This window comes from Kribbella sp. NPDC048837 (assembly GCF_055586945.1).
Map to the genome: position 1 here is coordinate 1 of NZ_JBVJHF010000013.1, position 57,523 is coordinate 57,523.

Below are 57,523 nucleotides of genomic sequence, written 5' to 3' on the forward strand. Positions count from 1 at the left end.
TCCTTAGACAGCTCCACTTCACAACCGGAGGCCTTCACCTGTCAGACAGGCTCACCGATGCCGACCGGGACAACCTCCCTGGACATCACATCTAGCCGACCTCCAGCTGGACCTCGACGATCCAGTCGGTGTCGTCCTCACCGTCGGCCTCGAGGTAGTGCTCGCGCCAGCGCGGCGACTCCAGAACCTTGTGGTGGCCGTTGGCCTCGGCCCACTGCGCGAGGGTCTGGTACGCCGTGGCGATCCCGGACATCGGGCCCTGATGAATCGTCGAGGCGACCTCGGCAGCGGGAAGGGTGTAGGTGTCCAGACCGGGCACCGAGTCGGCGGGTACGGCGTACCCGGCCGTGACCTCGACCTCGGCCCCGCCGGAGCTCGGCACGTAATGAGCAACCGGCGTGGTCCGATCGGCCGCGGCCGCCTCCATCCGCTCGATCACCTGGCCGAACAAGCTGTAGACGGCGGGGCCGGTGCTCTGCCGGCTGGCGTCCGGGGCGGTCGCCGAGAGGGCTGCGAGAGTCAGAGCGCCGGTCTGCTTGGTTTCGATCTGTGTGGTCACCTGGGTCTCCTGTTCGATCAGCCGGAGTCGCGCCGTCACCCGGTCGAGAGCGTGCCGGTCGTGCCGCATCCGGCGTTCGAACTCGGCCTGCCGCAGCCGCAGCATGCCCTGCAGTTGCGCCGGCTCCACTCCTTCGCCGAGCAGTACGCCGACCTCGTCCAGGCTGAACCCGAGCCCCTTGAGGGCGAGCAACCGGTTGAGCACGGGCAACTGCGCCACGTCGTACGAGCGCCGCCCGCTGGACGGATCGACGTCGGCGGGCTGGAGCAGGCCGATGGCGTCGTAGTGCCGCAACATGCGCGTCGACACGCCACCGAGACGAGCGAATTCTCCGATGTTCACCATGACCCCCTCACTGTCGCCGTTGACACAGTGTCAACTGCAACAAGAAGCCCGGCGCGGGATGTGCGCCGGGCTTCTCGGTGTCGGTGACCTACTTCCAGGGCGGAAGGAGGGTCTGGAGGACTCCCGGGATGTTGATGATGGGAGTGCTGGGCAGGCTCAGCGTCGGAAACGGCCAGGGCCACGACGGTGTGCCGGGGGTGGGCAAGGAGGGGACCACCGTCGGGGTCGTCGAGTTCGACGACGTCGGCGGGGTCTTCAGGCTCGGCGGGGGAGTGTTGGACTCCTGCACGATCGTGGTGTTCGGCAGTTGCGACGGCTTCGTGCTCGGTTGCACCGTCGTCGACGCACCGGGGGTCGGAGCCGTGGACGGCTCGACCGACGGGTTGCCGTTGGCCGGGTCGCTCGGCCCGGTGCCGACACTCGGACGGTTCGGCTGGCTGCCGCCGCCCTTGGCCGGCTTCGGTGCGTCGCACTTCGGGCAGGCGACCGAGGTGTGCTGGGCCAGCTGCTCGATCGTGGCCAGCGCCTCCACGCCTGACTTCAGCGACTCCGGCGGCAGTTTCGGCGCGAGCTCACCAAGAGCCTGGCGGGCGTTCGTGATGAAGGTCGTGATCGCCGTGATCGAACTCTCGTCGCCGTTCTGCTGGTACGACGCGACCAACCGGGACACGCCCTTGCGGGCCTGCACCGAGAAGTCGTCAAGGGTGCTGTTGATCGTGCCGACAGCGCCGCCGGAATCGGCGAGCTGCTGGACCTCGGACAATCGGGTCATCGCGTGCTCGAGATCGCGCCGGCCCCGCGAGTCGTCACCGACGCTCACGTTGGTCGAGACGTTCTCGATGCTGCGCTTCATCCCGTACAAGGTGTCGCCGGGCATCGCCTGCTGGGCGGCGGCGGCGGAACCGATGCCACCTCCGAGCAGGACCAGCGCGGCGGTGCTGGCCACGAGCCGGATGCGCCGGCCGTGACGATGGCGGATGTCTGTCACGGACGCGTCGACGTCCTCGCCACCCGGCGGGTCGTCGGAGCTGTCCGGTGTGCTGCGCACCACCGTCGGAGTCGTCGTCGCCGCGCGGGCGGCCGCCTGCTCGAGCAGACGGTGCCGTAGCTCGGCGCTGAACTCCGGACGCGGTGCGACTGCGCCGGCGGTCCTCAGCCGACCGACGAGTTCAACACACTCAACAAGCTCCGGGTCATCGCTGTGTCGCGAAGAGTGACGGGGCCCATGATCGACGGCGTGCGCGAAGGTCTCCGCGCGCGCTCGAGCCCTGTGTAGGTCACTCATGTGTTCTCGTTCTCCTCAATGGCCAGTCGGGGTCACCGACAGGTCCTCACCAGGCAAACGAGGAAACTCCCTGACGGGTTACGAAAGACATTCGTTGTCATCCTCCTCACCTCAAGTCCTTGGGGATAACCTTCGCCAAGTGCCGTACGGCCCTCAGTTGCAGTTGCTTGACGGCGCCTTCGGACTTCTCCAGCGCCTTGGCCGTTTCCGCGATCGACAAACCGGCGAAGAATCGCATCGTCAGGCAGTCGCGTTGCTCCTCGGGCAAGCCCGCGACGGCGTCCCGCAGCACCTCGGCGGTGGCCCTGGCCAGTACGTCGACCTCGGGCCCCTCGGTCTGCCGGTCGTGCGTCTCGATCTCGTCCGTGACCACTTCCAGCCGGACCCGGCCGGACTTGTAGTGGTCGGTGATCAGGTTCCTGGCGATGGTGACCAGCCAGGCCCCGAAATCCCTGCCCTGCCAGCGGAACGAGTCCAACGCGCGCAGCGCCCGGACGAAGGTCTCGCTGGTCAGGTCCTCCGCGAGTGCCGACGACGACACCCGCGCGTAGATGTAGCGATAGACGGTGAGCGAGTACTCGTCGTACAGCTCACCGAAGGCACCGACGTCCCCGGCCTGGGCGCGATCGACGAGCTCTGCACGTCTCATCCCGTCCGGGCTTGGCTCCGGCGTCGTCAAGATTTCTCCCCGTTCAACTGACACGTCGTTCGACACATCCGCGATGGCCACAGCGGCTGGGACAGCACCGAGCGTTACCCGAGAAGCACTCGCTGTCAACAGCCTGAGGCGTGCCGCCTTCCGTCCGGTCCGATCGTCACGAATGCGCCAGCGGACTGTCTCCGCGATGCGGCGCAGCCTGCTGTCGGGGTTCATCGCGCATGGTCACCCCACGCGGACGGTTTCTGCAGTGTGAGGTTCAGCAGAAGGTCGCCCACGAGTTCACCTGTATATCTGTCGTCACGCTCCGCTGCAACCGTTTCGAGCGAGCCGGTCGATCCCGGAGCGCACCTGACGCATGACAGACTCACCTGGTGAACTTGAATTTCGCGGACATTCTTCGTGACACAGCGCAACGTCACGGCGAACGTCTCGCGCTGGTCGACGGGGTGCGGCGGCTGACCTGGAGCGAGCTCGACCAGGCCGTCGACCGGGCCGCGCAGGGGTTCGCCGCGGCCGGCCTGGTGCCCGGCTACCGGGTCGTGCTACTCGTTGCCAACAGCATCGAATTCGTCACGTCCTACCTGGGGATTCTGCGCGCCGGATTGGTTGCCGTGCCGCTGAACACCGGGCTCACGACGCCCGAGATCGCGGCCGTCGCGAAGCACTCCGGAGCCCGGATCGCGGTCGCCGACGCCGACCTCGCGGACAAGGTCGAGGGGATCCGAACGGTCGCGCCCGGCGAGCTCGTCGGTAACGCTCCGTTATTTTCCTCGATCGACCCGGAGATGCTCGCGGTCCTGCTCTACACCTCCGGAACCAGTGGCGATCCGCGGGCCGCGATGCTCACCCATCGGGCCCTCGCGGCGAACGTGAAGAATCTTTCCGAGCTCGGCGAGGACCGGATGGGGCCCGAGGACGTCGTCCTCGGCGTCCTGCCGATGTTCCACGCGTTCGGCCTGAACGCCGTCCTGGGATGGACCGTCGCCACCGGCGCGGCCCTGATCATCGACCGGCGGTTCGACCCCGCGCACACCCTCGAGCTGATCGGCGAGCACGGCGTCACCCGCCTGCCGCTGGCCCCGCCGGCGCTGCACGCGCTCCTGGTCCGGCCGGATCTGCGCGAGGCGCTGCGGACCGTCAAGGTCGTGCTGACCGGCGCGTCGGCCCTGGACCGAGCGCTCGCGGACCGCTTCGAGCAGGCCAGCGGCCTGTTCGTGCACCAGGGCTACGGCCTGACCGAGGCGTCCCCGGGCGTCACCACGACCCTGGGCGAGGCCGCGCCGAAGCCCGGTTCGGTCGGCCGCGCACTGCCGAACGTCGAGCTCCGGATCGCCGACGAGCAAGGTGAGGACGTCGAGGGCGACGACCCCGGCGAGATCCTGATCCGTGGCGGGAATCTGTTCTCGGGCTACTGGCCGGACGGCGTGGACGGCCCGGACGCGAACGGCTGGTACCGCACCGGTGACGTCGGCTACCTGGACCCCGACGGCGACCTCTTCCTGGTCGACCGCCTGCGCGAGCTGGTCATCGTGTCCGGCTTCAACGTCTTCCCGAGCGAGGTGGAGGACGTGCTCGTCGGCGCGCCCGGCGTGCGGGAGGCCGCGGTCATCGGCGTACCGTCCGAGGAGACGGGCGAGGCCGTCAAGGCGTTCGTCGTACCGCAGGCGGACACGACCGTGGACATCACCGCGGTCCGGGAGTACGCCGGGACCCGGCTGGCGCGGTTCAAGTGCCCGGTCGAGATCGAGGTGGTGGACCATCTGCCGCACTCGGTCACCGGCAAGGTCGCCAAGGGCCGGCTCCGGGAGACGCCCCGATGAGCCGCGTCACGCTCTACGGCAGGCCCGGCTGTCACCTCTGCGACGACGCCCGGGCGATCGTCGAGGCGGTCTGCGCCGAGCTCGGGGTGGAGTGGACCGAGGTCGACATCACCCAGGATGACCGCCTGTTCACGGAGTACGGCGAGCAGATCCCGGTCACTTTCGTGGACGGGAAGCAGCACGACTTCTGGCGAGTGGACCCCGCGCGGCTCCGAAAGGCGCTGACCGGCTGAGGCGTGTCTCCCACGTCACTCCTGCCGATTTTGTTCTCACGTTCACAAGCTCCTAGAGTAAGTAACGGCCGCCGGCCGTCAGACCGCGGCCTGGACTTACCGTTCCCAGGAGAATTGTGACGCGTGCCAGCAGCCGTCGCCCCGGCCCGCCGACGAGAACCGAACGCGGCATCCCCGAGGCGACTGTCGCGCGCTTGCCGGTCTACCTGCGGGCCCTGACCGCGCTGTCGGACAGCGGCATCGCCACCGCGTCCAGCGAGGATCTGGCGACCGCGGCCGGGGTGAACTCGGCCAAGCTCCGCAAGGACCTGTCCTACCTGGGCTCCTACGGCACCCGCGGCGTCGGGTACGACGTCGAGTACCTGCGCTACCAGATCGCCCGCGAGATCGGGGTCACCCAGGACTGGGCCGTCGTCATCGTCGGGATCGGAAACCTGGGCCACGCACTGGCGAACTACTCCGGTTTCGGTACGCGCGGATTCCGCATCGTCGCCCTGCTCGACGCCGACCCGAACCTGGTCGGCGAGCAGATCGGTGACATGGAGGTCCGCGACTTCGCCGAGCTGGAGGACATCGTCGAGGCCGACCGGGTCTCGATCGGCGTCATCACCACCCCCGCCGGTCCGGCCCAGGAGGTGTGCGACCGGCTGGTCGCCGCCGGGGTGACCAGCATCCTGAACTTCGCGCCGGTGGTGCTGTCCGTGCCCGACGGCGTCGACATCCGCAAGGTGGACCTCTCGATCGAGTTGCAGATCCTGGCGTACCACGAACAACGAAAGTCCGGAGAGGCGGCGCTCCCCCAGGTGCCCGAACTACCAGCGATGAACGGTCTGACCGATCTGCCGAGCGTTGGCGGGGGTGTCGGCGCATGAGCTACCTGGTCGTCGGCATCTCCCACCGCTCGGCTGACATCAACGTCCTCGAGCGCGTGGCGCTCGATCCGGACGCGGCGACCAAGCTGGCCCTGACCGTCAAGCACACCCCGGCCGTCGCGGAGTCCGCCGTCCTCGCGACCTGCAACCGGACCGAGGTCTACGCGACCGTCGACCGGTTTCACGCCGGCATGGACGAGGTCACCGCGATCCTGTCCGACGTCACCGGCGTACCGCTGCTGGACCTGGCCGAGCACCTCTACGTGCACTTCGAGGAAGGTGCCGTCGCGCACCTGTTCCAGGTCGCGGTCGGGCTGGACTCGATGATCGTCGGGGAGAGCCAGATCCTCGGTCAGGTGAAGGAGACGCTGCGCGTCGGCCAGGACCTGGAGACGATCGGTACCGACCTGAACGCCCTGTTCCAGCACGCGTTGCGGGTCGGCAAGCGGGCGCGCACCGAGACCGGGATCGACTCCGCCGGTCGCTCGGTCGTCTCGGCCGGACTCGAGGCGGTCGGTGGGTTCGAGGGCCGCCGCGCACTGATCGTCGGCGCCGGCTCGATGGCGTCGCTGGCCGCGCAGACCCTGATCAACGGTGGCGCGGGGAGCGTCACCATTGCCAACCGCAACTACGAGCGCGCGGTCGCCCTGGCCGGGCGCGTCGGCGGGACGGCGATCCAGCTCGCGAACGTGCCGGACGCGTTGGCCGACGCCGACCTGGTCGTGTCGTGCACCGGCGCGCGTGGCGTCGTACTGACCTCGCAGATGATCCGGGACGCGACGGACGGACGGCCGTTCGGTGTCCTGGATGTGGCGCTGCCGCGGGACGTCGCGCCCGAGGCCGCGCGGATTCCCGGCGTCACGCTGGTCACGCTGGCCGATCTCGCCGGCACGGCGGGCGGCAGCCAGGACGACATCGACGAGGTACGCCGGATCGTCGGCGAGGAGACCGCATCCTTCGAGGCCACCCGGCGGGCCGCGTCGGTCGCGCCGACCGTGGTCGCGCTGCGGACGATGGCGACCGAGCTGGTCGAGTCCGAGCTGGCCCGGCTGGAGCGCCGGCTGCCCGGGCTCGACGAGACCCAGCGGCACGAGGTGGCCCGGACCATCCAGCGCGTGGTGGACAAGGTCCTGCACAACCCGACGGTCCGCGTGAAGGAACTCGCGGCCGACCCGGGCGGACCGACGTACGCCGATGCCCTGCGGCAGCTGTTCGCGCTCGATCAGGCGACGGTGGACGCGGTGACCACTCCCAAGTCGAGCGGAGGTGAGCAGGCATGATCCGGCTCGGCACCCGGCGGTCCGCCCTCGCGACCGCGCAGTCGACGCTGGTCGCCGACCGGCTGCGGGCGCTCGGTCACGAGGTCGAGCTCGTCCTGATCACCACCACCGGCGATGTGAACCGCGCACCGGTCGAGCAGATCGGCGGCACCGGCATATTCGTCAGCGCGCTGCGGGACGCACTGCTGGCCGGCGAGATCGACATCGCGGTGCACTCGCTGAAGGATCTGCCGACCACGCCGCTCGACGGTGTGACGCTCGGCGCCATCCCGGTGCGCGAGGACCCGCGCGACGTCCTCGTCGCGCGCGACGGCCTGACCCTCGGCGAGCTCCCGACCGGCGCCCTGGTCGGTACGGGCGCGGCCCGCCGGGTCGCGCAGATCGAGGCGCTCGGACTGGGCGTCGAATGCACCGGGATCCGCGGCAACGTGGACACCAGGATCGCGATGGTGGCCGATGGCAAATTGGACGCGGTGGTGCTGGCAAGGGCAGGGTTGTCCCGGTTGGGACGGCTCGCCGAGGTGACCGAGACGCTGGATCCGATCCAGGTTCTGCCCGCGCCGGGACAAGGTGCCCTGGGCATCGAGTGCCGCGCGGACGACACCGAGGTGCTGGCCGCCCTGGCGCCGCTGGAGGACCCGGCCACGCGCGCGGCGGTGACAGCGGAACGGCAACTGCTGGCCACCCTCGAGGCAGGGTGCACGGCTCCGGTCGGTGCGCTCGCCGAGGTGGTCGACGGTGAGGACGGCCCCGAGCTGTGGCTGCGGGGCGCGCTGGGCCAGGACGACGGTGTCCGGCGGCTCTCCGCGAACGGGCCGGTGGACGACCCGGTGGCGCTGGGCAAGGCGCTGGCGAACGAGTTGCTGGAGCGGACATGACACCGGCACGGGGAACGACGACGAGGGCCGCCCACCAGACGGCTCACAAGACGACCAGCAGGACGAGGACGAGGGCGAAAGCAGACGTGAGCAGCGCGAAGACAGCGGCCACCGCAGCATCCACACCTCAGAAGGTGCCGGCGAAGGCCGTCGCCACCAGTACGGTCAAGCAGACCAGACCACTCGGCCACGTCACGTTCGTCGGCGTCGGCCCGGGTGACCCGTCACTGCTGACGCTGGCCGGTCGCGACGTCCTGGCGAACGCCGACGCCGTCGTGGTCGAAGGCCCCGAGCACGACGCCTTCCTGACCTACTGCAAGCCGGGCGTCGAGGTGATCGACGGTTCCGGCGCCGAGGGCAGCCGGGCACTCAAGGTCGCCGCCCGGGCCCGGCTCGTGGTGAAGACGGCCAAGTCCGCGGCGAACGTCGTACGCCTGCTGACCGGCGACCCGTTCACCTTCTCCAGCGGCGCCGAGGAGGCGGCCGCGTGCAAGAAGGCCGGCATCGGGTTCAACGTCGTTCCGGGCGTGAGCGAGGTCAGCGCGGTCCCGACGTACGCCGGGATCCCGCTGACGATGAAGGGCGACCGCGAGGTCACCGTGGTCGACCTGGCCGAGGCCAAGCTCGACCTGACCCGGCTGCACCCGAAGCAGACGCTCGTACTGCTGAACGCTCTCGAAGTCCTGAAGGAGACGGTCGCCGCTCTGGTCGAGGCCGGCTTCGAAGCGTCCACGCCGGTCGCCGTGACGGTCGGTGGTACGACGACCGCGCAGACGAGCGTGATCGGCACGCTGGAGACGATCGTCGCCGACCTGCGCGCGGCCAAGGTGACCGGCGAGGGCGTGGTCGTGGTCGGCGCGGTGGTCGAGCAGCGCGAGGCGCTGTCCTGGTTCGAGACCAAGCCGCTGTTCGGCTGGCGGATCCTGGTGCCGCGCACCAAGGACCAGGCCGGGCCGCTGATGGACCGGTTGCGGCGCTACGGCGCGATGCCGGAGGAAGTGCCGACCATCTCGGTCGAGCCGCCGCGCAACCCGCAGCAGATGGACAAGGCGATCCGCGGTCTCGTCGAGGGCCGGTACGAATGGGTCGCGTTCACCTCGGTCAACGCGGTCAAGGCCGTTCGGGAGAAGTTCGACGAGTACGGGCTGGATGCGCGGGCGTTCTCCGGGCTGAAGATCGCCGCGGTCGGCGACAAGACCGCCGAGGCGATCGGTGCCTGGGGCATCCGTCCGGACCTGGTCCCGTCCGGTGAGCAGTCGGCCGCCGGGCTGGTCGAGGACTGGCCGCCGTTCGACGAGGTGCTCGACCCGATCAACCGGGTCTTCCTGCCCCGTGCGGACATCGCCACCGAGACACTCGTCGCCGGTCTCACCGATCTCGGCTGGGAGGTCGACGACGTCACGGCGTACCGGACCGTCCGGGCCGCTCCGCCACCCGCGCCGACGCGTGAGGCGATCAAGTCGGGCAAGTTCGACGCGGTCGTCTTCACCTCGTCCTCGACCGTGCGGAACCTGGTCGGCATCGCCGGCAAGCCGCACGCGTCCACGGTCATCGCGGTGATCGGCCCGGCCACCCTGAAGACGGCTGAGGAGCACGGCCTGCGCGTCGACGCGATGGCCGAGTCGCCGTCCGCCGAAGAGCTGGCCGACGCACTCGCTCGGTTCGGCGCGGACCGGCGTGACACCATGGTCGAGGCCGGGGAGCCGGTCACCCGTCCGTCCGAGCGTCGCTCGGGTTCTCGTCGGAAGAGCTGATATGCCTGGATTCCCGGAGGTCAGGCCGCGGCGGCTTCGGTCGTCGGCGGCGATGCGCAGGCTGGTCGCGGAGACCACCCTCGAGCCACGGCAACTGATCCTGCCGATGTTCATCCGGGAAGACGCGCGCGAGCCGATCGCGATCAAGTCGATGCCGGGCGTCGTGCAGCACACCCGCGACACCGCCCGGAAGGCGATCGCGGAGGCGGCTCAGCTCGGGCTCGGCGGGGTCATGCTGTTCGGCATACCCGCCGAGAAGGACGAGGTCGGGTCCGGTGCGCTGGATCCTTCCGGCATCCTGAACGTCGCGATCCGGGACGCCGTCTCCGAGGTGGGTGACGCGCTGCTGGTGATGTCCGACCTCTGCCTGGACGAGTTCACCTCGCACGGGCACTGCGGCGTACTCGACTCTGCTGGTCGCGTCGACAACGACGCGACCCTTGCGATCTACGCCGAGATGGGCGTCGCGCAGGCCACCGCCGGCGCGCACGTCGTCGGGCCGTCCGGGATGATGGACGGCCAGGTCGGCGCCGTTCGTACGGCGCTGGACGCGGCCGGGTTCCTGGACACGGTGATCCTGGCGTACGCCGTCAAGTACGCGTCGGCCTTCTTCGGTCCGTTCCGCGAGGCCGTGGACTCTTCGCTGACCGGCGATCGCAAGACCTACCAGCAGGACGGCGCGAACGCCCGCGAGGCGCTCCGCGAGGTCGACCTGGACGTGGCCGAGGGCGCGGACATCGTGATGGTGAAGCCTGCGCTGGCCTATCTGGACATCATTCGCCAGGTCCGCGACCACGTTGACGTGCCGGTTGCGGCGTACAACATCTCCGGCGAATACGCGATGGTCGAGGCGGCGGCCGCCAACGGGTGGATCGACCGCGACAGGGCGATCCTGGAGACACTGACCTCCATCCGCCGGGCCGGGGCTGACACGATCCTCACGTACTGGGCTGCCGAGGCTGTCCACCTTCTTCGGGGTGCTGGGGTCTGACCCACGCGTGCTCCCGCAGGCACTCCTTCGTCGCGCCTGCTACGCGCGCTCCCTCCCACCCCCCGGCTCATCGCCGGGTCCATCCTTGCGGGCTGCCGCCCGCGCCCTGCGCGCTGCCGCGCGCGATCGATGGCTCGGCCGGCGTCCGTGGTTGAGTCGACTGTCCGTCCCGCCGACCGGACAGACCCACGCGTGCTCCCGCAGGCACTCCTTCGTCGCGCCTGCTACGCGCGCTCCCTCCCACCCGAGGTTTCCTTGCGGGCTGCGGCCCGCGGCCTGCGCGCTGCCGCGCGCCCACGAGGGCTTGGCCTGCGTACTCCGAGAGAAGACTGTCCGTCACGCCGACCGCAAACGTCTGGTGCCGGCGATCTCTTCTTCGTGATGGGTCTTGTGGCGCCGTAACGGGCGCTCATCGACCTGAGGCACGGTGCACACCGTGCGATCGGGCGGCAAGCTGGGGTCTTGTGATTCAGCGCCAGCAAGCAGCGGTGCTTGCGCCACCCTGTTAGTGCTCTACCTCGTCCTCGTGGGCTGCCGGTCCCGTGTAGCCGATTGCGGCGAGGTGCTGCTCCAGTAGTTCATAGAGCGCCTCGCCTTCACGGGCGATCAGATGTCGCGGGGATCCGTCCGGTCGCTTGGCTCGATAGTGGATCTTTCCCACTTCGCCGGTGTGTCGCCACGCGACCTCGATGATCGGTTGCGGAAGTTTTGGCATGCCCCATTCTGTCAGCTTCACCGGCACGTGGACCGAAGCCGCGGCTCCGCCCTTGGCAGGATTCGAACCTGCGAAGCAGGATTTAGGAAGCCGCGCGTAGCCATCGACTCGGCTACCTCTGGACGTACCTGGGTCACCTCGGTTCGGCTGTTGTTGCTCTGGTGGGCCCGCGTGGCTGTCTTCCTGTTCTCACGGCTGCTCCCAGACTCCGGCCGGAGGGCAGGAGCCAGGTCAAGACCAGCAGGGCTTCCTCCCAACCAGTGGTCGCCTACATGTTGACCTTGTTGCAGTGATCGGGATCTGACTGGGGCCGGTCTGCGCAATCGTGCGTCGGCAATCTGACGACATGCCAGGAATCCTCAGGAAGTTCTTCGATCTGACTCATGCGATGGATGGGAGCGTTCCCTAGCATCAGAGGGAATACATCGCCACATAGTCAATTGGGGGCAAGGCGATGACGCACGATCCGCAGATTCGCCATCCGGTAAGGCTGGCTGGGAATCGTCGCCGCATCACGCGTGCCGGTGGGCGTCTTGAGCGCTGGCAGACGATTCTCGTCGCCCTCATCGGCTCCTGCGCGACTATCGCAGTTGCTTTCATCGGTTTAGCTGCTACGACAGCGGACGCCGAATCCCAACCGAGCAGGGACTGGATCACTGTCGACACGGTCTCGTTCTCCCGACATGGCGCAGCCTGGCTGATAGAGGTGCGCGGGACGTACAGACGCACCCGCGCGGACAGTTACGTCTTCGCGATCGCGATACTCCGAACCCCTGGGGCTACTAGTCAACTGCTCGCCTCCGGGCCTCTCGAGCCAGACCAGGACGGACACTGGGTCGCTCAGATTCCTGTCAACGCTCCTCGCCAGTCCGTAAGCGTGATGGCACTTCTACTGCGCACTGGTTGTGCGCCCGGCAACGTTTGCGGTCCAACCTCCGAAGCTATCCGGAAGGCCCTGGAGAATTGACGGCTTGATGACAATGTCGCTCGTCACAATGGTGAAAGGATTACCGAACGACCTCTGCGATCGTGTTCACGACTGTTCTCGGGACGACCATGTGGCCGGCTCGTAGCGAGCCAACACCGAAAGTATGAAGCGTTTGATCCAGCAAGACAGTAGTAGATGAAAGGGTCGGTTGCTGCGGGCCGGCGTGCCTTCGCCGTCCATGGCCTTTCAGAACGGGCAGCCAGGATTCTTGTTGCCATCTCACTCGATGGTCCCGACGCCGGGACAGCCGTCGTCCGACCCACTCGAGACGGCACGCGCCAACGTGGTCTTGCCGATCGAGTTCGATCCGACGATCAGCAGTTCGTTGGAGAACGAGCGCAGGTGAGGTGAGCACTGGCGATGGGGCGGCCTGAGCATCAGATGATGCCGCGGTGTGCTGGGTGGTGGGACGGGTCTTGGGGGACGGGGTGGGTCAGCGGGTGAGGTCTTGCATGATTGCGAAGGCGGTTTTGGCGCCGAGGGTGCAGGGTTGGGCGGGGGTTGGTAGGAGGCCGCCGGCTACGGAGAAGATGTCGCCCTCGCGGAGGACTACGGAGCCGTTGGGGGCGAGGATCTCCAGTTTGCCGTTGGTGGCTTGGCGGGCGGTGTAGCCGGCGGGCCAGATCAGGGCGGTTCGGTCGGTGGCTCTGGGGTCGGGGGAGATTAGGTAGGGGCAGCCTTCGGGGGTGGCTTTGAGGACGCCGGATCTTAGGGCTTGGAGGGCTCCGTCGCCTGGTTTCCAGGATGAGGTGGGGATGGTGATGGGGCGGGTGGTGGGGGATGGGGGTGGTGTTGTGGCGGGGGTGGGGTTGTCGGGGGTGGTGAGCGTGATGGTGGTGGCGATCGCGGCGATGGCGGCTGCGGCGAGGGTGGAGGCTAGCCAGGTTCGGCGGCGGCGGATTGGGCGGGATGCCTTGGTGGCCAGGTCGTCTACGACGTGTGCCTGTTGGCCGGCTTCGGTCAGGGTTGCTTGGATTTCGCGTTCAAGGTCGGTGAGGTTCATGGGCTGCTCTTAGGGTGGCGAGGGCTCTACTTACGGCGGCTCGGGCGGTCGATTCTTTGATGCCGAGGACTGAGGCGATCGCGGCGTAGTCGAGGTCCTCGTAGTAGCGGAGGACTATCGCGGTTCGTTCTCGGGTGGGGAGCTTCGCGAGCATTCGCCATACGGCGTCGTGTTCGGCGAGGGCCAGGGACGGGTCGGGTTCGGGTTGGGCGGAATCGGTCAGGTCCGATGGTGTTTCGCGGGAGGACGTGCGGCGGGTTGCCGAGATGTGGGCGTTGACCAGGGTGCGGCGGACGTAGGGGTGTGGGTCGTCCAGTGTTCTCAGGCGTCGCCAGTGCCGGTAGGCGTTCATCAGGGCTGTTTGTGCGAGGTCCTCGGCGCGGTGGTGGTCGGCCGACAGGACGAGGCCGAGTCGCACCAGTTGCTGGCCGCGTGCGGCGACGTACTCGTCGAACTCCACGACGGTCTCGCGGATTTGAGGGTCTCTCTCTTCAAACGCTGCGGGTGGTGCGAAACGCTGCGTCGGCGTCGACAGGGTTGGGGGATTGGTGGTTCGGTGAGGGGCTATCGGTTCGATGGTGAGCAGCTGCGGCGTCGGCATCCTCCGTCGACGATGCCTCCGTGGGACGTGCGGGATTGGGTGGGGAACGACGAGCGCGGGTGGGAGTCGGCGGTCGCCGATGATCCGGGGGAGCTGTACGGGCGTTGGTACGGGAGCGTGGAGCGGTCCCGGGTCGCCTGGGCGGCGGTCTTGACGTGACGGTTGGTGGGTTGAGGGGCGACGATGCTCGTTGAGAGGATGGTGTGCGGGGATGGGGAGGGGGGATCGGTCGTGCCGGGTGATTTGTTGCCGATCGTGGCGGATACTCCGAGCGAGCAGCCGTCGATGGGGTTTCAGGCTTATGCGGAAGCGATTGCTTCTGCTGTTCGCGGTGGGTCGCCGCCGCAGTTCACGGTGGGGATCTACGGCTCGTGGGGGAGCGGGAAGTCCTCGCTGCTGAATGCGATCCGTTCTGAGCTGGCGAAGGACGACGGCGTGCTGACAGTGATGTTCGACGCCTGGCGGTACGAACGCGCCGATCACATCGTCGTACCCATGCTGAATGCCATCTACAACGCGACGCCGGAGCTCTCCGACAAGAAGCTGACGGAAAAGGTGCGTTCGGCGCTGGCGTCCGTGGTTCGTAGCATCACGATCAGTGTCGGGCCGTTGAAGATGGATCCGGGAGCGGCTTTCGCCCCGGCTGAGTCCGATGAGGGATATGCGGCCGCGCTCGACTCGGCGTACGTACGCCCGTACCAGGATCTGAAGGCGATCGCCGGCGCGCTCGGGAACCGGCGCATCGTCGTACTGGTCGACGACCTGGATCGCTGCTCGCCTGACAAGGTCGTGTCGTTGCTCGAGGCGATCAACCTGGTGCTGGATGTGCCGGGGTTCGTGTTCGTACTGGCGTTGGATTACGACGTGCTCGTACGCGCGGTGACGGCGAAGTACCCGCATGCGTCGGGGCATGTCTTCATCGAGAAGATGGTCCAGGTGCCTTTCCGGGTGCCGCGGCTGGATATCCAGCCGGAGTTGTTCTTGCAGGAGCTCGTTCCGGGGTGGGCGCCGCCTAAAGATGCGCTTCCTGATGAGTTCGGGAGCATTGCGTTCGATGTGGCGACCATGGGGCTGGCGGCTAATCCGCGGCAGGTGAAGAGGTTCATCAACTCGTTCCTGCTGCTGCTCCGGATTGCGGGGATCCGTACGGTTTCCACCAATCCTCGGTTGATCGCCGGGTTGGTCGGGCTGCAGCTTCGGTGGCCGGCGGAGTATCAGGATCTGACGGATGCCGTCTATGCGGAGGACGATGATCCGCTGGCGGCGTTGCAGTCTGATCAGGCTGATCTCGCCAGGTACGCGAAGGCGTTCTTTGCGCCGGCGCCTCGCGTTGAGGAGCTGCGGGCGGTGCTGCATCTGACGGAGTCGGTGGCTCAGCCCGAGACGTACAGCGGCTACCAGACCGGGGAGTATGCGTCGAACACGGGCAGTGCGCAGGAGGTGCGGACGGCGGTGGCCGCGGAGATCCGGGCGGCGCTGGCCCAGCGGGGGTTCACGGAGTCGGCGCGGGCGGCTGATATCTACAACCACAAGGAGTTGCCGTACCACCGGGTGCGCATCGGGAAGACCGTCGTACGTTTCGAGGTGAAGGACGTCGAGGGGCGTTGGTTGTCCGGTACGTCGCTCTACCTGACCAAGGCGCTGCCCGAGGCCGTCCAGCTGGTCGACGATTTCGCGGCGCTGCGCGAGCAGACGAATCACGACGCGCTGTTGGTCTCTGGCCGGCACCTGCCCCAGGCTGCGCTGTAGCTGGGCGCCGCCGGTAGTCGGGCAATGACGTACCGAAGAACGGGTAGTGGTGGAGGGTACGCGGGTTCACCGGGAAGCGCTGAGCGTGCGACAGGCGCGGGAGCCCGACTACCACCCGTCCTTCCGTACAGTTGGACCGCGGTTTCTAGCGGTGGATGGTGTAGTCGGATTGGGTGAAGCCGGCTTTGAGGGTTCGGGTGGCGTTGTGGGTGAGGGGGATGTCGGTGGGGAGGTGGCCGAAGAGGGGGATGCCGGCGCCCAGGAGGACGGGGGCGGTGGTGATGGTGAGTTCGTTCAGGAGGCCGGCGCGGAGGAAGGTCTGGATGACGGCGCCGCCGTCGGTGTAGACGCGTTGGGCGCCGCGGTCGTTGAGGGTTTCGACCAGGCCGTCGAGGGTGCGGTGGACGATGATGCGCTCGTCGGCGTCCGGATCGAGTGTGGTGCTGAGGACCTCGACGTGCTTGCCGTCGTACGGCCAGAAGTCGAAGCCGAGCACCTGCTGGTAGGTGTTCCGGCCCAGTACGACGGTGTCGATCGACGCCATGAACTCGTCGTACCCGGTGTCGCCCGCCTGCTCGCCGCGCTCGGTGAGCCAGTCGATCGATCCGTCGGGGCGGGCGATGTACCCGTCGAGGCTGGTGGCGATGAAGACGGCCGCGTGGAAACTCACGCCACTATCTTTCCATGCGGTCTCAGGTGTGATGCTCGCGGATGAACGCGAGCGCCGCGTCGGCGACCTGCTCCCAGCCCGAGTCGATGACGAGCGAATGCCCGCGACCGGGCAGCTCCTCGATCTCGGTGACGGCCTGGTTGCGGCGCTGCTTCTGGTAGGCGGCGTTCGTGAGCGCCCAGGGCACGGTGTTGTCCTTCTCGCCGGACAGGAACTTCATCGGCCCACGGTCCGGGTGGGCGCGCTCCACCGACGTCTCGCTGTCGGGGTTGAAGTTCGCGGTGGCCGCCTGGAACAGCGGCAACCCGGCGCCCGGCACCGGGAACTCGTCGTACAAGCTGCGCGCCTCGTCCTCCGGTACGGCGTTGACGAAAGCGAACCGGAACTGCCGGTAGGTCAGCATCAGCGCCTTGTGCCGGTTCGCCGGGTTCCGCAGGACCGGGAACGACGCCCGCAGCGCCGACAGCGGCAACGGCAGTACGCCGCGACCCGGCGCCGGATCGATCGGGACCGCCACTGCGCAGAGTCCCATCCCGGCCAGTTTCTGGGTGATCAGCCCACCGAACGAGTGCCCGACGATCGCCGGCTTGCGCTCCAGCCGGGTGAGCATGTCCGCGTAGTACTCGGTGATCGCGCCGACCGACTTGCCCGCGAGCGCCTGGGGATTCGCCCGCGCCTCACCCACGCTCTCCGGATCGTCCGGCCACCCCGGTGTGACGGTCGCGTACCCGGCCGCCTCGAACTTCTCCCGCCACCGTTGCCAACTCCCGGCCAGCAACCAGAGCCCGTGGACGAACACCACCACCGGTCGACCGGAGGTGTTGGCAATCTCGACCTCGCCCAGCTCGCGCGCCGTAGCCATTCGCACGCACCCCCTTTCGCGCAGTAGACCACACCACGCGCCGCGGGGTCAGTAGCCGGTGACTTCCGGCCAGCCGAGTTCGACGCCATCGGCAACCAGTCTGGACTGGAATTCGGTCAGTAGCGCCGGCGTGTTGCGCACCACCCGGGGGCTGACGTGGCGGTCCAGGCAGAAGGCGGCGAGCAGGCCGGCGGACTCGCCGATGTTCCACTCGACGGGGTGCAGGCGGTAGCAGCCGTTGGTGATGTGGGTGGTGCCGAGGTTCTTGTTCGCCGGCAGCAGGTTCTCGACGCGCTGCGGGATGAGCGCCCCGAGCGGGATCCGGAACGGACTGCTGGCCACGTCGATGTAGTTGTCGCCGCCGGTCGATGGGTGCAGGTCGATGCGGTACATGCCGACCCCGACGCTGTCGTCGTACTCGACTGCGCCCCGGTCGCCGCGCACCGCGACCGACAGGTCCTGCTCGACGATCGTGTACTCCGCCTTGATCCGCCGGGACTCCCGGATGTACGGCGCCTGCGCCAGCCCGTCCGTGGATCCGAGCAGATCGCCGCGCAACCGCAGCCCGGGGAAGCCGGCCCGGCCGTCCGGCCGGGGTGCCTCGGTCTGCAGCCAGTAGAAGACGGACTGCGACAGCTCCTTCGCCGCCGCGAGGTGCTTGTCAGCATCGGGTACGTCGATGACCGGGCCCTCGAAGTAGTCGATCATCGGCCAGTTCACCAGGCAGATGTCGCTGGCGTACGCGCCCGGCTCGAAGTGCCGGCGGGCGGCGATCCGGCGGAAGGTCCACAGGTTCGTGTCGCCGCCGGTCAGCCGCTGGTCCGCGACCACCGCGAGCGGATCGTCGTCCGGGTTCGGGGTGAAGGTCCGCTGCGAGCTCTCGAGCGTGCGTGGGTTCGGCGCGGTCCAGGACAGCAGCCGGTCACCCCAGAACGAGGGCTGGTAGTTCCGCCAGAAGGCGTAGTTGGCCGGCTTGTCCCCGACGTGATCGCCGTCGAGGTGATCGATCGCGAAGCAGTACGAGATCGCCTGCATGTTCATCGGCTGCGCCTCGGCGGGAGCGCTCGGCTCGCCGGTCTCGCTCTGCGCCTCGAAGCCGGTGACGTACTCCGTCCCGGTCAGCGGCAGCAGCTCCCCGGTCTCGGTCGCGTCGAGGATGTACGGCGCGGTGACGGTCACCTGCTCGTCCGTGTGCCGATGCTTCACGGTCACCGCGGTCACCCGATCGCCGTCCGTCTCCGCGGCGACAGGCACGTACGGCTGGAGCACCTCGAGCCGGCGGCTCGCCCGGTAGGGCGCGAGCATGCCCTCCAGGACGGCCAAGGCCACCCGCGGCTCGTGACAGAGCTTCGACACATATCCGGCGCCCGGGTTCAGCTGCGGCGTCGCCCGGGACGCGGCGGTGAGCGGGTAGTAGCGGCGGTAGTACTCGCGAATGCCGTCCCGGAGCGTCCGGTACGACGCGGTGACGCCGAACTGCTCGACCCAGGTGTGCTCGTCCGGCGGGACGGCCTGGCTGGTCAGCTGTCCGCCGAGCCAGTCGAACTCCTCGGTCAGGACGACCGAGCGACCGGAACGCAGCGCAGCCAGGGCCGCGGCAACCCCGCCGAGCCCACCGCCGACGACGAGTACATCCGTATGCATCTAGATCCCTTTGCTGGGCGGTGTGAGGGTGGAACCGTCGGTCAGTTCGCAGGGCAGGAGCAGTTGGCGCTCGGTGGCGGTGCCGCTCAGGATGGCCTCCAGCAACTCGACGGCCTGCAGCCCCATCGCGCGCCGCGGCACGTGGAAACCGGTGAAGTCGATGTCACTCGCCACCGCCCGGGTCGAATCACCCAACGCCACCACCGAGAGATCCCCAGGTACGTCGACCCCGCGCGCAGCTGCCGCGGTCACCAGGGCGGCCGCATCAGCCCGCTCCTCCACGAACACCGCGGTGATCTTGCGTTCGAGGAGGGAGCCGAGCAGTTGATCGCCGGCCGGTAGGTGGAGAGCTTTGGGACCGGCGGCCCGGTGGTAGCCGACGAGACGATCGGCCGAGGACTCCGCGCCGACGCCAGGTCCGGCGTACGCGAGATGGCGGTGCCCCAGGGCCATGGCTCGATCGACCATCTGGCGGGTGGCGGTGGTGTAGTCGGCGCCGACGTACGGGACGGGGCCGCCGGCGTTGTTGCGGCGGCCTACGGACACGAAGGGGTAGTCCTCGGCGATCAGGCGGGCCAGTTCGTCGGCGGGGACGTCGCGGCCGAGGAGGAGGCAGCCGTCGGCGATCCGGAGTCGGTTGTTCTCGTGGAAGATCCGGCGCCGGCCGGACGTGACCGGCGCGCTGGTGAACAGCAGCAGGTCCAGGCCCAGCTGCTCCGCGCAGTCCTCGATGCCGGCCAGGAACGGATGGTAGAAGTCGCCGCTCGCGCTCGGGAACACCGACTCGTACGTGAACACGCCGAGGATCTGGTTGCGCTGCTTGAGCATCCGGCGGGCCAGCGGATCCGCCTGGTAGCCGGTCTCGCGGATCACCTTGAGCACCCGGTCCCGGGTCTCGGCCGGGATCCGGGCGGTCGCGTCACTCCGGTTGTTCAGCACCAGTGAAACGGTCGTCTGACTGACGTTCGCCAGCCGCGCGACGTCGCGCTGGGTCAGTCTGGTGGCCTTGTCCGGCATCGTGCGACGGTAACCTGACGCCGGCCGGTGCGTCAAGAAAAATGGCAGTGATAATGCGAATTACTACGACGGCCGCAGTCGCAGAAGCTGTCGGCCGGGAGTGCGTCCGGTGAGGTAGACGCGCAGGCCGTCCGGGGTCAGGCTGCCGTTCAGGTAGGTGAAGCGTTCGCCGGGGTCCATCGGCACCCGGGCGGCGCCGTTGCCGGGGCCGAACTCGATCCGGTCGGAGCCGACGGTGTAGCTGCCGGTCCCGGACACCAGCTGATAGTTGCCTGGAGCATCCAATGCCTCGACGCCGGCCAGCGTGCCGCCGGCCCGGAAGCACAGCTCGATCGCGTACGCCGTCTCGTCGCCGTCCAGCTCGAACGTCAGGTCGAACCCGTCGCCGACCTCGACGACCGTGACCTCGGTCCGCAGCGAGCGGTACTGCTTCGGCCGGTGCGGGAAGTCCATCGACGCGTAGAACCGGCCGTCGAGGGTGAGCGCGTACCGGCCGTCCGCCCGCCGGTACCGCTTCGGCAACGGCAGGTGGTACGGGACCTTGACCTCGTCGGCGAGCTTGAACGTGCTAGGCCCGGTCTTCCGGAGCCCGTCGCTGCGGAAATGGCCGGTACTGAAGAACTGTGGCGACAGCCGGACCGAGTCGAGGATCGCCGCACCCTGCCGGAGTTTGAAGAAGGTCGGGTTGGTCGACAACCCGGACGAGATCACGGGGATGTCGTGGAAGTCGGTCCCGCCGAAGACCGTCGCCGTCCGCGCGCCGCGCCGGATCCGGGCCGAGGCCTGCGAGGGATAGTGCTGCACGAAGTCGGTCGGTGTGGGTCGCGCTGCCGGCAGTGCCGCCGCCAGCTCCGGCCGCTCGAGCACCTCGGCGAGGAAGTCGCCCAGCTCGCCGGTGCCGCGCTGTTCGATGCTCTTGGCAACGGTCGTGAACCGGCCGTCACCGGTGTGCAGGGCGAGCTCGCGGAACTGGGTCAGGTACCACCAGACGTCCCGGATCCCCTTCTGGTCCTGCCGCCGGGACGCGGTCGTGTCGACCTCGCCGTTCGGCTCGAGGAGGTACAGCGTCACCTCGAGGTTGCGCCGAACATAGTCGAGCAGTTCGGGCTTGTCACGCAGCCAGGCGATCGTCAGCAGGCACGGGTTCGTCACCTCGGCCGCGTACGTCGAACTCCGCTCGCTGTAGATCCCGTCCGGTGTCGCGTCGATGCCCTCGTCGAGCCAGTCGTCGATCCGCGCGGCGTACCGGCGATCCGGGAACAGGTGGTGCGCCCGCGCGAGCGCCGCCGAGACCTCCCAGCGATGGTTCGGCGTGTGCACGCCGCCGGCCGCGAGTGCGGGGCCGGCCTTCTTGATCACCGTCGCGAGGATCGCGCGGTGGCCCGCGGTGGCCGGCTGGTCGTCGGCGTCGAGCAGGGCGTAGAGCATGCAGACGTCCTGGATCGCGAACGCGCTGTCCGGCGGCGAGTGCAGGTTGCCGACGTCGTACGTACCGTCGTCGTGCTGCCGCGCGGCCAGCTGCTCGACCAGCCACTGCAGCGGGGCCAGCAGCGAGGCGTCGTGGTGGTACGACGACCGGCCCCAGACGTACCCGGAGATGAGCCGGCGGGCCTTGCGCGCCACCGTGCGGATGCTGTCGGAGGCGTTCTGGTAGTTCGCGAGCACCAGCGGGATCTGGGTCTGGTTGGCGTTGGTCAGCAGGGTCAGGAAGTCCTCGTCCACAGCAGTCACTGTCGCCTCCGCGACGTCGGTCGAGTGCAGCGCCCCGACGGTGAGGGTGGTCAGCGAACCGGCGAGGAAGGTGCGGCGCAGCATCGGGTGGCCTCCACGGAAGGGTCGGTAAGCGGTTGCCAAATGATCAGAACTGTCGCCGCGCGACTTTGTCCTGTCAATAGCTCGCGCTCCGTCCGCATCCGGTCACTCCGGGAGCCTGCGAGCCCTTGCATAAACCGGTTTCTCGTACTAACTTGACCGGCCAAGGCAAGCGCTTTCCGAGTCCTGCCCTGTCCTTTCCGGAGGTAAGAAACCATGAGTGCGCTGGGCGAGCTCGGCAGCCTCCGGGGGAAGAAACCGGTCGGTCAGAAGAAGGACAATCTGGCCGCTTATCTCTTCCTCGCGCCGTGGTTGCTGGGACTGTTCCTGATCACGATCGGCCCGATGCTGGCCTCGCTGTACCTGTCGTTCACCGACTACAACCTGATCCAGGCGCCGCAGTGGATCGGGCTGGAGAACTTCACCCGGATGCTGTCCGACGAGCGGCTGCACAACTCGCTCCGGGTGACCTTCACCTACGTGTTCGTCTCGGTGCCGCTGCAACTCGCGATCGCCCTGCTGCTGGCGGTCGTCCTCGACCGCGGCGTCCGTGGCATGGCCTTCTACCGCTCGGTCTTCTACCTGCCCTCGCTGCTCGGCTCGAGCGTCGCGATCGCGATCCTCTGGCGGCAGGTGTTCGGCACCGAGGGGCTGCTCAACCAGGTGCTCGGCCTGGTCGGCATCGACGGCAAGGGCTGGATCTCCGACCCGAGTACGGCGCTGGGCACGCTCGTGGTGCTGAACGTGTGGACGTTCGGGTCGCCGATGGTGATCTTCCTGGCCGGCCTGCGGCAGATCCCGACCATGTACTACGAGGCCGCGTCGGTGGACGGGGCCGGCGTACTGCGCCGGTTCTTCAGCATCACGCTGCCGCTGCTGACGCCGATCATCTTCTTCAACCTGGTGCTGCAGATCATCCACGCGTTCCAGTCGTTCACCCAGGCGTTCGTCGTCTCCGGGGGCAGCGGCGGGCCGTCGGACTCGACGATGTTCTTCACGCTCTACCTCTACGACCGGGGCTTCGGGAATTTCGACATGGGCTACGCGTCCGCGATGGCGTGGTTCCTGCTCGTGATCATCGGGGTCTTCACCGCGGCGAACTTCTTCGCCTCGAAGTACTGGGTGTTCTATGACGACTGAAACGCTCCGAGGCACGGTGGCCGCGCGGCGGTCCGCCACGATCAGCTGGGCCCGCGTCCGGCCGGTCGTGATCCACGTCGTCCTCGCGGCCTCCGCGCTGGTGATGCTCTACCCGGTGATCTGGATGGTGGTCAGCTCACTGCGGCCGGGCAACGAGATCTTCCGGGACCCGGGGATCCTGGTGAAGGACCTGCGGATCGAGAACTACCGGGTCGGCTGGAACGCCCTGACCGAACCGTTCACCCGCTACCTGCTGAACTCCGCGCTGGTCGTGTTCGGCGCGATCCTCGGCAACCTGGTGTCCTGCTCGATGGCGGCGTACGCGTTCGCCCGGCTGGAGTTCCACGGGAAGAAGCTCTGGTTCGCGATCATGCTGCTCAGCATCATGCTGCCGATCCACGTGGTGATCGTGCCGCAGTACATCCTGTTCTCGCACCTGGGCTGGATCAACACGGTCCTGCCGCTGATCGTGCCGAAGCTGCTGGCCACCGACGCGTTCTTCGTCTTCCTGATGGTGCAGTTCATCCGCGGCATCCCGCGCGAGCTGGACGAGGCCGCCCGGATCGACGGCTGCGGCCGCGGCGGGATCTTCCTGCGGGTGATCCTGCCGCTGATGGTGCCGGCCCTGGCCACCACGGCGATCTTCACCTTCATCTGGACCTGGAACGACTTCTTCAGCCAGCTGATCTACCTGACCGACCCGAAGATGTACACGGTGCCGGTCGCCTTGCGGTCGTTCGTCGACGCGACCTCGAGTACGTCGTGGGGGTCGATGTTCGCCATGTCGGTTGTCTCCCTCGTCCCGGTTTTCCTCGCCTTCCTGCTCGGCCAGCGGTTCCTGATCAAGGGCATCGCGACCACCGGCATCAAGTAACCCCCTGAAAGGTGCACATCATGAGGCCGCACATCCCTCCCACCGCGGGCCGGCGCCTGCGGGGCCTGGCCGCCGTCGCGATCGCCACCACACTGCTCGCCGCGAGCGCCTGTGGCGGTGACTCCGGCGGTGGCGGTGGTGGTTCGTCCGCCGACGGCCCGGTCACGCTCCGCTTCACCTGGTGGGGATCGGACACCCGGACCAAGCTCACCCAGCAGGCGATCGACGGCTACCAGAAGGACCACCCGAACGTCACGATCAAGGGTGAGTTCGGCGAGTGGGCCGGCTACTGGGACAAGCTCGCCACCACGGTCGCCGCGAACGACGCCCCGGACATCATCCAGATGGACGAGAAGTACCTGCGCGAGTACGCCGACCGCGGCGCGCTGCTCGATCTCAAGAAGGCGCAGGGACTGGACACCGCCAAGTTCGAGGCGGACACGCTGGGCGCCGGTGAGTTCGACGGCGGGCTGTACGGTCTGAACGCGGGGATCAACTCGTTCGCCGTGATCGCGAACCCGGCCGTCTTCAAGGCCGCCGGCGTCGCGATCCCGGACGACTCCTCGTGGACCTGGGACGACTTCGACCGGATCGCCGCCGAGATCTCCACCAAGATGAACGGCAAGGCGTGGGGTACGGGCGCACCCGGCCTGAACGAGGCCGCGCTGAACCTCTGGGCCCGCCAGCACGGTGAATCGCTGTGGACCAAGGACGGCAAGCTCGGCGTCTCGCCCGAGAAGACCACCGACTTCTTCACCTACGTGCTCAAGCTGCGCGACACCAAGGCGATCCCGTCGGCCGAGTTCACCGCGCAGGACATGAACGCACCGCTCGACCAGTCCGCGATGGCGACCGGCAAGCTGGCCATGAGCTTCGTCTGGAGCAACCAGCTGAACGCCCTCAGCAAGGCGTCCGGCCAGCAGCTGAAGCTGCTGCGGATCCCGAGCCCCGACGGCAGTGCGAGCACGAACGGCTCCTACTACAAGGGCTCGATGTTCTGGTCGATCTCGTCCCGGACCAAGCACCAGAAGGAGGCGGCGGAGTTCGTCAACTACCTGGCCAACAGCAGCGCCGCCGGAAGCATCCTGCTGGCCGAGCGGGGCGTGCCGCCGAACACCGAGATCCGTGCCGCGGTGACGCCGAAGCTGCAGCCGGCCGACGCCGCGTCCGCGAAGTTCATCCAGGACATCGGCAAGGAGCTCGGCGAGCCGTCGCCCGCGCCGCCGGTCGGTGGTGGTCAGGTGGAGAAGATCATCCAGCGCTACACCACCGACGTGCTGTTCGGCCGGCTCGCGCCCGACAAGGCGGCCAAGCAGTTCCTGGACGAGGTCAACGGGGAGCTCAAATAGTGTTGCTATTGGCAACTGATTGCCGATGACGGGGCCCCGCGTGGCCGTGGCGGGTGTGCACGGCCACGGGGCCTCCCACGTTCGCAACGTGGCCCGGCTGGCGACCACCGGCCGGGCCGAGCTGGTCGCCGTCGCCGATCCACGGCCCGCGGCGGACCTCCCGCCCGAGGTCCGGGCCTTCTCGGGTCTGGACGAACTGCTCGCGGCGACCGAGGTCGACGTCGTGATCATCAGTACGCCGATCCAGACGCACGTACCGCTGGCTGCGCTGGCGATGCGGGCGGGGGCCGACGTACTGCTGGAGAAGCCGCCGACCGCGTCGCTGGCCGAGTTCGAGCAGTTGTCCGCGGTGGTCGCGGAGACCGGGCGGGCCTGTCAGGTCGGCTTCCAGGCGCAGGCGTCCGAGGCCACGCTGACACTGGCCGGGATGGTTGCCGACGGCCGGCTCGGCCAGATCCACGGGATCAGTGCCGTGGGCAAGTGGCTGCGGACGGCGCGGTACTTCCAGCGAGCCCGGTGGGCCGGCCGGCGGACGCTCGACGGGGTGGCCGTGGTCGACGGTGCGGTGACGAACCCCTTGGCCCACGCGACCGCGGCGGCACTGTTGCTGGACGGGTCGACCGGGGTGGACGACGTACGGTCGGTGGAGTCCGAGTTGTACCGGGCGAACGCGATCGAGTCCGACGACACGTCCACGGTCCGGATCGTCACCGGCCGCGGTACGACGATCCTCGTCGCGGTCACGTTGTGCGCCGCGGAGCAGCTCGAGCCGGCCGTGATCGTGCACGGCTCGGAGGGCGCGCCGTACTGCGGTATGCGTCGGACACGCTCGAGCACAACGCGGTGACGACCGAGCACGGGCGGGTCGACCTCTTGGAGAACCTGCTCGCACATCGCGCGGATCCCGCCGTACCGCTGTACTGCCCGCTGGGGGCGACGGGTGGGTTCACCCGGGTCGTCGACGCGGTGCGGACGGCGACGGACCCGGCCGAGATCCCGGCCGAGTGTGTGCGCTGGGAGGACGAGGGACTCGAACGGCATCCGGTCGTGCTCGACGTCGAGCACTGGATCGACCGGGCCTCGGACGAGCTGGCGTTGTTCAGCGAGCTCGGGGCGCCCTGGACGAACCGAGCTCGAGAGGAGAAACGATGACACAGAACCTCGGCTGCAACCACGCTGTCGGACGATCGATCCAGGTGACGGCGGGCGGCGGAGAGCTGTTCACGTATGTCTACAACGCGGACGACCCGCAGTACGAGTCGCCGCGACCGTACTTCCACCCGATGCGGACGCTGACCGGCGACCTGGTCAGCGTGTACCGGCCGTGGGACCACCTGTGGCACAAGGGCATGTCGTGGTCGTTGCCGCACTTCGGGCACGACAACTTCTGGGGCGGGCCGACGTACACGAAGCAGGACGGGTACCAGCCGCTCGACAACAACGGTTCCCAGGACCACGATCGGGTCGACGCGCTCGACGTGGCCGACGACGAGGTCCGGTTCGCACACCAGCTGTCCTGGCACACCCAGGACGGCAGGCACGTCGTCGACGAGTCGCGCACGATCACCGTCCGGCTCGCCGACGACGGCTGGGTGCTGGTCTACGAGACCGCGATGACGAACGTCTCCGGCGACACCATCCAGATCGGCAGCCCGACCACGGCCGGCCGCCCGAACGCCGGGTACGGCGGTCTGTTCTGGCGCGGACCGCGCTCGTTCACCAACGGCACGATCCTCGCTCCCCAGGGCAAGGGCCGCGACGAGCTCCGCGGGCAACGCGCGCCGTGGATGGGTTTCACCGCCCGCCAGGACGAGACCGACACGGCATCGACGATCATCGTCGCCGACGCCGCCGGCAACGTTCGCCACCCACCCGAGTGGTTCGTCCGCTCCGAAGACTTCGCCGCCGTCTGCCCGGCCCCCTTCTTCTCCGAGGAACTCCCGTTCACCGTCGGCGACACCCTCACCCTCAAGTACGCCGTACTCGTAGCCGACGGCCTCTCCGACGACAACCGCGCCAAATCCCTCGCCGCCCAGGCCCAAAAGGCCCTCGCCGCGGGCGTCTAGACCGCCTGAGTCACCCCGGTGTCAGTGGGGTAGGGCGAGGGTGAAATTGGTGTTGCCTGGCGTTGAGGTGAGGGTGAGGGTGCCCTGGTGCGCGTGGGTGATCGAGTGCGCCAGGGACAGGCCCAGGCCGGCGCCGCCGGAGTCGCGGGTGCGGGAGGTGTCGGCTCGGGTGAAGCGCTGGAACACGTTCGGTTGGAGGTCGGTGGGGATGCCCGGGCCGTTGTCGTGGATGGTGAGCACGGCCGAGTGATCTGCCACGGTGGCGGCGACGGTGACGATCGTGCCGGGTGGCGTGTGGCGGCGGGCGTTGCTCAGGAGGTTGGTGACGACCTGGTGCAGGCGTTGTTCGTCGCCGATGACGACGATCGGTTCGGGCGGCAGGCTGAGTTCCCACTGGTGGCTGGGCGCAACGATCCGGGCGTCGGTGACCGAGTCGCGGGCCAGGCGGGTGAGGTCGACCGGGCGGCGGTCGAGCGGCCGGCCGGCATCCAGCCGGGCCAGCAGGAGGAGGTCTTCGACGAGCGAGGCCATCCGGGTCGTCTCGACCATCACCTTGCCCATGGCGTGGGTGTAGAGCTCGGGGTCGTCCTGGCGGAGGCTCAGTTGGGCGTAGCCGTGGATCGTGGTCAGGGGCGTGCGGAGCTCGTGGGAGGCATCGGCGACGAACTGGCGGACCTGCTGCTCGCTGCGGTGGCGGGCGTCCAGGGCGTTCTCCATGTGGCCGAGCAGGGTGTTGAGGGCGACCGCGACCTGGCCGACCTCGGTGCGCTCGTCGGTGAGCTGTTCCGGCACCCGTGCGGTCATCCCGATCTCGCCCGTGTCCAGCCGGAGGCCGGCCACTTCGCGGGCGGTCTGCGCGACCCGGCGCAGTGGCCGCAACTGACGCCGTACGACGAAGACCGCCACGCCGCCCGCGGTCAGTACGCCGACGCTGCCGAAGAGGACCTCCCAGCCGATCAGGCTGTTGACCGTGTCGTCGATGTCCTTGGTCGGCAGCCCGGTGACCACCGTGGTCGCACCGAACTGCGACGCGTGCACCCGGTACTCCCCGAGCCCCGGGAGCTCGACGGTGTCGTTCGTCCCGTCAACCGGTACGTCGTCGAGCACGGCGACGGCCTCGTCCGAGAGGCCCGCCAGTACGCCGTCTGCGGTGATGACGTTGCCGCTGGCACCCGACGGCGTCAGGTAGACGGTCACCGTGCCGGCGTCCTGCCCGTGCGGCGCATCCGGCGGCGGGCCGGCGCCCCCCTTGGCCAGTCCGTTGATCGCCCGGCCCTGCGACGCCTCCACCTTGCTGTCCAGCTGCTTGGTCAGGTAGGAGCCGATCGCGGCCGTCGTCAGCACGCTGATCACGACACACACCACCGCGACCAGCGCCACCATCGCCGCCGCGACGCGCACACTCAACGAGCGCGCCGCGAATCCCCAGCTCGACCTCATGCCCCCAGCATGTGCACCCAGCCCTGGGACACCCTCCGGTTTCCCTGTGACCTTCCTGTGAATCAGAGCAACTCGTCGCCCGCCGCCATCCCGACGTCGGAGTACTGCGCGAGGTTGTTCCGTACAGCAGCTGCCAGGTCGCGGAGCAGGTTTTCCTCCGCGCGGTCGCCGGCCGGCAATTGTCCGATCGGTTCCTCGAGCTGACGCGCCAGGTTATCCGGTGCCGAAAGCCCTGTTTCCCAACGGGTTTCGGAGGTGCGCGCGTAGACGCCGTTCACCAGCGACCGGAGCGGCCGGGGCGGCAGGGATCGCAGCGGGGAGCAGGCGGCGGGACCATGGGGCGTTCGAATTGGTAGGTGTGACGGCGGGGCGGAGTGGGAAGGTTCGAGACGTTTTCCGGATTCGCCTCCCCGATCGGGGCCGGAAACCGGTAGCCTCGTGCAGCGCCCATTCGGGGGAGAGGTCGCCGTACTACCATTCCCGACGAAACTGCCGGAGAGCCCAAACCGGTCAGGAGACCACGTCTTGCAGGAGAACACCAGCCATCCCAGTACTGGCGAACTGGCGAACGTACCCCTTACCGGTGCGGACAAGGTCGCCTACGCCTTCTACGCCACTGCGGCCGCGGCCGCACTTGTCGGCCAGGTCTGGGCCGGCGTGACCCACATCCCCTGGCCGGAGACCGGCTTCTCGACGTTCCTCAAGATCCTCCTCGTGACACCCGCGGTGGCCGTGCTCGAGCTCGGTGGTGTCGCCACCGCCGCGCTCGCCGACCTGCGCCGGCGCAAGGGTGAGCAGGCCTACGCCTACCGCGCGATGTCGTTCTTCGCGGCCCTGGTCGCGGTCGTCTTCAACGTGGTCGGTCACTGGCGGCCGGAGGAGCGGTTCCTGGCCTTCGGCTTCGGCGGCCTGTCCGCGTTCGCGTACGTGCTCTGGCTGATCCACAGCTCGGCCCGCCGCCGCGACGCGCTGCGCCGGGCGGGGCAGATGCGCGAGACCGGCCCGGTGTACGGCGTCATCCAGTGGGCCCGCGAGCCGCGGGTGACCTGGCTGGCCCGGTCGCTGGCGATCGAGCACGGCTACGGCCTGTACGAGAGCCTCCGCGCGGCCCAGCACCAGATCCGGAACCGGAGCCGCCGCGAGGCGATCGCCGGGACCGTTGCCGAGTACATCCGGTCCGAGCACCAGGACGAGCGGCTGGCGAAGATCGCCGAGACGACGTACGACCCGGACCGGCTGGCCGGGATGCTCGAGGAGCGGATCAACTACGAGGTCATCACCAACAAGCTGACCAAGGCGATCTCACCGCCCCCGGAGCCCGCGGAGATCGAGGAGCGCGGCGACCTGCGCGCGGCGGTCTGGGTGCTCGAGGGCGGGAAGCCGCAGCAGATCCGGACCGACGGTGGCCTGTCGCTGCGCGACGAGGACGCCTGGACCGGTGAGCTGATGGCGGTCGACTACCAGCCGATCAACAGCACCGACGAGTCGGTCGCCGAGGCGGTCGTGGTCGAGGACGAGAGCGAGCCGCAGCACGTCGTCCAGTCGAACGGCGCCCAGAGCAACGGTGCCGCCACGACGAACGGGGCCCAGCGCAACGGGGCGGCCAAGCTCAAGCCACTGGCTCCGCAGCCGAAGGCCGAGCCGGTCGTGCAGAAGCCGCAGCCGCCGTCGCCGTTCGCGGACGCGACGGACACCCAGCCGCCGGCGCTCATCACCACGCCGCCGGTCGAGCCCGTCGTGCCCGAGCCGGCCGCTCCGAAGGACGAGCCGGCGGACGACCAGCCGGAGCCGACCGCGCTGGAGAAGAAGCGGATGCGCGCGTGGGCGTTGCTGTCCGACTGGCCGGAGGGCCACGAGCGGACGGCGAAGAAGCTGGCCGACGCGATCGCGTCGAGCGAGCCGATGGCCGCGCGCTTCATCGAGCAGTACGAGGCCGAGCACGGCCTGGTGTTCACCTCGCAGAACTGAGCGAGCCGCCGGTGGACCTCAGCCTTCGGGGCCGAGGTTCACCGGCAGTTCCGCGAGTCCGCTGACCAGCACGCGCCGCCACTCGAGTTCCTCGGCCGGCTTCGCCAGGCTCATCCGCGGGAAGCGCCGTACCAGGGCCAGCAATGACTCCTGCAACTCGATGCGGGCCAGCTGGGCACCGAGGCAGAAGTGCGGGCCGAAGCCGAACGACAGGTGCTTGTTGTCCGGCCGGTCCAGCCGCAGCTCGTCGGGAGCGTCGTACGCGCGAGGGTCCCGGTTCGCCGAGTTGAGCGCCGCCATCACGCCCTCGCCGGCCTTGATCCGTACGCCGTGCAGCTCGACGTCCTCGACCGCGACGCGGAGCTGGCCGACCTCGCTGAAGCGGTTGAAGCGCAGCAGCTCCTCGATCGCCGACGGCACGAGGCCGGGGTTGCCGACGAGCTTGGCCCAGTTCTCCGGCCAACGCAGCAATGTCGCGACGCAGCTCGAGATCTGGTTCGCCGAGGTCTCGTGGCCGGCGACGAGCAGGTTCACCCCGAACGCGATCAGCTCCTCCTGGCTGAGCCGGTCACCTTCCTCGCGGGCCCGGACGAGCTCGTCGAGCAGGTCCTCGGCCGGCTGGTCGGTGTTCGCCAGCTTCTTCGTGACCAGGTCCTCGATGTACGCCGTCAGGCTGGTCATCGCGTCCTCGACCAGGTCCTTCTCGGCCATCTTCATGCTGTACCCGAGCTCGGTCCACTCGCGGAACTGCTCACGGTCCTCGTACGGTACGCCGAGCAGCTGGCAGATCACCTGGATCGGCAAGGGCAACGCGACCAGCTGCCGGAGGTCGGCACCGTCGCCGGCGGCCGCGACGTCCTCGGCCAGCCGCGCCGACAGCTCGGCCACCCACGGCCGGGTCCGCTCGATCTTCCGGTGCGCGAACGTCGGTACGACGAGCCTGCGCAACCGGGTGTGCTCCGGCGGGTCGGTGGTGGTCAGGCTGTTCGGCATCGGCTTGGCCAGCGCGACCCGCGGTGCCCCCTGCTTGACCACGGCCGCCCGCGAGAACCGCGGATCCGCGAGCACCAGCTTCACGTCGTCGTACCGCGTCACCAGCCAGACCTCGGCCCCCGCCAGCGTCCGCACGCGCGCCACCGGCCGGTTCTCCCGGAGCTCGGCGAACGTCGGCGAGGGATCGAACCGAAAAGCGTCCTCGAACGGAATCTGCAACACCGGCTCCGGCATACCCCGACCCTAAGCGACTTAGGTAACCCTTCGCTCACGGTCCAGCGCGTCGCGCCGGGTGGCGAACGCCGGGACGATGAGGGCGGCGGCGACGAGCAGCATCAGGACGGCGCCGACGAGGGAGCCGATGGTGATGCCTTCGACGACGGGGACGGTTCCGCCCATGCTCAGCTCGGTGGCGACGTTCGGCGATCCGTCGGCGTTCATGATCACCACGGACCAGTCGCCGCTCCTGGCGGTCCAGGTGAGCGTGCTGGGTCCGGTGCCGGTGGCGGAGGCGACCCAGAACGACTGGGAGGCGGGTGCGGCGGCAGGCTCGTCGCCGGCGCGGGCCGTCGTGGAGAGCTTGAAGGGACCTACATCGAAGTCCGCGACCTCCTCGTGGCTGACACTGTTCAGGTACGCCGCGACGTCGGCGGCCGGCCCGATCCCGATGAAGACCGGCGCGCCGGAGGTGGAGGTGAAGTCGACCCGGACCTCACCGAGGAAATCGTCGGTGTAGAACGCGTCCGGCCCGGTGGCGCCGATGTCGAGCGACGGTGAGACCACCGCGGACGTGCTGGTGCTGACCCGCTCCGGTCCCGCGGTGAAGTAGCCGTTGCCGTCGCGTTGCTGCTGCGCCCAGAGCCCGAAGCCGCCGATCGCGAACAGGACGACGCTGACCAGGCCGGCAATGGATCCCGCGACGACCAGCAGGGTGCGCCAGCCACTCCACGAGCGGCGTACTGCGGGAGTAGGGATCGTGGTGGTCATGAGACAGCCTCCGAGACGTGGGTCGGGTTGCGCGGGTCGACGGCTTCGGCCGGTGCGGGACTGGTCCAGAAGCGGCGGCTGCCGATGAGCAAAACGGCGGCGAACGCCCACCACACACCGACGTACAGCCAGGTCTCGCGGGTCAGGTCGGCGCCGGCCGGCCAGAGTTCGCTGGTGTTGATGCTGCCTTCGGTGGCGTGCGCGATCAGGGTGATGAGCACGCTGCCGGCGGCGTGGTTGAACAGCCACGCGTACCAGAAGGTGACCGCGACCGTGGTCAGCGCCTCGAAGGGCTGCAGGCCGAATGAGGAAATGAAGAACAGCGGTGCGTGCCAACCGGTGATCGCCACGGCCAGGATCGCGGTCGCGGCGAGCGGAGTGCGGGTGGCCTGGAGCTTCGGCTGCGCGTAGCCGCGGAAGCTCGGCTCTTCGTTGAACGGGCCGCCGGTCGGGTCGACCATGATCATGCCGACGACCATCGCCAGGCCGTACCAGGGCGTGAACTGCCCGGTGTTCGGCGCCGGCGCTCCCAGCGCCTGGTTGAGCGAGATCGTGACGAGGTGGACGGCGAGCGGTACGGCGATCGCGACGACGTACCAGATCCAGCGGACCCGCCAGCGGATCACCCGGGCGCCGAGGGCTCGCAGACCGGCGAGCCCCTCGGTCAGGAAGACGATGACGAGGGCGGCGACCAGGGCGCCGGGGGCGAAGAAGCTCCCGAACGGGACGCCTCCCCAGGCGAGGACGTAAGCCAGTATGAAGAAGCTGAGCACGGGGTGGTTGCGGATGAACGACATGACGGATCTCCTTGCGGACGAGTGATTGCGCTTTTCGGCGGGTGCGGGCTGCCTGGCCGGTGGCGGTGTGCCGTCGTCGTCAGGCTGGTTCTGGATGATGCGGGTCTTCACGGTGCCTCCAGGGGTCTACCTCGAGGCTCGCGCCGCCGGGCGCGTTCGGCAGACCGGGTCACCGGTGAAGGAGGGGTTCGGGTTTCTGGTGTCCCGTCAGGCGCGCAGGTACAGCAGGACGGCGAGCACCCGGCGGGACTCGCTGCGGGTGGACGGGATGCCGAGCTTGGTGAAGATGCCGGAGACGTACTTCTCCGCGGCCCGCAACGTGACCACCAGGTCGTCCGCGATGCCCTGGTTGGAGGCGCCGGTCGCCATCAGTTCCATGACCTGACGTTCGCGTGGCGTCAGCACGGCCAGTGGGTCGTCACTGCGCCGTCGTTGCAGCAAGGTGGAGACGATCTTCGGATCGATGGCCGAGCCGCCACCGGCCACCCGCCGTACCGCGCCGGTGAAGTCCTCGACGTCGCTGATCCGGTCCTTCAGCAGGTAGCCGACGCCTTCGGCCGATTCGGACAGCAGTTGCATCGCCAGGCCGAGCTCGAGGTACTGCGACAGCACGAGCACCCCGACGCCGGGATGCTGCTCGCGGATGCTCAGCGCGGCGCGCATGCCTTCGTCGTTGTGGGTCGGTGGCAGCCGGATGTCGAGGATCGCGATGTCCGGCGGGAAGCCGCGGACGTAGCGCAACAGGTCGTCGGCATTGTCGTACGCCGCGACCACCTCGAAGCCGGCGTCGCCGAGGATCCTGGTCAGTCCCTCGCGCAGCAGCACGCTGTCCTCGGCGATGGCTACGCGCATGGGATCTCCGCCTCGAGCCGGGTACCGCCGCCGGCGGGACTCCAGATCCGCAGTCGGCCACCGATCGCCTCGACCCGGTCGGCGAGACCGCGCAGGCCCGACCCGCGCTCGGTATCCGCGCCGCCGACGCCGTCGTCGAGAACCTCGACGACGAGTTGGCCGGCGGGCCGCGTGACGCGGACGGACGCCGTACTCGCATGGGCGTGCTTGGCGATGTTCGTCAGGCTCTCGCTGACCACGTAGTAGGCGGCGACCTCGACGTGCTCGGGCAGCCTTCCGCCGGCCGCGACCTCCAGCGTGACCGGGACGACAGCCTCGGCGGCGAGGGACTCCAGCGCGACTCCCAGGCCGTGACCCGTCAGGACCGCGGGATGGATGCCGCGCGCAACGTCCCGGAGCTCGTCCAGCGAGGTGGTGACCTGCAGCTTGGCCCGCATCAGGCGCGCCTTCGTGTCGGCGTCGTCGGCGGACCGGCCGGCGATCAGTCCGAGTTCGAGCGCCAGCGCGACCAGTCGCTGCTGTGCACCGTCGTGCAGGTTGCGTTCGAGCCGCTTCCGTTCCTGCTGCTCGGCGTCGATGACCCGCGCCCGCGACCCCTGCAGCTCGTGCAGCCTGGCCCGCAGCTCCGCCTGCAGGCGGCTGTTCTCCAAGGCGATGCCGGCCGCCGCCGCGACCGCGTCCAGCAACTCGCGCTCGTCTTCCAGGGACCGGTCGAACTCGAGGGCGACGACGGGTTCGTCATCGCGATAGATGACCCGCGTCGCCCGCCCGGCGGCCACGCCGGGCAGGGTGACGGCATGTCCCTCGGAGTCGGCCCAGCTGCCGTACTTCGGCAACCAGAAGGCAATGGTCAGCGAGGGATCGTGCAGGGCCCGCGCCAGCGGCTCGCGCAGGTCGCCGGCCGGGTGGGCGCGCAGGTCCATCAGCAGCGCGCCGACATCGGTGCGGGCCAGCCGGGCGTCCAGCAGGCCGAGCAGGAACACGACGGGCGCGAGTCCCAGCGCCGCGAACGTGACGTGGCGAACGGTCTCGATCTGCGGCCAGCCCCGCAGACCCGCGATGAACAGGATCGCGAGCATGATCAGTGCGAGCCCGAAGCTGTCCACGAGCAATGCCACCGGCCGCCGGCGGACGAGGCTCGCGGACGGTCGCCGTACCAGCAGCAGGGCGGCGCCGGCGAGCAGCAGCACGCTCATCGTGATCAGCTCGAGCTGCTCGATCCGGCCGGCCAGGACCGGTCGCGTCGTGACGGTGAAGATGCTGTCCGGGTTGATCCCGAGCAGGATCTTCGCGAGCTGCAGGACCAGCGCCGTCGCGTAACCGCAGCCGACGACGAGGCGGCGGAGCCGTCCTGTCACCCGTCCGGTCGGATAGGCGAGGAACACGTGCAGGAACATCGCGGCCGGCAGCAGGTCGAGCAGATGACCGATCGAGAGCAGCACGGGCACGGTCGACCACTGCAGGGCGGTCAAGGCCATCACGAAGCCGGTGGCGATCATCAGCGGACCGAGCCGGCTCGCCGGCCGGCGCCACCAGGCGAGGGTCCCGCTGATCAGGTACGGGATGGTGATCCAGTTGAAGAGCAGTGCCTGCAGGCCCGGCCGGACCAGTTCGTCGCCCGCCAGCGCGAGCGCGACCGAGACGACCAGCGTGCCGAACCCCGCCACGACGGTCGCACACAGCGCCCACGGCCCCGGTCCGCGGGCCGGTTCGATCGTCGGCACCGCCACAACCTGTCACCCGCCCTCTACCGCCACCCTGCGCTCGTTGCTCCGCGCAGGCAATGCGTCGGCCCGGAACGGCAAGAGGTGGCCCCGTCGGTGACGGGACCACCTCTCTGCGTGAGCCGGGGCTACTTGGTGCCGAAGGTGTAGACGGTGGTGGATTCGTACGTCTCGCCCGGGCGCAGGACCGTTGACGGGAAGTCGGGCTGGTTCGGGGAGTCGGGGAAGTGCTGGGTCTCGAAGGCGAAGGCGTCGCCCTGGCGGTAGGCCTTGTTGCCGATGCCGAGGAACGTGCCGTCGAGGAAGTTGCCGCTGTAGAACTGGGCGCCGGGCTGGTCGGTGCGCACGGTGACCGTGCGGCCGTGCTCGGGCTCGGTGAAGCGGCCGGCGAAGCGGAGGCCGTCGTCGTCCGGCTGACCGCCGAGGACGAAGTTGTGGTCGTAGCCGCGGCCGGCGATCAGCTGCGGGTGGTCGTGCCGGAGCCTCGCCCCGATCGCGGTCGGCTCGCTGAAGTCGAACGGCGTACCAGCGGTCGGCGCGAGCTCGCCGGTCGGGATCAGGCCGGCGTCGACCGGGGTGTACTTCGGCGCGTTCAGCTCCAGCACGTGGTCGTAGATGGTCCCGTTGCCCTCGCCGAGCAGGTTGAAGTACACGTGGTTGGTCAGGTTGACGACGGTCGGCTTGCCCGTGACGGTCGCGTGGTAGTCGATCCGCAGGTTGTCCCGCCGGTCGAGCGTGTAGGTCACCGTGCTGGTCAGCTCACCGGGGAAGCCCATCTCGCCGTCCGGGCTGACGTAGGTGAAGGCGACGCCGACGGCCTCGTCGGTGTGGACGACGACCGCCGTCCACACGTTCTTGTCGAAGCCGATCGTGCCGCCGTGCAACGCGTTCTCGCCGTCGTTGACCGGGATCTGGTACGTCGTCCCGTCGAGCGTGAACCGGCCCTTCGCGATCCGGTTGCCGAAGCGGCCGATGGTGGCACCGAAGTACGGGCTGAGCGCCGCGTAGTCGGGCAGGTTGTCGAAGCCGAGACTGATGTTCGCGGTCCGGCCGCGCCGGTCCGGCGTCTCGACCCGCTGGATGGTGGCTCCCCAGGTCAGCATCGAGATCGTCACCCGGCCGTTGGTGAACGTGTAGACGTCGACCTGCTGTCCGTCCGGCGTGGTGCCGAACGGGTCCTTGCGAATCTCGAGCTTGCCGTGATGTTCGCCCATGGCGGCCAACCTAGCGTTCGTACCAGCGGTGGAACTGGCCCGGGTGGCAGACCAGTGTTTGGAACAGTTCGGAACAGTGTGAATTCGTCCGATCTCTCCCGTGGTGTCGCGGGATGACCGGATCCGTCCGGTGCCGGCCCCGATCGGGTCTACTGCCGGTACGCCGTCCGCCCGCAGGATGAGCGGTATGAGCCGAACCGCACTGATCGTGATCGACGTCCAGGAATCGTTCCGGGTCCGCCCGAACTGGCAGGCCGTGAACCACCCCGACATCGCCGAGCGGGTCGACCGCCTGGTCCGCGCGGCCCGGGACGCCGGCGACCTGGTCGTCTGGGTCCTGCACACCGAGCCGGGCACCGGCGGCGCCTTCGACCCGGCGGAGGGCCACGTCCGGCTGATCGAGGGTCTCGCGCCGATCGACGGTGAACCGCTGATCACCAAGACGTCCCACAACGCCTTCACCACAACGAATCTGCAGCAGCTCCTGACCCAGCACGGCGTCACCGACCTGGTGATCAGCGGCATCCGCACCGAGCAGTGCTGCGAGACCACCGCCCGGGTCGCGTCGGACCTCGGCTACGAGGTCGTGTTCGTCACCGAGGCGACCGCGACGACCCCGCTGCCGCACTGGACGATGCCCGCGGACGCGACCCTCGACGAGATCCTCGCCGACCCGCGGACGCTGAGCCCGGACGTCGTCACCGAGCGGACCGAGTACGCCCTGGCCGGCCGCTTCGCCACCATCCGGACGCTCGACGAGCTGACCGCCGTCCCCGTGGCATCCTGACTGGATCATGACTACCAGGGTCGTCTTCCTGCTGGTGCCCAAGTTGCACCTGCTGGATCTGGCCGGTCCGGCGCAGGTGTTCTCGACCGCGAACGACCTCGGCTACGGCTATCAGCTGAGCTATGTGGCCGAGGTCGACGAGATCGTCACCGCCCAAGGGGTGCCGGTGAAGGCGCGGCTGGAGTGGCCGGAGCTCGGTCCGGACGACCTGATCGTCGTACCGGGGTGGCGGTCGCCGCGGTTGTCGCCGGTGCCGCCGATCGGGCCGGAGACGCGGCGGCGGTTGCGGAGTCACCACGCGGCCGGGGGATCGGTGGCGAGTGTGTGTTCCGGCGCCGACGCGCTCGGCGCGGCCGGGCTGCTGGACGGACACCGGTACACCACGCACCACGACCTGACCGACGAGCTCGCGGCGCGCTACCCGAAGGCGACGATCGTGCGCGACGTCCTGTACGTCGTGGACGACCGCGTGATCACGTCCGCCGGGATCGCGAGCGGGATCGACCTCGCACTGCATCTGGTCGCAGTAGAGCGTGGTGCCGAGGCGGCGGCGCGGATCGCCCGGGAGATGGTCGTCTACGCGCGGCGCAACGGCGACGAACTGCAGGAGAGCGCGATGCTGCGGCACCGCGGCCACCTCAGCGACCTCGCCCATCGCGTGCAGGACCTGATCGACGCCCGGTACGCCGACCGCCTGCTCCTGAGCGATCTCGCCCAGCAGGTCGGCGTCAGTGAACGCACCCTGACCCGGATCTTCACCACCGCGACCGGGCTGACCCCACTGCGCTACCAGCAACTCCTCCGCCTCGAACGGGCCGAACACCTGATCGGTCACGGCACCACGATCGAGGCGGCGGCCCGCGTGGTCGGCTTCGAGGACGCCCGCATGCTCCGCCGCCTCCGCGCCCGCGCCGCCGAACCCGTCGCCGGGTAGACCTAGGCCCACCATCGCGGGGGATGCAGGACTCCTGAGTTCCGCGCGCTCTCCAGCCAGGCTCGTGGTGTGAACAGAACGAGCGTGAGCAGAGATTCGGTGACTGTGCGGGTCGCGCGCTGGAGTGCGACCCATCCATGGCGGGCGATCGGCCTCTGGCTGTTGCTCGTCGTCGTGGCGGTCGGGATGTCGGTGGCGATCCCGAAGCAGCAGACCCAGGACAAGGACAACTGGGTCGGGCAGTCTGGCCAGGCGGCCGAAATGATCCAGCAGGCCGGACTCGCCGGCAAACCAAGCGAGACGGTCCTGCTGACCGACCCGGACGGGCCGCTCGACAAGGCAGCCGCGACAGCGGCGATGGCCCAGCTCCGGCAGAAGTTCACCGCGCTGGACGCGGTGCAGAGCGTCGGCCGGCCGGTCTGGTCCGAGAACGGCGAGGCTGCACTGCTGCCGCTCGAGCTGAAAGGTACGGCGGACGACGCGGCCGACTCCATCGACAAGGTCGTCGCCGCCACCAGCGAGGTGCAGCAGGCGAACCCGGGGCTGAGCATCGCGCAGGCCGGCGAGGCCTCACTGGACGCCGGCATCTGGAAGCAGGTGGGCTCCGACCTCGCGAAGGCGGAGAAGCTCAGTCTGCCGATCACGTTCGGACTGATGCTGCTTGCCTTCGGTGCGCTGATCGCGGCCGGAATCCCTGTCCTGCTGGCGTTCTCGGCCGTCGGCGCCGCGCTCGGCTTCTACGCGCCACTGTCCTACCTGTTCCCGGACGGCGGCTCGGTCGCGAACGTCGTCCTGCTGATCGGCATGGCCGTCGGCGTCGACTACTCGCTCTTCTATCTCAAGCGCGAACGCGAGGAACGCCGCAAGGGCTGGGACACCTTGCACTCCGTCGAGATCGCCGCTGCCACCTCCGGGCACTCGGTGGTCGTCTCCGGCGTCGCCGTGATCGTCTCGATGGCCGGCCTGTACGTCGCTCAGGACGCGACGTTCGCCTCGATGGCGACGGCGACGATCGTGGTTGTCGCGGTGGCGGTCCTCGGTTCGCTGACCGTCCTGCCCGCGCTGCTCGCGAAGCTCGGTCACCGGGTCGACCGCCCGCGCGTCCCGCTGCTGTGGCGGCTCAATCGGCGCATCGGTCCCGGCGGGATCAGCCGCCGCGTCCTAGCGCCCGTACTGCGTCACCCGCGGGCGGCGCTGTCGCTGTCGGCCATCGCCGTCATCGCGCTCGCCGTTCCTGCCCTCGGGATGAAGACCGAGTCCGGTGACCTGAACTCGTTGCCGCAGAGCATTCCCGAGGTGCGCACGTTCAAGGCACTGCAGGAGAACTTCCCGTCCCAGGGCGGTCTGTCGTACGACGTGGTCGCGCGCGGCGAAGGTGCTGCCGCGGGGCTGGCTGGGTTGCAGGAGTCCGCCGTACAGAGTGGGAAGTTCGTCGTTCCGCCGGCGGATGCGGTCAGGCAGTCTGGTGACACCGCGGTGCTGACGCTGGTCTCGGTGTTACCGGACAGCAGTGCGAACGCTGAGGTCGCGCTGGACCAGTTGCGCGACGAGTTGGCGCCGGCCGCCCTGGGGTCGGCGACCTGGGCCGTCGGCGGGGAATCGGCCGACTCCGTTGACTACGGCAACAATCAGCGGGACAAGCTGCCCTGGGTGATCGCCTTCGTCCTGGCGCTGACCTTGGTGATGATGGCGGTCACGTTCCGGAGCGTGGCGATCGCGCTGGTGACGACCCTGCTCAACCTGGCTTCGGTGGCCGCGTGCTTCGGGGTGCTGTCGCTGGTGTTCCAGCACACGTGGGCCGAAGGGTTGCTCGGGTTCACCTCGGTCGGGTTCGTGGTGTCGTGGATCCCGCTGTTCCTCTTCGTGATCCTCGTCGGGTTGTCGATGGACTACCACGTGTTCGTGCTCGGCCGGATCCGTGAGGGCGTCGCCGCGGGCCTGACGCCGCGGGAGGCGGTGCGCAAGGGCATCACCGAGTCGGCCGGCGTGGTGACCAGCGCGGCCGCGGTGATGGTCTCGGTGTTCGCCGTCTTCGCGACGCTCGGCATGCTCGAGATGAAGCAGATGGGTGTCGGCCTGGCTGTCGCCGTCCTGATCGACGCCACCCTGGTCCGGATCGTCATGCTCCCGTCGATCCTGGTCCTGCTGGGTCGCAAGGCCTGGTGGCCGAACCGGCTGCACCGGGAAGAGCCGGTGCAGCCGGACCGGGAGCTGGTCGCTATCTGAGCCTGTAGGCCGCGGTCAGGTTGCTGACCGCGGCACTCAGGTGCCCGGTGAGGAGCTGGTGCTCGGCGTCGGAGGTCAGCTTGGACGTCGGTTCGTCGAGCGTCTGACCGATCTTGTTCTGGGCGATCCAGCGGGCGGCACCGACGACGGCGTCGTCCTCACCGAACGCGTCCGCCTTGGTGTGCTCCAGGTACTTCGCGGACTGGGCGACCGCCGCCAAGGCGATGGTTGCCTGCGGCCCTGACCAGTCCTTGACCTGGAGCGCGACACCGGCCGCGATCCCGGCGGCCAGCGCGTACGGATCGTGCTTGCGCAGCAGGGTGTCCCGGGCCTCGGTCAGCTTCTGCCGCGCCGCGGCCTGCGTGGTCAGACCCCAGCCGTACGGGTACTGCGGATCGTAGGAAGCGTCCCCGACATTGAGCGGCTGCTGGGCCTCGGTCCGCGGCCAGCTGACCGGCAGCCGGCCACTGAACGGGCGCTTGCCGAACAGGACATCGGCCACCCCGGCGCCCTCGGTGCCCGGCAACCACGACGCCACCAGCGCGTTGATCTCGCCGAGCTGGTCCGCGATCACCTGCGGCCGGCCGGACACGATCAGGACGACGCACTTCATCGCGCCGCACACCTTGTCCACGGCGGCCCTGTCGGCATCGGAGAGCAGCAGGTCGTGACCGTTGCCCACGTCACCGATCCCTTCGGCGTACGGGCGTTCGCCGACCACGACCACGCCGACGTCGTGACCCTCCAGCGGTGCGGAGGCGTCCGCGCTGAAGGTTGCCGTCGGCACCACCTGCTTGATCCCGTCCAGGATCGTCGTACCGGTCGTCGTCGCTCCGGAACCACCCTGCCAGGTGATGCTCCAGCCGCCCATCTGGTTGCCCAGGTCGTTCGCGTTGCTGCCGGCCACGTACACCTTCGAGGTGGATGCTAGGGGCAACAGGTTGCCGTCGTTCTTCAGCAGCACCTGGGACTTCGCCGCCGCCTCCCGGCCGACCGCGCGGTGGGCGGCCGACCCGATCGAGCTCGCCCGCGACGTGTCGGCGTACGGGTGCTCGAACAGGCCCAGCTTGAACTTCTCGGTCAGGATCCGCCGGACCGCGTCGTTCACCCGGCTGATTGGCACCCGGCCGGCGGTGACCTCGTCGGTCAGGCCCTGGGTGAAGCCCTGGTAGTTCGTCGGCACCATGATCATGTCGAGGCCGGCGTTGATCGAGGTCCGGATATCGCTCGCGTAGTCGCCCGGCAGCTGGTCGATCGCCTGCCAGTCGCTGATCACGAAGCCGCCGAAGCCCATCCGCTGCTTCAGGACGCCGTTGATCAACTCGGCGTCCCCGTGCATCTTGACCGGCGCCTGGCCGTCGATGGCGACACTCGAGTACGACGGCATCACGGTGCCGATCCCGAGATCCACCGCGGTCTGGAACGGCGCCAGGTGCAGCGTCTCCAGCTGCTGGCGGGTGACCTCGGTGATCCCCTGGTCGATCTTGTAGCTTCCGGTCGTCGACGATCCGTACGTCGTCCCACCGTCGCCGACGAAGTGTTTCGCGGTCGCGAGGACATGGTTGTTCTGCGCGAGCTGGCTGCCGTCCGCCTTGCCCTGGAGGCCGGTGATCACGGTCGCCATCGACTGCACGAGCGCCGGATCCTCGCCGTACCCCTCGTAGGCCCGGCCCCAGCGGTCGTCGCGGACCACGCACACACAGGGCGCGAAGTCCCACGGGATACCGGTCGCGCGGACCTCGGTCGCGGTCACCTCACCGGTCCGCTTGGCCAGGTCCGGGTCGCGGGTGGCGCCGATGCCGATGTTGTGCGGCAGGATCGTCGCGCCGACCACGTTGTTGTGGCCGTGGACCGCGTCCACGCCGTAGATCAGCGGGATCTGCAGCCGGGTCGCCTGCGCGTTCAGTTGGAAGTTGTCGATCATCGCGGCCCACGCGGCCGGGGTGTTCGGCGTCGGCACCGAGCCGCCACCGGACAGCAGCGAGCCGAGTGCGTACGACGCGATGTCGGTGCGGGACCGGAGTGCGTTGCGCTCGGCCTGGGTCATCTGGCCGACCTTCTCGGCCAGCGTCATCCGGGCGAGCAGATCGTCGACGCGCTTCTTCACCCGGAGCTTGGGGTTGAGGTACGGGAGGTCATGGGCGTTGATCACCACCACCGGCTGGGTCGCCGGGGCCTTCGCGCCGGTGACGGTGAGCTCGAGCGGGATGGTTTCCGCGACCTCGGCGGTGGGGTCCTTGCGGGTCGTGACGGCCACGGTCTGCGCGGTGCCGGACGTCGTACCGGCCGGGAAGGTGATCGTGCCGGACACGGGGGTGTAGTCGTCGGCGGTCGCGCTGCCGGTGCCGGTGCGGTAGTCGACGGTGACCGGCTCCTCGAGCGGGGTGCCGCCGGTGGTGGCGACGGAGACCTTCACCTGCGCGGTGCCGCCCTCCTTGACCGGGTAGACGCCGGCGTCGGTGACCACGCTCGCCTTCAGCGCGGGATCGGCCTTGCCGTAGATCTCGACCTGGTCGATCGCGAACTCACCGGGGGAGCCGACCGGCATGGTGATCGCGTAGCCCCACATGTGGGTCAGGTTGAGGACCTGGTCGATACCACCGACCGGTTGGTAGTCGGTGCGGTAGGCGAGTTCGCTGAACGGGATCTCGACCAGGTGCCAGCCCTGCCAGTCGTCGGTGAAGCTGGTGTTCCACAGCTCGGAGGCCTCGGCGTTCGCGCCGCCGTCCTTGATCTCGAAGAAGATCCGCTTCCCTGAGCCGGGTGGGAGCGGGGCGGTGTTCTGCCCGTACCACCAGAACCGGATCCCCTTGTACGCCGACCAGTCGCCGGGGTTCACGTCGTACGTGACGTCGTGGCTGAAGCCGCCGTACCCGCTGATGTTGTAGGTGCCGTGCAGCACCTTCTCGCCGGACGGGGCGTCGGCGCGGGTCTGCAGTTCCATCGTCGGCGGGTCGTCGGCGTCGCTGCCCCACCCGAAGATCCCCGCGTTCGGCGGGAACGCGAACGGCTCGCCGCCCTCGAACGCCGCGAGGACGATCGGCGCCGGATCGTCAGCCGACGCCTGCAGTGGCAACAACCCGGCGACCAGAGCCGCCGCCGCGACCAGAGCTGTCCGACGAAAACCACGCATGGGCCGCTCCCCACCTCCGCGCGAGCCTCACACCCGCGTCCGGCCCGACTCTCAGCTCTCCCCGCCCCCAGGTCAAGACCTCACCGGTTCCGGAACTAGAGCGCTCTCACGGGCGCCATGTGAGCGCGCGGCCGAGGGCAGTACCGAAACCGCACGAGCTCCGGCGCCGGGATGCAGACCTCGCCCAGCTCGGTCGCGCGATGCCCGGCGACCCACGCGATCAGCTCGTCCGGCTGCGCGATGGCACTGGTGAAGTGCAGGAGATTCAGATACCAGATGTCGCGGCGCCCGTGCGGACGTTCGAACCAGGCGTCCGGGCCGAGTTCGGTGGTGAGGCGATCCATGAAGTCGTCGGCGTTCGAGTCGAGTGGGAACGCACAGGCCATCACGCTGCCGGGGGTGAGGGTGAGTCCGGTGACGCGGAAGCGGGCCGGGCGGGCGGCGGCGCGGCCGATGGCGGCGTGGTAGCGGTGGATCGCGGCGTCGTCGGGGGCGATGCCCTCGCGGTAGCCCTCCAGAGCGCGGACGGTCAGATGGGCCGATCCACGCTGACCGGTCTGCCAGTGGCCCGGGCCGGCGAGGGTCGCGGCCTCGGCGGTGAGGGCGTCGAGGCGGTGGCTGAGAGGGCTGTCGACGGGTGGACGGAGTACGACGCTGACGGGCCAGCGGCCGCCTTCGTGGGGGAGCGAGTCGCGCTGGTGCCGGCCGGTGGTGATGAGCGGCGCGGCGGTGTCGAAGAGCTGGTCGAACTTGCGCAAAGGGCCTCCCGGGGTGTCGGAGGGGTACGACGACTCCGGCGCGGGATGAGTTCGGTGAGATCTGGACAGGGGCAGGTTCGTGGGTGACTGTGAGGGCTGGGCTGCGGGGTCAGCGGGTTCTTGGGGGTGGCTTCGTGGTGCCTGCGTTCTCTAGGGAGGAACTGTGCGAAAGCTGGCCTGTCTACTGAGTGGTGTGACGTTGATCGTCCCGATAGCGATCGTCGCCGCTGTCCAACCCGCCACGGCCGCACCCGCCGCCGCGGCGGCCGAGCCGTCCAAGATCCCGACCCTGCTGCGGCAGAGTGCCGAGCTGGCCAAGGCCTCCGCGTCCGCCAAGGCAGGTGCAGTTGATCCACAAGCCCGTTCGCTGGGTGTCGGCGCCACCGGCCGGATCGGCGTCCAGGTGTACGCCTCGGCGCCCGTCACCGCGGCCCAGGAGGCGGACCTGTCGAAGCTCGGCGTGTCCGTGCTGAAGAACTCGGCCGACTTCAAGGCCGTCCCGGGTGCCGATCTGCCCAGCACCGGCCTGGTGTCCGCCTCTGTCCCGTACGACAAGCTCGACGCGGTCGCCGCACTCGGGTGGGTGTCCGCCCTGCGGCCGTCGCTGCGGCCCGCTGTCGACGTCGGCCCGATCACGGCCGAAGGCGTCCAGTTGCACAAGGCCGACAAGGCCCAGGCCCGCGGCCTGACCGGTCGCGGCCAGAAGGTCGGCGCGATCTCCGGCGACGTCGACCACCTGGCCGACTCGGTCGCCCAGGGCGAGCTGCCCAACAACGTCCAGGTCCTGCGCCAGGCGGAGTACGAGGATGACGAAGGCACCGCGATGCTGGAGATCATCCACGACCTGGCGCCGGGCGCGAAGCTCGCCTACGCCAGCACCCGCGACACCACCGCGGAGTACGTCGAGGCGTTCCACGTACTGGCCGCCGCCGGTGTCACGATGATCGCCGAGGACATCGCGCTCGACGACGAGCCGGTGTTCCAGCAAGGCATCGGCGCCGCCACCGCCGAGGGTCTCGCCAAGCACGGCATCTGGGTCAGCTCGTCGGCCGGGAACCTCGGTGGCCGGCACGCGCCGCGGGTGACCGCGACCGGAACCGGCAGCGGTCCGGACGGCGTCACCGGGCCGTTCAACGGTTGCCCGAACGCGGTCGACAACGTGGTGAAGCTGCGCGGGGCGGACACGACGTACGACCTCAACCTGCTGCCCGGCGCGGCGATCCTGCCGACCCTGCAGTGGAGCGAGCCGCGCGCGGTCTACCCGACCGCGGGCCAGGGCGGCTTCACCGACCTCAACCTGTACCTGATGGACGCCTCGGGTACGACGTGCCTCGCGGCCAGCAACGGCGTCCAGGCCAACGGGGTCGGCGACACCATCGAGCAGTTCATCTACGAGAACACGACCACCGCGCCGCAGCCCGTCAAGCTGGTCGTCGACGTCCAAGGCACGTCGTCGGCGCGCAAGGCTCCGATCCTGGACCTGCGGTGGCGTGCGTTGTCGGCCGGCGTACAGACGATCGACCCGCCGGAGCGGGCCGGTTCGATGAACCCGGACTCGAACTACCTGGGCTTCGCGACCAGCGCCGGCGCCGTCAACGCCAGTCTGTCGGTGGACCCGAAGACCATCGCGCTGGAGCCGTTCAGCGCGGCCGGTCCGACCCAGATCATCACCACCACCCGGTGCCCGGGCGGGAAGCCTGGTCCCTGCAAGGGTGTCTCCGGTCCGTCCGCACGGAGCTTCCCGGCGCCCTACTGGGCAGCTTCCGATGGTGTCTCGGTGAGCGGAGCCGGCGGGTTCGGATCCGGCGTCTGCCCGACGGCGGTCCAGGGTGAGTGCCGCTTCTTCGGTACGTCGGCCTCGGCGCCGACCGCCGCCGGGGTGGCAGCGCTGACCAGGCAGGAGTTCGGTGGCCGGTTGTCACCGGTGGCGCTGAACGCGCTTCTCGCGATCCGCGCGGTGCACCGATCGGGACCCGGCTTCGGAGCGGGGGTCCTGAGCGCTCGCTGAGATGTGCCCGGGTGCGTCCGGCCACCGGACGCATCCGGGTATTCAGAAGTTCTAGTGGTCCGATTGAGAACGAATTCAGTAGTCAGAGTGATAGACCCTGACCGGCGCGGCCGGAAAGGATGTCAGCATGACTACACGTTTCGGGATTTTCGTCCCGCAGGGCTGGAAGATGGATCTGGCGCAGATCGCCGATCCGATAGAGCAGTGGGAAGCGATGACGGACGTCGCCAAGCGGGCCGACGACCAGTCCTGGGACTCGATCTGGTTGTTCGACCACTTCCACACCGTGCCGGAGCCGACGGACAACACCACCTTCGAGTGCTGGAGCGCGACGGCCGCGCTGGCGCGTGACACCTCGCGGGTGAACATCGGCCAGATGGTCGGCTGCAACGGTTACCGCAACCCGGCGCTGTACGCGAAGATCGCGTCCACCGTCGACGTCGCCAGCCACGGCCGCCTGTACGCCGGGATCGGCGCGGGCTGGTACGAGCACGAGTGGAAGGCCTACGGCTACGAGTGGACCGACATCCCGCCGCGGATGGCCGCGTTCCGGGAGGCCACCGAGATCATCTACAAGATGTGGACCGAGGACAAGCCGGTCTACAACGGCAAGTACTACTCGATCGACGCGCCGATCAACGAGCCGAAGGGTGTGCGCAAGCCGCACCCGAGCTTCTGGATCGGCGGCGGTGGCCCGAAGGTCACGCTGAAGCTGGTCGCGCAGTACGGCGACGCCGCGAACATCGGCGGCGGCAACCCAGAGGTGATCCGGGAGAAGGCCGCGATCCTGCGCGGTCACTGCGAGAAGGTCGGCCGCGACTACGACGAGATCATCAAGTCGACGTCGTTCAACGTCTTCCCGATCGACAAGGGCGACGACCCGACGCGGGCCACCGAGAAGGCGCTCGGCCCGATGGACCGGGAGAAGTTCGACAACGACAACCTGATCGGCACCGAGGACGAGATCGCGAACAAGGTCGAGGCCTCCCTCGAGGCCGGCGCCGACTACATCATCTTCTACGTCCCGGGCGTCGCGTACGACCTGGACCTGGTGGACCGGGTGGAGCAGGTGGCCAAGCGCTTCGCGTGATGGCTGGTACCGGTCATGGCGGGTGTCCGTCAGGAGGAGTAGTGGACCGGGGCTGAGGGCAACTGTCAGGCTCCCGACGATGGCCTCGCGTGGGTCGGGGCATCGGGAGGTGTCCGCCTGTGTTTGCCCGACCGCCCCGGCTCGCGACGAGCCTGCTCGCCGCGGTGGTCGTCAGTTCCCTGCTGCTGACGACCACCACGGCACACGCCGAAGGCCCCGGCAGCACAGCTGCCAAGCCGACACCGGGTGCGAGTACCCAGCGGATCACCCTGGTGACCGGTGACGTCGCCGAGCTGACCACGAGTTCGAACGGGCAGGTCTCCGCCCGGCTGACCGGCGACGAGCCGTACTACTTCGGCAGCTTCGACGGCGAGCTCAGCCTGGTGCCCGCCCGGGCCTACCCATTGCTCACCGCGGGCCGCCTGGACAAGCGGCTCTTCAACCTCACCGAGCTCGCTGCGCAGGGCTACGACGACGCGAGCAGCGACCGGTTGCCCCTCCTGCTGACCGCGCCGGCGACCCTGCGCAGCGCCCCTTCCACGCCGGCGTCCGCGACTCTCCGCCGTACCCTTCCCAGCGTCGGCAGTAGTGCGGTCACCGTGCGGAAGTCCGACGCCAAGAGCTTCTGGGACGGCATCAGCGGTCCCACCACCTTCAAGACCGGCCAGGTCACCAAGATCTGGCTCGACGGCCGCACCCACGCCACCCTCGACCAGTCCACGAAACAGATCGGTGCCTCGACGGCGTGGAAGGCCGGGTACGACGGACGCGGCGTCAAGGTCGCCGTCCTCGACACCGGGTACGACGCCGGCCACCCCGACCTCGCCAAGCAGGTCGCGGCGTCCGAGAGCTTCGTCCCCGACCAGGCGGTCCAGGACCTGCACGGCCACGGCACGCACACTGCATCGATTGTCGCCGGCCTCGGTACGGCGTCCGACGGCAAGCGCAAGGGGGTCGCGCCGGGTGCGGACCTGCTGATCGGCAAGGTGCTCGACAACGGCGGCAACGGCTACGACTCCGAGGCGATCGCGGGCATGGAGTGGGCGGTCCAGCAGGGCGCGAAGGTCATCAGCATGAGCCTCGGCGGCTGGCCGTCCGACGGCACCGACCCGATGAGCCAGGCCGTCGACGAGCTGTCGAAGTCCAGTGGTGCCCTGTTCGTCATCGCGGCCGGCAACGCCGGCGCCGAGGAAACCGTCGGGTCTCCCGGTGCGGCGTCCGAGGCCCTGACCGTCGGCGCGGTCGGCCGCGATGACCAGCTCGCGAACTTCTCCAGCCGCGGCCCGCGCCTCGGCGACGGCGCGATGAAGCCCGAGGTGACCGCGCCCGGCGTGGAGATCGCGGCCGCTCGCGCCGCCGGGACCGAGCAGGGTCACGTGCTCAGCCAGTACTACACGGCGATGAGCGGCACCTCGATGGCCACCCCGCACGTCGCCGGCGCCGCCGCGATCCTGGCCCAGCGTCACCCGGACTGGACCGGCCAGCAACTCAAGGCTGCCCTGGCCGCGACCGCGGTTCCTGCCGAGGATGCGCGGCCGGACCAGCAAGGCCTCGGCCGGATCGACATCCCGAGCGCACTCGACCCGAAGGTCCTGCCGGACACCGCCAACCTGTTCTTCGGCGACCTGTCCTGGACCGGGCCGACCGCGCCCGCACCGGCCACCCACAAGGTTGCCTACCGCAACAACTCGAACCGGCCCGTGACGCTCGACCTGTCCGTCGGGGCACAGTCGTCGGCGAAGGTGAAGGCGGCCCTCACCGTCAAGCCCGCCCGCCTGACGATCCCCGCCGGCGGTACGGCGTCCGCCACGGTCACTCTCGATCTCGCGAAGACCCAGCCGGCCAAGTACTCCGGCATCCTGACGGCGCGGACCGGGAACCACTCCTACCGGACCGGGCTCGGGTTCGCGGCCGGCGGACGGCTGAACCAGGTGACTGTGAAGGCCATCGGCCGGGACGGACGGCCGGCCACCGCGGAGGCCGGCGCGAGCGGCGTGCAGCTGTGGAACCAGGACACCGGCCAGGTGGACGGGATCGCCTTCGACGAGAACGGCAGCCGGACGCTCGACGTACCGACCGGGCGCTACAGCGTGATGGTGTTCGCGATGGGCGGCGACGAGGCCGGCTGGGCGAACTCGGCCACCCTGCTCGGCGACCCGGACGAGTGGATCGACGGTGATCGCACGTACACCTTCGACGCCCGGACGGCGCACAAGGTGACGGTGAAGACGCCACGGCGGACCGACCCGCAGACCCTCGGGATCGCCTGGCACCGCAAGGTCGGCGACCGGGACGCGGTCTCCGGCTGGGGGTTCGACGAGCGGGTCGCCGGCAACGTGTACGTGCAGGACTTCGGAAAGGTTGCCAACGGCACCTTCCAGGTCGTGCAGCGCTGGGACCTGGCGGAGCCGAAGCTGACCGTCGACGTCACAGGCGTGGGCAGCAGCTTCCGCCTGCCGACCCCCGCCGAGGGCGACTTCCGGAAGGTGTACGTCGGGACCGAGAAGCTCCCGCTCTACAACGGCGGCGACGGGACGGCAGCCGAACTGGCCGGCGCCGAGGGAAAGGTCGCGCTGATCCGGTTCCGCTCGCACGACGACACGCCGACGCAGGTCAAGGCGGCCAAGGACGCCGGCGCCACCGCGGCCTTCATGTACAACGAGGCGCCCGGCTTCTGGTCGAGCATGGTCGACGAGGACTACCCGTTCTACCAACTGCGCGCCGAGCAGGGGAAGCAGTTGCTCGACCTGCTGGCGAAGGGCCCGGTATCCCTGCAGCTGAAGGGTTTGCTCGACAGCACCTACCGCTACGACCTGGTCGTCGGGCCGTCGACGGTGAAGGGTCCGCTCACCTACGACTTCGCGAAGATGCGGCCGGCCGTGGTGACCACGGACTTCCAGCGCAACGACGCCTGGTACCTGCACACCGACCAGCGGATCGCCCACCTGCCGGGAATCTCCGTCGGGCTGAAGTCGACGCGGTCGGTGACCGGACCGGTCACCCGCACCGACTACCTGGCCTCGGACCTCAACGGCGTCACCTGGGACGAGAAGACGTCCGCGGGGGAGTGGAACGAGAGCGGCTACGAGTACACGATCGCCCGCGGCTACCGCCCGAACGAGAAGGTCACCCGCGACTGGTGGCAGTCCCTGATGCGCCCGGCCGTTCCGAACGCCACCGGTGACGAGACGCAGGGCTGGCCGCCGGCGCGCTTCGAGAACGCGCTGCGGATCGCGATCCCGCAGTACGTGAACGGCGATCGCAGCATCTACGGCTGGGCCGACCGGGGTGACGTGACCAGCATGAGGCTCAGCAGCAACGGGGTCGAGCTCGGCAGCAAGGACTGGTCGGTCGCGCAGTTCGCGGTGCGGGCCAAGGCCGCCTGGTACGACCTGACGCTCGACCAGAAGCGTGGTCCGAACAGCTGGGCGACCACGTCGACGGCGACGCACACCGAGTGGCACTTCCTGTCCAAGCCGGCCAAGGGCCGGTCGGTCCTGCCACTCATCCAGGTCGACTACAACCACACGGACGGATGGCTCGAGCTGACCCCGGCGTACCAGCCGGGCGTCCGCGGCCCGGGGATCTTCCGGACCACCGCCGAGGTCTCGTACGACGGGAAGACCTGGCAACGACTGGCGTTGCGGGGCTTCGGAGGCACTGTCCGGGCGCAGTTGCCGTCTGCTCCGAGCGGTTCGTCCGCGAGTGTGCGGGTCAGCGCGACGGATCTGATCGGCAACAAGGTCAGTCAGACGATCGAGTCCGCCTGGCAGAACTGAACGTTCACTGTCAGAACTGAACGTTCAAAAAGGGCGACGCCACGAAGCCGGGGGGATGGGCTCCGTGGCGTCGCCGGGGGCGCGCCAAGGGAGGGGTGGGGGCAGGCGCGCCGGTCTTGGATGGGTCAGTTCCCGAGGATGCCTCCACCGAGAACGCCCAGCAGTCCGAGCAGCGACAACAGGTTGCGGATGACCTGGTCGACGGCCTTCGCGCCGCCGGTCTGGTAGGCGGTCACGCACTTCTGCAGCTGGTCCTGGGTCGGCTTGGTGATCGTCACCTTCGCCATCTCGGACTGGCAGTACTGCGTCGCCGTGGTCAGCTCACCCACCGTGCTGCCGACGGTGCCGACGATCAGGCCGGCGGCGGTCTGCAGGGTCGCCAGACCCGCAGTGGGCGGCGTGGTCGTGGGCGGCTTCGTCGGGGTCGTCGTCGGCGGCTTCGTGGTGGTCGGCGGCTTGGTGGTCTGCGTCGGCTTGCCTGTGGTTGGCGGCCGCTCGGTCGGGTCGGTCGTCGGCTTGCCGCCCGGCTCCTCCACGGTCGTCTGCGTCGGCCGGACCGTCGGATCCGTCTCCTGGTCGGTGGCCTGCGGCAGGTTGTCGTCCGCCGGGGCGTCGATCTCCGGGTCGCCGGTCTGGTCACCGGGCCGGTCGACACCCTGCTCGTCGTCCTCGGTCCCGTTGCCGACCGCGATCCAGCTGCCACCGGCATACGCCTTGGCGATGCTCACCACGAGGTCGACGTACTGCTGGGAGTGGTTGTAGCGCAGGACGGCCGCGTTCAGATCGCTCGCCTGGGAGAGGTCGGTCTTGCCGGAGCACAGATACACCGCCGTGGACATGGCCGCGTCGTCGATGTCCTGCGGGTTCCGCACGCCGTCGCCGTCGCCGTCCACGCCCATGGTCCGCCAGGTGCCCGGGATGAACTGCATCGGGCCGACGGCGCGGTCGAAGGCGCCGTCACCGTCGAACGCGCCGGCGTCGGTGTCGGTGATCCGGGCCGTGTTCACCCCGTCCAGCCGCGGGCCGTAGATGCCCGGCACGGCGACGCCCTGCGAGTTCAGCGCATTGCCGCCGAAGCGGCCGTGGTTCGACTCGACGCGGCCGATCGCGGCCACCAGCGTCCAGGGCAGGTGACAGGCCGGGTCCACCTGGGCGAGCACCTGCTGGGCCCGCGAGTACGCCTTCAGGGCCGCGTTCGGGATGCCGTTGCGGGACAGGCCGGACACCACCTGGGTCGGCTGCTCGCCCGGGTCGACACCGTGGCCGACCACACCCGGCACCGGCACGTTGGCCGGCTCGGCGATCGGCTGCTTCGGCACGACGACCGGGCTCTTCCCGGACAGACCCTGCTCCAGCGATGCCGTGGCGACCGCCGGATCATCCGTGGCACTGACGGTGAACGCGCTCGCGAACAACGCCAGCGGGATGAGCGGCGCCAGCTGACGCCATCCACCACCCGTGGCGCGGCGCTTGCCCTTCGCCATCGATGATCCCCTCCGTGACCCATCGACCTGCCCAGCCCCACGCTGCGGACACGTCAGTTCGTCGTCCTCGGTTGCCGTCGTACCAGGTCTAACGCCCGCCCCGTGCGTGGGTTACGCGCCGGACTCAGACCGTATACGTGCGGTGACCGGGTACCCATACTGGCGCGTAACAACACCCTTTGTGAACCCCCGGCCGGGCAGTTGTTCCCGCCCGCCGACCCGGCCGGCCGGCCTGTCGGGGAGAATGGCGGCCGTGCCCGACCACACAGAACAGTCCGCCGCGCTCTTCGCCAGGGCCTCCGCAGTCACCCCGGGCGGGGTCAACTCCCCGGTCCGTGCGTTCCGCGCCGTCGGCGGCGTACCGCGCTTCATGGCATCGGGTGACCGATGTCACATTACCGATGTCGACGGCAACCGCTACCTCGATCTGGTCTGCTCCTGGGGCCCGATGCTGCTCGGCCACGCCCACCCGGAGGTGACCGCCGCCGTGCAGGCCGCGGTCGCCCGCGGTACGTCGTACGGGACGCCGACCGAGACCGAGGTCCTGCTCGGTGAGGAGATCGTCGGCCGGACCCCGGTGGACAAGGTCCGGCTGGTCTCGTCCGGCACCGAGGCGACCATGTCCGCGCTCCGGCTGGCCCGCGGCTTCACCGGTCGCGCCAAGATCGTCAAGTTCGCCGGCTGCTACCACGGGCACGTGGACGCGCTGCTGGCCCAGGCCGGCTCGGGCGTCATCACGCTGGGCATCCCCGGTACGCCGGGGGTCACCGAGGCGACCACCGCCGACACGATCGTGCTGCCGTACAACGACCAGCCCGCGGTCTCTGCCGCTTTCGCCGAGTACGGCGACCAGATCGCGGCCGTCATCACCGAGGCCTCGCCGGGCAACATGGGCGTCGTCCCGCCGCGGGACGACTTCAACGCGTTCCTCGCGCGGATCTGCCGTGAGAACGGCGCGCTGTTCATCTCCGACGAGGTGATGACCGGCTTCCGGATCACCCGCTCGGGTTGGTACGGCGTGGACGGCGTCCAGCCGGATCTGATGACCTTCGGCAAGGTGATGGGTGGCGGCTTCCCGGCCGCGGCCTTCGGTGGGCGGGCCGACATCATGGCCCACCTCGCGCCGGAGGGCTCGGTCTACCAGGCCGGAACCCTGTCCGGGAACCCGATCGCCACCACGGCGGGCCTGACCACGCTGCGGCTGGCCACCGACGAGGTCTACGCCAAGCTGGACGAGACGTCGCTCACCATCCAGCGCCTCGTCGGCACGGCGCTGGACAAGGAAGGTGTGCCGTACGTCATCCAGGCCGCCGGGAACCTCTTCAGTGTCTTCTTCGTGGAGTCCTCGGAGGGACCTGCCGAGATCCGGGACTTCGCCGGGGCCAACGCCCAGGTGCTGCCCAGGTTCGCCGCGTTCTTCCATGCGATGCTGGACGCCGGTGTCTACCTGCCGCCGAGTGCGTTCGAGGCCTGGTTCGTGAGTGCGGCCATCGACGACGACGCTCTGGCCGAGCTGGAGTCCGCCCTCGCCCCGGCTGCTCGTGCGGCAGCCGCAGTACAGAACTGAGAGGAACGGCAGCGGTGACCGAAACGACGGTCGTGCACCTGATGCGTCACGGCGAGGTGTACAACCCGACCGGCGTGCTCTACGGCCGGATCCCCGACTACCACCTGTCCGAGCTCGGCCGCGCGATGGCCGACCGGGTCGCCGAGCACGTCAAGGCCCGCGACGTCGTGCACCTGGTCAGCTCGCCGCTGGAGCGGGCCCAGGAGACGATGGAGCCGATCGCCAAGGTGTTCGGGCTGACGCCGGACATCGACGAGCGGGTGATCGAGGCGGCGAACCTGTTCGAGGGCAAGAAGTTCGGGGTCGGCGACGGCGCGCTGCGGAACCCGAGCGCCTGGTGGCTGCTGCGCAACCCGATCAAGCCGTCCTGGGGTGAGCCGTACCAGCAGATCGTCCGGCGGATGCGGGACGCGATCGAGACCGCCCGGCAGAAGGCCGCCGGGCACGAGGCGCTGATCGTGTCGCACCAGCTGCCGATCTGGATCGTCCGGTCCGCGATCGAGGGCCGCCGGCTGCCGCACGACCCGCGCAAGCGGCAGTGCAGCCTGGCCAGCCTGACCTCGTTCACCTTCCACGGCGACGCGATCGTCTCGGTCGGCTACTCCGAACCGGCCAAGGACCTGCTGCCGGTCAAGAATCCCAAGAAGTTCGTGGGCGGCGCGTGATGCGCCGCACAGCTGCCCTGGTGGCCGGACTGATGCTCGCGGTGACCGCGTGCTCGTCCGGTCAGCAGGCGGCGCAGAACCGGCAGGGGCAGGCGGGTTTCGTGAGTGGGACCGGCAACGTGTCGGTGTTCGCCCCCGCCGACCGCAAGCAGGCCCCGCCCCTGACCGGTACGACGCTGGACGGCAAGCCGTGGACGCTGGCCGGCCAGGCCGGCAAGGTCGTCGTCCTGAACGTGTGGGGTTCGTGGTGCCCGCCCTGCCGCAAGGAAGCGCCGGACCTCGTTGCCGCGGCCAAGGAACTCGGTCCGTCGGTGCAGTTCATCGGCCTGAACACGCGTGATCTCGACCCGGCTCCGGCGAAGAAGTTCGTCCAGGAGTTCGGGGTGGACTACCCGAGCATCTATGACCCGAACGGCAAGGCGCTGCTGCGGTTCCGCGGCCAGATCTCCCCGACGGCGATCCCGACCACGCTGGTGATCGACAAGACCGGCAAGGTCGCGTCCCGGGTGGTCGGCGAGGTCTCCAAGGAGACCTTGCTCGGCATGGTGAAGGATGCCGGTTGAGCTGATGGGTCAGTGGTTCGCCGACTCGATGACGGGGTCGATGCTGGTAGCACTGCCGATCGCGGTGCTGGCCGGTGCGATCTCGTTCTTCTCGCCGTGCGTCGTTCCGTTGCTGCCCGGCTACCTCTCGTACGTGACCGGGCTGTCCGCGGCCGAGCTCGGCTCGGCCAAGCGCGGGCGGATGCTGGCCGGGACGGCGTTGTTCGTCGCCGGTTTCTCGGCGGTGTTCATCCTGACCGGCGTGGTGTTCGGCAAGGCGGGTGACCTGCTGATCGATCACCAGACCGCGATCACGCGGGTGCTCGGTGCGCTCACCGTCGTACTCGGGCTGATCTTCCTCGGCGGGTTCGGGTTCCTGCAGAAGGACGTGCGGGTGCACCGGGTCCCGGCGGTCGGGATCGCCGCGGCCCCGCTGCTCGGCGTACTGTTCGGATTCGGGTGGACTCCGTGTATCGGTCCGACGCTCGGGACCGTGATGACGCTGGCCACGACCGAGGGCAGCATCGCTCGGGGGGCGACGCTGGCGTTGGTGTTCAGCCTGGGGCTGGGGATTCCGTTCATCGTGGCGGCGCTGGCGTTCCGGCGGATGCTGGCCGCGGTGGCCTGGGTCCGGCGGCACCAGTTGCTGGTGATCCGGATCGGCGGCGTACTGATGATCGCGGTGGGGCTACTGCTGCTGACGGGAGTGTGGGATGCGATGACCGCGGACCTGCGGCAGTGGGTCGCCAACTTCGGGTCGGCGGTGTGAGATGACCGAGCTCAAGGACCGCATCGGCGCCGCCTCCGGCCCCGGCGAACCGTCCGAACCGCCGGCGATGGGTCTGGTCGGCTGGCTGCGCTGGACCTGGCGGCAGCTCACCTCGATGAAGACCGCGCTGGTGCTGCTGTTCCTGCTCGCGCTCGGTGCGGTGCCGGGATCGCTCGTCCCGCAGACGCCGATCGACCCGATCAAGGTGTCCGACTTCCTCGAGGCGCACAAGAAGCTCGGGCCGATCTACGACAAGCTCGGGCTGTTCGACGTCTACAAGTCGGCCTGGTTCTCGGCCATCTACCTGCTGCTGTTCATCTCGCTGATCGGCTGCGTCGTCCCCCGGCTCGGTGTGTACCTGAAGGCCCTCCGGGCCCGGCCGCCGAAGCCGCCGCGCAACCTCAACCGGCTGCCCGGGTACGCGCGCTTCACCGTCGACGATCCCGGTGACGTGCTGGCGGTCGCGACCCGCGAGCTCAAGCGCCGCCGCTTCCGGATCCAGTCGTACGACGGGGCCGTCGGGGCCGAGCGTGGTTACCTGCGTGAGGCCGGCAACCTGCTGTTCCACTTCTCGCTGATCCTGGCGCTGGTCGGGGTCGCGTGGGGTTCGCTGTTCGGCTACCGCGGCACCGTTCTGG

50 protein-coding genes (1 of these 50 cut by a window edge) are annotated in these 57,523 nt (G+C 69.1%); 27 read left to right on the forward strand and 23 right to left on the reverse strand.

Annotation, left to right across the window (positions count from 1 at the left end; genetic code table 11):
- Positions 1–91: 91 nt before the first annotated feature.
- The 3 genes from ACZ6O0_RS40950 to ACZ6O0_RS40960 form a co-directional block, all read right to left on the reverse strand.
- Positions 92–904, reverse strand: coding sequence for a MerR family transcriptional regulator (locus ACZ6O0_RS40950; RefSeq protein ID WP_465770481.1), 813 nt, complete (start codon positions 902–904; stop codon positions 92–94).
- 88 nt (positions 905–992) lie between these two features.
- Positions 993–1,955, reverse strand: a complete 963-nt coding sequence (locus tag ACZ6O0_RS40955) for a DUF5667 domain-containing protein (RefSeq protein ID WP_465770482.1) — start codon at positions 1,953–1,955, stop codon at positions 993–995.
- A gap of 340 nt (positions 1,956–2,295) precedes the next feature.
- On the reverse strand, positions 2,296–2,838 hold the full coding sequence (locus tag ACZ6O0_RS40960) for a sigma-70 family RNA polymerase sigma factor (RefSeq protein WP_465770483.1): 543 nt from the start codon (positions 2,836–2,838) through the stop codon (positions 2,296–2,298).
- Positions 2,839–3,221: 383 nt separating this feature from the next.
- Here ACZ6O0_RS40960 and ACZ6O0_RS40965 point away from each other — a divergent pair, with 383 nt between their 5' ends.
- The 7 genes from ACZ6O0_RS40965 (at position 3,222) to hemB (ending at position 10,678) form a co-directional block, all read left to right on the forward strand.
- Positions 3,222–4,670: a class I adenylate-forming enzyme family protein gene (locus ACZ6O0_RS40965; RefSeq protein WP_465770484.1), complete on the forward strand. Its 1,449-nt coding sequence runs from the start codon at positions 3,222–3,224 to the stop codon at positions 4,668–4,670.
- Positions 4,667–4,903, forward strand: coding sequence for a glutaredoxin family protein (locus ACZ6O0_RS40970; RefSeq protein WP_465770485.1), 237 nt, complete (start codon positions 4,667–4,669; stop codon positions 4,901–4,903). The genes ACZ6O0_RS40965 and ACZ6O0_RS40970 overlap by 4 nt, the downstream gene beginning before the upstream one ends.
- Positions 4,904–5,019: 116 nt before the next feature.
- Positions 5,020–5,775, forward strand: coding sequence for a redox-sensing transcriptional repressor Rex (locus tag ACZ6O0_RS40975; RefSeq protein WP_465770486.1), 756 nt, complete (start codon positions 5,020–5,022; stop codon positions 5,773–5,775).
- Entirely contained in the window at positions 5,772–7,055 is a 1,284-nt protein-coding gene (locus ACZ6O0_RS40980) for a glutamyl-tRNA reductase (RefSeq protein WP_465770487.1), read from the forward strand. Before ACZ6O0_RS40975 ends, ACZ6O0_RS40980 begins: the two co-directional genes overlap by 4 nt.
- Entirely contained in the window at positions 7,052–7,933 is an 882-nt protein-coding gene (gene hemC, locus ACZ6O0_RS40985; RefSeq protein WP_465770488.1) for a hydroxymethylbilane synthase, read from the forward strand. The genes ACZ6O0_RS40980 and hemC overlap by 4 nt, the downstream gene beginning before the upstream one ends.
- The gene (locus tag ACZ6O0_RS40990; protein ID WP_465770489.1) at positions 7,930–9,687 is read left to right on the forward strand and encodes a bifunctional uroporphyrinogen-III C-methyltransferase/uroporphyrinogen-III synthase; all 1,758 of its coding nucleotides are present in this window, start codon (positions 7,930–7,932) and stop codon (positions 9,685–9,687) included. Before hemC ends, ACZ6O0_RS40990 begins: the two co-directional genes overlap by 4 nt.
- A 1-nt stretch (position 9,688) precedes the next feature.
- Complete coding sequence (gene hemB / locus ACZ6O0_RS40995; protein ID WP_465770490.1) at positions 9,689–10,678, forward strand: porphobilinogen synthase; 990 nt, start codon at positions 9,689–9,691, stop codon at positions 10,676–10,678.
- Between the two features lie 505 nt (positions 10,679–11,183).
- Here the strand turns inward: hemB and ACZ6O0_RS41000 are convergent.
- The 4 genes from ACZ6O0_RS41000 to ACZ6O0_RS41015 form a co-directional block, all read right to left on the reverse strand.
- Positions 11,184–11,420: a hypothetical protein gene (locus ACZ6O0_RS41000; protein ID WP_465770491.1), complete on the reverse strand. Its 237-nt coding sequence runs from the start codon at positions 11,418–11,420 to the stop codon at positions 11,184–11,186.
- A gap of 1,180 nt (positions 11,421–12,600) precedes the next feature.
- Positions 12,601–12,759, reverse strand: coding sequence for a hypothetical protein (locus tag ACZ6O0_RS41005; RefSeq protein ID WP_465770492.1), 159 nt, complete (start codon positions 12,757–12,759; stop codon positions 12,601–12,603).
- A 55-nt stretch (positions 12,760–12,814) separates the two neighbouring features.
- Positions 12,815–13,384 (reverse strand): hypothetical protein, encoded by a 570-nt coding sequence (locus ACZ6O0_RS41010; protein WP_465770493.1) that lies wholly within the window; start codon positions 13,382–13,384, stop codon positions 12,815–12,817.
- Positions 13,365–13,985 carry a SigE family RNA polymerase sigma factor gene (locus ACZ6O0_RS41015; RefSeq protein ID WP_465770494.1) on the reverse strand — a complete coding sequence of 207 codons (621 nt, stop codon included), beginning with the start codon at positions 13,983–13,985 and terminating at the stop codon, positions 13,365–13,367. The genes ACZ6O0_RS41010 and ACZ6O0_RS41015 overlap by 20 nt, the downstream gene beginning before the upstream one ends.
- A gap of 12 nt (positions 13,986–13,997) precedes the next feature.
- Here ACZ6O0_RS41015 and ACZ6O0_RS41020 point away from each other — a divergent pair, with 12 nt between their 5' ends.
- Positions 13,998–14,144: a hypothetical protein gene (locus ACZ6O0_RS41020; protein ID WP_465770495.1), complete on the forward strand. Its 147-nt coding sequence runs from the start codon at positions 13,998–14,000 to the stop codon at positions 14,142–14,144.
- A gap of 126 nt (positions 14,145–14,270) precedes the next feature.
- Positions 14,271–15,734, forward strand: coding sequence for a KAP family P-loop NTPase fold protein (locus ACZ6O0_RS41025; RefSeq protein ID WP_465770496.1), 1,464 nt, complete (start codon positions 14,271–14,273; stop codon positions 15,732–15,734).
- A gap of 145 nt (positions 15,735–15,879) precedes the next feature.
- On the opposite strand, the gene ACZ6O0_RS41030 is transcribed toward ACZ6O0_RS41025, so the two are convergent.
- From ACZ6O0_RS41030 to ACZ6O0_RS41050, 5 genes are all read right to left on the reverse strand, one after another.
- Positions 15,880–16,404: a dihydrofolate reductase family protein gene (locus ACZ6O0_RS41030; protein ID WP_465770497.1), complete on the reverse strand. Its 525-nt coding sequence runs from the start codon at positions 16,402–16,404 to the stop codon at positions 15,880–15,882.
- Between the two features lie 22 nt (positions 16,405–16,426).
- Positions 16,427–17,266: an alpha/beta hydrolase gene (locus ACZ6O0_RS41035; RefSeq protein ID WP_465770498.1), complete on the reverse strand. Its 840-nt coding sequence runs from the start codon at positions 17,264–17,266 to the stop codon at positions 16,427–16,429.
- Positions 17,267–17,314: 48 nt separating this feature from the next.
- Positions 17,315–18,910 (reverse strand): FAD-dependent oxidoreductase, encoded by a 1,596-nt coding sequence (locus ACZ6O0_RS41040; RefSeq protein ID WP_465770499.1) that lies wholly within the window; start codon positions 18,908–18,910, stop codon positions 17,315–17,317.
- Positions 18,911–19,927, reverse strand: a complete 1,017-nt coding sequence (locus ACZ6O0_RS41045; protein ID WP_465770500.1) for a LacI family DNA-binding transcriptional regulator — start codon at positions 19,925–19,927, stop codon at positions 18,911–18,913.
- A 63-nt stretch (positions 19,928–19,990) separates the two neighbouring features.
- Positions 19,991–21,742 carry a hypothetical protein gene (locus ACZ6O0_RS41050; protein WP_465770501.1) on the reverse strand — a complete coding sequence of 584 codons (1,752 nt, stop codon included), beginning with the start codon at positions 21,740–21,742 and terminating at the stop codon, positions 19,991–19,993.
- A 213-nt stretch (positions 21,743–21,955) separates the two neighbouring features.
- Between ACZ6O0_RS41050 and ACZ6O0_RS41055 the strand changes: the two genes are divergently transcribed.
- The 6 genes from ACZ6O0_RS41055 to ACZ6O0_RS41080 are packed head-to-tail and all read left to right on the forward strand — an operon-like array spanning position 21,956 to position 27,168.
- Complete coding sequence (locus ACZ6O0_RS41055) at positions 21,956–22,879, forward strand: carbohydrate ABC transporter permease (RefSeq protein WP_465770502.1); 924 nt, start codon at positions 21,956–21,958, stop codon at positions 22,877–22,879.
- Positions 22,869–23,753, forward strand: a complete 885-nt coding sequence (locus ACZ6O0_RS41060) for a carbohydrate ABC transporter permease (RefSeq protein WP_465770503.1) — start codon at positions 22,869–22,871, stop codon at positions 23,751–23,753. Before ACZ6O0_RS41055 ends, ACZ6O0_RS41060 begins: the two co-directional genes overlap by 11 nt.
- A gap of 20 nt (positions 23,754–23,773) precedes the next feature.
- A complete protein-coding gene (locus ACZ6O0_RS41065; protein ID WP_465770504.1) occupies positions 23,774–25,102 on the forward strand; it encodes an ABC transporter substrate-binding protein in 1,329 nt (442 codons plus the stop codon).
- A 25-nt stretch (positions 25,103–25,127) separates the two neighbouring features.
- Positions 25,128–25,949, forward strand: a complete 822-nt coding sequence (locus ACZ6O0_RS41070) for a Gfo/Idh/MocA family protein (RefSeq protein WP_465770505.1) — start codon at positions 25,128–25,130, stop codon at positions 25,947–25,949.
- On the forward strand, positions 25,946–26,254 hold the full coding sequence (locus tag ACZ6O0_RS41075; RefSeq protein WP_465770506.1) for a hypothetical protein: 309 nt from the start codon (positions 25,946–25,948) through the stop codon (positions 26,252–26,254). The genes ACZ6O0_RS41070 and ACZ6O0_RS41075 overlap by 4 nt, the downstream gene beginning before the upstream one ends.
- The gene (locus ACZ6O0_RS41080; RefSeq protein WP_465770507.1) at positions 26,251–27,168 is read left to right on the forward strand and encodes a DUF6807 domain-containing protein; all 918 of its coding nucleotides are present in this window, start codon (positions 26,251–26,253) and stop codon (positions 27,166–27,168) included. The genes ACZ6O0_RS41075 and ACZ6O0_RS41080 overlap by 4 nt, the downstream gene beginning before the upstream one ends.
- A 21-nt stretch (positions 27,169–27,189) precedes the next feature.
- Here the strand turns inward: ACZ6O0_RS41080 and ACZ6O0_RS41085 are convergent, their stop codons facing one another.
- Positions 27,190–28,608, reverse strand: coding sequence for a sensor histidine kinase (locus tag ACZ6O0_RS41085; RefSeq protein WP_465770508.1), 1,419 nt, complete (start codon positions 28,606–28,608; stop codon positions 27,190–27,192).
- A 62-nt stretch (positions 28,609–28,670) separates the two neighbouring features.
- Complete coding sequence (locus ACZ6O0_RS41090; protein ID WP_465770509.1) at positions 28,671–28,886, reverse strand: hypothetical protein; 216 nt, start codon at positions 28,884–28,886, stop codon at positions 28,671–28,673.
- A 247-nt stretch (positions 28,887–29,133) separates the two neighbouring features.
- Here ACZ6O0_RS41090 and ACZ6O0_RS41095 point away from each other — a divergent pair, with 247 nt between their 5' ends.
- Complete coding sequence (locus ACZ6O0_RS41095) at positions 29,134–30,576, forward strand: hypothetical protein (RefSeq protein ID WP_465770510.1); 1,443 nt, start codon at positions 29,134–29,136, stop codon at positions 30,574–30,576.
- A gap of 18 nt (positions 30,577–30,594) precedes the next feature.
- Here ACZ6O0_RS41095 and ACZ6O0_RS41100 read toward each other — a convergent pair whose 3' ends face one another.
- From ACZ6O0_RS41100 to ACZ6O0_RS41125, 6 genes are all read right to left on the reverse strand, one after another.
- Complete coding sequence (locus ACZ6O0_RS41100; protein WP_465770511.1) at positions 30,595–31,803, reverse strand: cytochrome P450; 1,209 nt, start codon at positions 31,801–31,803, stop codon at positions 30,595–30,597.
- An 18-nt stretch (positions 31,804–31,821) separates the two neighbouring features.
- Positions 31,822–32,556, reverse strand: a complete 735-nt coding sequence (locus ACZ6O0_RS41105) for a hypothetical protein (protein WP_465770512.1) — start codon at positions 32,554–32,556, stop codon at positions 31,822–31,824.
- Positions 32,553–33,353, reverse strand: coding sequence for a CPBP family glutamic-type intramembrane protease (locus ACZ6O0_RS41110; protein ID WP_465770513.1), 801 nt, complete (start codon positions 33,351–33,353; stop codon positions 32,553–32,555). Before ACZ6O0_RS41110 ends, ACZ6O0_RS41105 begins: the two co-directional genes overlap by 4 nt.
- 207 nt (positions 33,354–33,560) lie before the next feature.
- Positions 33,561–34,205: a response regulator transcription factor gene (locus ACZ6O0_RS41115; protein ID WP_465770514.1), complete on the reverse strand. Its 645-nt coding sequence runs from the start codon at positions 34,203–34,205 to the stop codon at positions 33,561–33,563.
- Complete coding sequence (locus ACZ6O0_RS41120; protein WP_465770515.1) at positions 34,196–35,929, reverse strand: sensor histidine kinase; 1,734 nt, start codon at positions 35,927–35,929, stop codon at positions 34,196–34,198. Before ACZ6O0_RS41120 ends, ACZ6O0_RS41115 begins: the two co-directional genes overlap by 10 nt.
- 128 nt (positions 35,930–36,057) lie before the next feature.
- Positions 36,058–37,143, reverse strand: a complete 1,086-nt coding sequence (locus ACZ6O0_RS41125; RefSeq protein ID WP_465770516.1) for an aldose epimerase family protein — start codon at positions 37,141–37,143, stop codon at positions 36,058–36,060.
- Positions 37,144–37,330: 187 nt separating this feature from the next.
- Between ACZ6O0_RS41125 and ACZ6O0_RS41130 the strand changes: the two genes are divergently transcribed.
- From ACZ6O0_RS41130 to ACZ6O0_RS41140, 3 genes are all read left to right on the forward strand, one after another.
- A complete protein-coding gene (locus ACZ6O0_RS41130; protein ID WP_465770517.1) occupies positions 37,331–37,930 on the forward strand; it encodes a cysteine hydrolase family protein in 600 nt (199 codons plus the stop codon).
- Between the two features lie 7 nt (positions 37,931–37,937).
- Positions 37,938–38,864 (forward strand): GlxA family transcriptional regulator, encoded by a 927-nt coding sequence (locus ACZ6O0_RS41135; protein ID WP_465770518.1) that lies wholly within the window; start codon positions 37,938–37,940, stop codon positions 38,862–38,864.
- 99 nt (positions 38,865–38,963) lie between these two features.
- Positions 38,964–41,090: an MMPL family transporter gene (locus ACZ6O0_RS41140; protein ID WP_465770519.1), complete on the forward strand. Its 2,127-nt coding sequence runs from the start codon at positions 38,964–38,966 to the stop codon at positions 41,088–41,090.
- Here ACZ6O0_RS41140 and ACZ6O0_RS41145 read toward each other — a convergent pair.
- Entirely contained in the window at positions 41,083–44,223 is a 3,141-nt protein-coding gene (locus ACZ6O0_RS41145; protein WP_465770520.1) for a glycoside hydrolase family 3 N-terminal domain-containing protein, read from the reverse strand. The two genes, ACZ6O0_RS41140 and ACZ6O0_RS41145, sit on opposite strands and share 8 nt — an antisense overlap.
- A gap of 95 nt (positions 44,224–44,318) precedes the next feature.
- Positions 44,319–44,981: a hypothetical protein gene (locus tag ACZ6O0_RS41150; protein WP_465770521.1), complete on the reverse strand. Its 663-nt coding sequence runs from the start codon at positions 44,979–44,981 to the stop codon at positions 44,319–44,321.
- Between the two features lie 193 nt (positions 44,982–45,174).
- Between ACZ6O0_RS41150 and ACZ6O0_RS41155 the strand changes: the two genes are divergently transcribed.
- The 3 genes from ACZ6O0_RS41155 to ACZ6O0_RS41165 all read left to right on the forward strand — a co-directional run bounded on the left by ACZ6O0_RS41155 (position 45,175) and on the right by ACZ6O0_RS41165 (position 51,858).
- Positions 45,175–46,989, forward strand: a complete 1,815-nt coding sequence (locus ACZ6O0_RS41155) for a S8 family serine peptidase (RefSeq protein WP_465770522.1) — start codon at positions 45,175–45,177, stop codon at positions 46,987–46,989.
- Between the two features lie 127 nt (positions 46,990–47,116).
- Positions 47,117–48,079, forward strand: coding sequence for an LLM class F420-dependent oxidoreductase (locus tag ACZ6O0_RS41160; RefSeq protein WP_465770523.1), 963 nt, complete (start codon positions 47,117–47,119; stop codon positions 48,077–48,079).
- A 119-nt stretch (positions 48,080–48,198) separates the two neighbouring features.
- Entirely contained in the window at positions 48,199–51,858 is a 3,660-nt protein-coding gene (locus tag ACZ6O0_RS41165; protein WP_465770524.1) for a S8 family peptidase, read from the forward strand.
- Positions 51,859–51,983: 125 nt separating this feature from the next.
- Here the strand turns inward: ACZ6O0_RS41165 and ACZ6O0_RS41170 are convergent, their stop codons facing one another.
- Positions 51,984–53,342, reverse strand: a complete 1,359-nt coding sequence (locus ACZ6O0_RS41170) for a lytic transglycosylase domain-containing protein (protein WP_465770525.1) — start codon at positions 53,340–53,342, stop codon at positions 51,984–51,986.
- A gap of 244 nt (positions 53,343–53,586) precedes the next feature.
- On the opposite strand from ACZ6O0_RS41170, the gene hemL reads away from it, so the two are divergent.
- The 5 genes in view from hemL to resB are tightly spaced (at most 14 nt apart) and all read left to right on the forward strand, a layout consistent with a single transcriptional unit that may run on beyond the window.
- Positions 53,587–54,909: a glutamate-1-semialdehyde 2,1-aminomutase gene (gene hemL / locus ACZ6O0_RS41175; protein WP_465770526.1), complete on the forward strand. Its 1,323-nt coding sequence runs from the start codon at positions 53,587–53,589 to the stop codon at positions 54,907–54,909.
- A 14-nt stretch (positions 54,910–54,923) separates the two neighbouring features.
- Complete coding sequence (locus tag ACZ6O0_RS41180) at positions 54,924–55,574, forward strand: histidine phosphatase family protein (protein ID WP_465770527.1); 651 nt, start codon at positions 54,924–54,926, stop codon at positions 55,572–55,574.
- Positions 55,574–56,137, forward strand: a complete 564-nt coding sequence (locus ACZ6O0_RS41185; protein WP_465770528.1) for a TlpA family protein disulfide reductase — start codon at positions 55,574–55,576, stop codon at positions 56,135–56,137. Before ACZ6O0_RS41180 ends, ACZ6O0_RS41185 begins: the two co-directional genes overlap by 1 nt.
- Before the next feature lie 4 nt (positions 56,138–56,141).
- Complete coding sequence (locus ACZ6O0_RS41190; protein ID WP_465770590.1) at positions 56,142–56,885, forward strand: cytochrome c biogenesis CcdA family protein; 744 nt, start codon at positions 56,142–56,144, stop codon at positions 56,883–56,885.
- A gap of 1 nt (position 56,886) precedes the next feature.
- Positions 56,887–57,523, forward strand: partial view of a cytochrome c biogenesis protein ResB gene (gene resB / locus ACZ6O0_RS41195; RefSeq protein WP_465770529.1) — the 5' end (the start) only. Its footprint extends 950 nt past the window's final position; 637 of the gene's 1,587 nt are visible here — the first part of the coding sequence; it begins with the start codon at positions 56,887–56,889; the stop codon falls past the right edge of the window.

Coding starts and splice junctions, on each gene's coding strand:
- ACZ6O0_RS40950 (WP_465770481.1), bottom strand. CDS start 904: ATGGTGAACATCGGAGAATTCGCTCGTCTCGGTGGCGTGTCGACGCGC.
- ACZ6O0_RS40960 (WP_465770483.1), bottom strand. CDS start 2,838: ATGAGACGTGCAGAGCTCGTCGATCGCGCCCAGGCCGGGGACGTCGGT.
- ACZ6O0_RS40970 (WP_465770485.1), top strand. CDS start 4,667: ATGAGCCGCGTCACGCTCTACGGCAGGCCCGGCTGTCACCTCTGCGAC.
- ACZ6O0_RS40980 (WP_465770487.1), top strand. CDS start 5,772: ATGAGCTACCTGGTCGTCGGCATCTCCCACCGCTCGGCTGACATCAAC.
- hemC (WP_465770488.1), top strand. CDS start 7,052: ATGATCCGGCTCGGCACCCGGCGGTCCGCCCTCGCGACCGCGCAGTCG.
- ACZ6O0_RS40990 (WP_465770489.1), top strand. CDS start 7,930: ATGACACCGGCACGGGGAACGACGACGAGGGCCGCCCACCAGACGGCT.
- hemB (WP_465770490.1), top strand. CDS start 9,689: ATGCCTGGATTCCCGGAGGTCAGGCCGCGGCGGCTTCGGTCGTCGGCG.
- ACZ6O0_RS41005 (WP_465770492.1), bottom strand. CDS start 12,759: ATGCTCAGGCCGCCCCATCGCCAGTGCTCACCTCACCTGCGCTCGTTC.
- ACZ6O0_RS41010 (WP_465770493.1), bottom strand. CDS start 13,384: ATGAACCTCACCGACCTTGAACGCGAAATCCAAGCAACCCTGACCGAA.
- ACZ6O0_RS41015 (WP_465770494.1), bottom strand. CDS start 13,985: ATGCCGACGCCGCAGCTGCTCACCATCGAACCGATAGCCCCTCACCGA.
- ACZ6O0_RS41020 (WP_465770495.1), top strand. CDS start 13,998: ATGCCTCCGTGGGACGTGCGGGATTGGGTGGGGAACGACGAGCGCGGG.
- ACZ6O0_RS41025 (WP_465770496.1), top strand. CDS start 14,271: ATGGGGTTTCAGGCTTATGCGGAAGCGATTGCTTCTGCTGTTCGCGGT.
- ACZ6O0_RS41035 (WP_465770498.1), bottom strand. CDS start 17,266: ATGGCTACGGCGCGCGAGCTGGGCGAGGTCGAGATTGCCAACACCTCC.
- ACZ6O0_RS41040 (WP_465770499.1), bottom strand. CDS start 18,910: ATGCATACGGATGTACTCGTCGTCGGCGGTGGGCTCGGCGGGGTTGCC.
- ACZ6O0_RS41045 (WP_465770500.1), bottom strand. CDS start 19,927: ATGCCGGACAAGGCCACCAGACTGACCCAGCGCGACGTCGCGCGGCTG.
- ACZ6O0_RS41050 (WP_465770501.1), bottom strand. CDS start 21,742: ATGCTGCGCCGCACCTTCCTCGCCGGTTCGCTGACCACCCTCACCGTC.
- ACZ6O0_RS41055 (WP_465770502.1), top strand. CDS start 21,956: ATGAGTGCGCTGGGCGAGCTCGGCAGCCTCCGGGGGAAGAAACCGGTC.
- ACZ6O0_RS41060 (WP_465770503.1), top strand. CDS start 22,869: ATGACGACTGAAACGCTCCGAGGCACGGTGGCCGCGCGGCGGTCCGCC.
- ACZ6O0_RS41065 (WP_465770504.1), top strand. CDS start 23,774: ATGAGGCCGCACATCCCTCCCACCGCGGGCCGGCGCCTGCGGGGCCTG.
- ACZ6O0_RS41070 (WP_465770505.1), top strand. CDS start 25,128: ATGACGGGGCCCCGCGTGGCCGTGGCGGGTGTGCACGGCCACGGGGCC.
- ACZ6O0_RS41080 (WP_465770507.1), top strand. CDS start 26,251: ATGACACAGAACCTCGGCTGCAACCACGCTGTCGGACGATCGATCCAG.
- ACZ6O0_RS41085 (WP_465770508.1), bottom strand. CDS start 28,608: ATGAGGTCGAGCTGGGGATTCGCGGCGCGCTCGTTGAGTGTGCGCGTC.
- ACZ6O0_RS41100 (WP_465770511.1), bottom strand. CDS start 31,803: ATGCCGGAGCCGGTGTTGCAGATTCCGTTCGAGGACGCTTTTCGGTTC.
- ACZ6O0_RS41105 (WP_465770512.1), bottom strand. CDS start 32,556: ATGACCACCACGATCCCTACTCCCGCAGTACGCCGCTCGTGGAGTGGC.
- ACZ6O0_RS41110 (WP_465770513.1), bottom strand. CDS start 33,353: ATGTCGTTCATCCGCAACCACCCCGTGCTCAGCTTCTTCATACTGGCT.
- ACZ6O0_RS41115 (WP_465770514.1), bottom strand. CDS start 34,205: ATGCGCGTAGCCATCGCCGAGGACAGCGTGCTGCTGCGCGAGGGACTG.
- ACZ6O0_RS41125 (WP_465770516.1), bottom strand. CDS start 37,143: ATGGGCGAACATCACGGCAAGCTCGAGATTCGCAAGGACCCGTTCGGC.
- ACZ6O0_RS41130 (WP_465770517.1), top strand. CDS start 37,331: ATGAGCCGAACCGCACTGATCGTGATCGACGTCCAGGAATCGTTCCGG.
- ACZ6O0_RS41135 (WP_465770518.1), top strand. CDS start 37,938: ATGACTACCAGGGTCGTCTTCCTGCTGGTGCCCAAGTTGCACCTGCTG.
- ACZ6O0_RS41145 (WP_465770520.1), bottom strand. CDS start 44,223: ATGCGTGGTTTTCGTCGGACAGCTCTGGTCGCGGCGGCGGCTCTGGTC.
- ACZ6O0_RS41160 (WP_465770523.1), top strand. CDS start 47,117: ATGACTACACGTTTCGGGATTTTCGTCCCGCAGGGCTGGAAGATGGAT.
- ACZ6O0_RS41170 (WP_465770525.1), bottom strand. CDS start 53,342: ATGGCGAAGGGCAAGCGCCGCGCCACGGGTGGTGGATGGCGTCAGCTG.
- hemL (WP_465770526.1), top strand. CDS start 53,587: ATGGCGGCCGTGCCCGACCACACAGAACAGTCCGCCGCGCTCTTCGCC.
- ACZ6O0_RS41185 (WP_465770528.1), top strand. CDS start 55,574: ATGCGCCGCACAGCTGCCCTGGTGGCCGGACTGATGCTCGCGGTGACC.
- ACZ6O0_RS41190 (WP_465770590.1), top strand. CDS start 56,142: ATGGGTCAGTGGTTCGCCGACTCGATGACGGGGTCGATGCTGGTAGCA.